49 protein-coding genes and 1 riboswitch (1 of these 50 only partly in view) are annotated in these 57423 nt (G+C 64.4%); of the genes, 24 read left to right on the top strand and 25 right to left on the bottom strand.

Features of this window, described 5'->3' with window-relative positions:
• From gcvP to E8F06_RS05940, 4 genes are all read right to left on the bottom strand, one after another.
• A partial coding sequence (gene gcvP / locus E8F06_RS05925) for an aminomethyl-transferring glycine dehydrogenase (protein ID WP_280365153.1) occupies positions 1 to 2805 on the bottom strand: 2805 nt, incomplete at its 3' end.
• A gap of 14 nt (positions 2806 to 2819) precedes the next feature.
• Positions 2820 to 3197 (bottom strand): glycine cleavage system protein GcvH, encoded by a 378-nt coding sequence (gene gcvH, locus E8F06_RS05930; RefSeq protein ID WP_280365156.1) that lies wholly within the window; start codon positions 3195 to 3197, stop codon positions 2820 to 2822.
• 406 nt (positions 3198 to 3603) lie between these two features.
• Positions 3604 to 5139, bottom strand: coding sequence for a sigma-54-dependent transcriptional regulator (locus E8F06_RS05935; RefSeq protein ID WP_280365158.1), 1536 nt, complete (start codon positions 5137 to 5139; stop codon positions 3604 to 3606).
• Positions 5140 to 5161: 22 nt separating this feature from the next.
• Positions 5162 to 6073, bottom strand: coding sequence for a LysR family transcriptional regulator (locus E8F06_RS05940; RefSeq protein WP_280365160.1), 912 nt, complete (start codon positions 6071 to 6073; stop codon positions 5162 to 5164).
• 156 nt (positions 6074 to 6229) lie between these two features.
• On the opposite strand from E8F06_RS05940, the gene speB reads away from it, so the two are divergent.
• The 5 genes from speB (at position 6230) to E8F06_RS05965 (ending at position 13653) form a co-directional block, all read left to right on the top strand.
• Positions 6230 to 7201, top strand: a complete 972-nt coding sequence (speB, locus tag E8F06_RS05945; RefSeq protein ID WP_280365162.1) for an agmatinase — start codon at positions 6230 to 6232, stop codon at positions 7199 to 7201.
• 20 nt (positions 7202 to 7221) lie between these two features.
• The gene (locus tag E8F06_RS05950) at positions 7222 to 8724 is read left to right on the top strand and encodes an aldehyde dehydrogenase family protein (protein WP_280365165.1); all 1503 of its coding nucleotides are present in this window, start codon (positions 7222 to 7224) and stop codon (positions 8722 to 8724) included.
• Between the two features lie 138 nt (positions 8725 to 8862).
• Positions 8863 to 10368, top strand: a complete 1506-nt coding sequence (locus tag E8F06_RS05955; RefSeq protein WP_280365166.1) for a cytosine permease — start codon at positions 8863 to 8865, stop codon at positions 10366 to 10368.
• A 32-nt stretch (positions 10369 to 10400) separates the two neighbouring features.
• Positions 10401 to 12086 carry a choline dehydrogenase gene (gene betA / locus E8F06_RS05960; RefSeq protein ID WP_280365168.1) on the top strand — a complete coding sequence of 562 codons (1686 nt, stop codon included), beginning with the start codon at positions 10401 to 10403 and terminating at the stop codon, positions 12084 to 12086.
• A 568-nt stretch (positions 12087 to 12654) separates the two neighbouring features.
• Entirely contained in the window at positions 12655 to 13653 is a 999-nt protein-coding gene (locus E8F06_RS05965) for an alpha/beta hydrolase (protein WP_280365170.1), read from the top strand.
• Between the two features lie 138 nt (positions 13654 to 13791).
• Here E8F06_RS05965 and glpD read toward each other — a convergent pair whose 3' ends face one another.
• A complete protein-coding gene (glpD, locus tag E8F06_RS05970; RefSeq protein ID WP_280365172.1) occupies positions 13792 to 15321 on the bottom strand; it encodes a glycerol-3-phosphate dehydrogenase in 1530 nt (509 codons plus the stop codon).
• A gap of 137 nt (positions 15322 to 15458) precedes the next feature.
• A complete protein-coding gene (locus E8F06_RS05975) occupies positions 15459 to 16217 on the bottom strand; it encodes a DeoR family transcriptional regulator (RefSeq protein WP_280365175.1) in 759 nt (252 codons plus the stop codon).
• A 101-nt stretch (positions 16218 to 16318) separates the two neighbouring features.
• Here E8F06_RS05975 and ybaK point away from each other — a divergent pair, with 101 nt between their 5' ends.
• The 4 genes from ybaK (at position 16319) to E8F06_RS05995 (ending at position 20064) form a co-directional block, all read left to right on the top strand.
• Positions 16319 to 16789 carry a Cys-tRNA(Pro) deacylase gene (gene ybaK / locus E8F06_RS05980; RefSeq protein ID WP_280365177.1) on the top strand — a complete coding sequence of 157 codons (471 nt, stop codon included), beginning with the start codon at positions 16319 to 16321 and terminating at the stop codon, positions 16787 to 16789.
• An 89-nt stretch (positions 16790 to 16878) separates the two neighbouring features.
• Complete coding sequence (gene glpK, locus E8F06_RS05985; RefSeq protein WP_280365180.1) at positions 16879 to 18366, top strand: glycerol kinase GlpK; 1488 nt, start codon at positions 16879 to 16881, stop codon at positions 18364 to 18366.
• Positions 18367 to 18388: 22 nt separating this feature from the next.
• Complete coding sequence (locus E8F06_RS05990) at positions 18389 to 19180, top strand: transporter substrate-binding domain-containing protein (RefSeq protein ID WP_280365182.1); 792 nt, start codon at positions 18389 to 18391, stop codon at positions 19178 to 19180.
• Positions 19181 to 19281: 101 nt separating this feature from the next.
• Entirely contained in the window at positions 19282 to 20064 is a 783-nt protein-coding gene (locus tag E8F06_RS05995; RefSeq protein WP_280365185.1) for a PhzF family phenazine biosynthesis protein, read from the top strand.
• A gap of 69 nt (positions 20065 to 20133) precedes the next feature.
• Here E8F06_RS05995 and E8F06_RS06000 read toward each other — a convergent pair whose 3' ends face one another.
• The gene (locus tag E8F06_RS06000) at positions 20134 to 21243 is read right to left on the bottom strand and encodes an ABC transporter ATP-binding protein (protein WP_280365187.1); all 1110 of its coding nucleotides are present in this window, start codon (positions 21241 to 21243) and stop codon (positions 20134 to 20136) included.
• The gene (argF, locus tag E8F06_RS06005) at positions 21240 to 22157 is read right to left on the bottom strand and encodes an ornithine carbamoyltransferase (protein ID WP_280365189.1); all 918 of its coding nucleotides are present in this window, start codon (positions 22155 to 22157) and stop codon (positions 21240 to 21242) included. The genes E8F06_RS06000 and argF overlap by 4 nt, the downstream gene beginning before the upstream one ends.
• Before the next feature lie 371 nt (positions 22158 to 22528).
• Here argF and E8F06_RS06010 point away from each other — a divergent pair, with 371 nt between their 5' ends.
• The 4 genes from E8F06_RS06010 (at position 22529) to grxD (ending at position 27326) form a co-directional block, all read left to right on the top strand.
• Positions 22529 to 24052, top strand: coding sequence for a sensor domain-containing diguanylate cyclase (locus E8F06_RS06010; RefSeq protein WP_280365191.1), 1524 nt, complete (start codon positions 22529 to 22531; stop codon positions 24050 to 24052).
• Positions 24053 to 24235: 183 nt separating this feature from the next.
• Positions 24236 to 24661 (top strand): hypothetical protein, encoded by a 426-nt coding sequence (locus tag E8F06_RS06015; RefSeq protein ID WP_280365192.1) that lies wholly within the window; start codon positions 24236 to 24238, stop codon positions 24659 to 24661.
• 136 nt (positions 24662 to 24797) lie between these two features.
• Positions 24798 to 26906, top strand: coding sequence for a molybdopterin oxidoreductase family protein (locus E8F06_RS06020; protein WP_280365195.1), 2109 nt, complete (start codon positions 24798 to 24800; stop codon positions 26904 to 26906).
• A 93-nt stretch (positions 26907 to 26999) separates the two neighbouring features.
• Positions 27000 to 27326: a Grx4 family monothiol glutaredoxin gene (gene grxD, locus E8F06_RS06025; RefSeq protein ID WP_280365197.1), complete on the top strand. Its 327-nt coding sequence runs from the start codon at positions 27000 to 27002 to the stop codon at positions 27324 to 27326.
• 99 nt (positions 27327 to 27425) lie between these two features.
• On the opposite strand, the gene E8F06_RS06030 is transcribed toward grxD, so the two are convergent.
• The 3 genes from E8F06_RS06030 to E8F06_RS06040 form a co-directional block, all read right to left on the bottom strand.
• The gene (locus E8F06_RS06030; RefSeq protein WP_280365199.1) at positions 27426 to 27578 is read right to left on the bottom strand and encodes a hypothetical protein; all 153 of its coding nucleotides are present in this window, start codon (positions 27576 to 27578) and stop codon (positions 27426 to 27428) included.
• Positions 27579 to 27584: 6 nt separating this feature from the next.
• Positions 27585 to 28055 carry a bacterioferritin gene (gene bfr, locus E8F06_RS06035; RefSeq protein WP_280365201.1) on the bottom strand — a complete coding sequence of 157 codons (471 nt, stop codon included), beginning with the start codon at positions 28053 to 28055 and terminating at the stop codon, positions 27585 to 27587.
• Between the two features lie 199 nt (positions 28056 to 28254).
• Positions 28255 to 28473, bottom strand: coding sequence for a bacterioferritin-associated ferredoxin (locus E8F06_RS06040; protein WP_280365202.1), 219 nt, complete (start codon positions 28471 to 28473; stop codon positions 28255 to 28257).
• Positions 28474 to 28756: 283 nt separating this feature from the next.
• Between E8F06_RS06040 and E8F06_RS06045 the strand changes: the two genes are divergently transcribed.
• Positions 28757 to 29359, top strand: a complete 603-nt coding sequence (locus E8F06_RS06045) for a peroxiredoxin C (protein WP_280365204.1) — start codon at positions 28757 to 28759, stop codon at positions 29357 to 29359.
• 122 nt (positions 29360 to 29481) lie between these two features.
• On the opposite strand, the gene rnt is transcribed toward E8F06_RS06045, so the two are convergent.
• Both rnt and pyrC read right to left on the bottom strand, forming a co-directional pair.
• Positions 29482 to 30156 carry a ribonuclease T gene (rnt, locus tag E8F06_RS06050; protein WP_280348939.1) on the bottom strand — a complete coding sequence of 225 codons (675 nt, stop codon included), beginning with the start codon at positions 30154 to 30156 and terminating at the stop codon, positions 29482 to 29484.
• Positions 30153 to 31199 carry a dihydroorotase gene (pyrC, locus tag E8F06_RS06055; RefSeq protein ID WP_280365206.1) on the bottom strand — a complete coding sequence of 349 codons (1047 nt, stop codon included), beginning with the start codon at positions 31197 to 31199 and terminating at the stop codon, positions 30153 to 30155. The genes rnt and pyrC overlap by 4 nt, the downstream gene beginning before the upstream one ends.
• A gap of 167 nt (positions 31200 to 31366) precedes the next feature.
• On the opposite strand from pyrC, the gene E8F06_RS06060 reads away from it, so the two are divergent.
• From E8F06_RS06060 to modC, 6 genes are all read left to right on the top strand, one after another.
• Complete coding sequence (locus E8F06_RS06060) at positions 31367 to 32383, top strand: OmpA family protein (protein WP_280365209.1); 1017 nt, start codon at positions 31367 to 31369, stop codon at positions 32381 to 32383.
• Between the two features lie 129 nt (positions 32384 to 32512).
• On the top strand, positions 32513 to 33730 hold the full coding sequence (locus E8F06_RS06065; RefSeq protein ID WP_280365211.1) for an argininosuccinate synthase: 1218 nt from the start codon (positions 32513 to 32515) through the stop codon (positions 33728 to 33730).
• 94 nt (positions 33731 to 33824) lie between these two features.
• The gene (gene gloA, locus E8F06_RS06070; protein WP_190834359.1) at positions 33825 to 34217 is read left to right on the top strand and encodes a lactoylglutathione lyase; all 393 of its coding nucleotides are present in this window, start codon (positions 33825 to 33827) and stop codon (positions 34215 to 34217) included.
• Between the two features lie 57 nt (positions 34218 to 34274).
• Positions 34275 to 35321: a sensor domain-containing diguanylate cyclase gene (locus tag E8F06_RS06075; RefSeq protein WP_280365216.1), complete on the top strand. Its 1047-nt coding sequence runs from the start codon at positions 34275 to 34277 to the stop codon at positions 35319 to 35321.
• Positions 35322 to 35389: 68 nt separating this feature from the next.
• Positions 35390 to 36076, top strand: coding sequence for a molybdate ABC transporter permease subunit (gene modB, locus E8F06_RS06080; protein WP_280365219.1), 687 nt, complete (start codon positions 35390 to 35392; stop codon positions 36074 to 36076).
• Between the two features lie 3 nt (positions 36077 to 36079).
• The gene (modC, locus tag E8F06_RS06085) at positions 36080 to 37165 is read left to right on the top strand and encodes a molybdenum ABC transporter ATP-binding protein (RefSeq protein WP_280365222.1); all 1086 of its coding nucleotides are present in this window, start codon (positions 36080 to 36082) and stop codon (positions 37163 to 37165) included.
• A gap of 41 nt (positions 37166 to 37206) precedes the next feature.
• Here the strand turns inward: modC and E8F06_RS06090 are convergent, their stop codons facing one another.
• Positions 37207 to 38721: an amino acid permease gene (locus E8F06_RS06090; RefSeq protein WP_280365225.1), complete on the bottom strand. Its 1515-nt coding sequence runs from the start codon at positions 38719 to 38721 to the stop codon at positions 37207 to 37209.
• Between the two features lie 133 nt (positions 38722 to 38854).
• Positions 38855 to 40348, bottom strand: coding sequence for an aldehyde dehydrogenase (locus tag E8F06_RS06095; protein WP_280365228.1), 1494 nt, complete (start codon positions 40346 to 40348; stop codon positions 38855 to 38857).
• Between the two features lie 356 nt (positions 40349 to 40704).
• Between E8F06_RS06095 and E8F06_RS06100 the strand changes: the two genes are divergently transcribed.
• Both E8F06_RS06100 and E8F06_RS06105 read left to right on the top strand, forming a co-directional pair.
• On the top strand, positions 40705 to 41451 hold the full coding sequence (locus tag E8F06_RS06100; RefSeq protein WP_280365231.1) for an FCD domain-containing protein: 747 nt from the start codon (positions 40705 to 40707) through the stop codon (positions 41449 to 41451).
• Positions 41452 to 41572: 121 nt separating this feature from the next.
• Positions 41573 to 42331: a cache domain-containing protein gene (locus tag E8F06_RS06105; RefSeq protein WP_280365234.1), complete on the top strand. Its 759-nt coding sequence runs from the start codon at positions 41573 to 41575 to the stop codon at positions 42329 to 42331.
• 34 nt (positions 42332 to 42365) lie between these two features.
• Here E8F06_RS06105 and E8F06_RS06110 read toward each other — a convergent pair whose 3' ends face one another.
• The 9 genes from E8F06_RS06110 to E8F06_RS06150 form a co-directional block, all read right to left on the bottom strand.
• Positions 42366 to 43859, bottom strand: a complete 1494-nt coding sequence (locus E8F06_RS06110; protein ID WP_280365236.1) for a sensor domain-containing diguanylate cyclase — start codon at positions 43857 to 43859, stop codon at positions 42366 to 42368.
• 55 nt (positions 43860 to 43914) lie between these two features.
• Positions 43915 to 44769: a DUF4824 family protein gene (locus tag E8F06_RS06115; RefSeq protein WP_280365239.1), complete on the bottom strand. Its 855-nt coding sequence runs from the start codon at positions 44767 to 44769 to the stop codon at positions 43915 to 43917.
• The gene (locus tag E8F06_RS06120) at positions 44766 to 45836 is read right to left on the bottom strand and encodes a DUF2157 domain-containing protein (RefSeq protein ID WP_280365242.1); all 1071 of its coding nucleotides are present in this window, start codon (positions 45834 to 45836) and stop codon (positions 44766 to 44768) included. The genes E8F06_RS06115 and E8F06_RS06120 overlap by 4 nt, the downstream gene beginning before the upstream one ends.
• A 207-nt stretch (positions 45837 to 46043) precedes the next feature.
• Positions 46044 to 49652: an urea carboxylase gene (gene uca, locus E8F06_RS06125; protein WP_280365244.1), complete on the bottom strand. Its 3609-nt coding sequence runs from the start codon at positions 49650 to 49652 to the stop codon at positions 46044 to 46046.
• 230 nt (positions 49653 to 49882) lie between these two features.
• Positions 49883 to 50518 carry an urea amidolyase associated protein UAAP2 gene (locus tag E8F06_RS06130; RefSeq protein ID WP_280365246.1) on the bottom strand — a complete coding sequence of 212 codons (636 nt, stop codon included), beginning with the start codon at positions 50516 to 50518 and terminating at the stop codon, positions 49883 to 49885.
• A gap of 11 nt (positions 50519 to 50529) precedes the next feature.
• A complete protein-coding gene (locus tag E8F06_RS06135) occupies positions 50530 to 51258 on the bottom strand; it encodes an urea amidolyase associated protein UAAP1 (protein WP_280365248.1) in 729 nt (242 codons plus the stop codon).
• Between the two features lie 14 nt (positions 51259 to 51272).
• On the bottom strand, positions 51273 to 52070 hold the full coding sequence (locus E8F06_RS06140) for an ABC transporter ATP-binding protein (RefSeq protein WP_280365251.1): 798 nt from the start codon (positions 52068 to 52070) through the stop codon (positions 51273 to 51275).
• Positions 52067 to 52882 (bottom strand): ABC transporter permease, encoded by an 816-nt coding sequence (locus E8F06_RS06145; RefSeq protein WP_280365254.1) that lies wholly within the window; start codon positions 52880 to 52882, stop codon positions 52067 to 52069. Before E8F06_RS06145 ends, E8F06_RS06140 begins: the two co-directional genes overlap by 4 nt.
• Before the next feature lie 106 nt (positions 52883 to 52988).
• Positions 52989 to 54056, bottom strand: a complete 1068-nt coding sequence (locus tag E8F06_RS06150; RefSeq protein WP_280365256.1) for a putative urea ABC transporter substrate-binding protein — start codon at positions 54054 to 54056, stop codon at positions 52989 to 52991.
• A 64-nt stretch (positions 54057 to 54120) separates the two neighbouring features.
• A riboswitch (guanidine-I (ykkC/yxkD leader) is annotated at positions 54121 to 54220 on the bottom strand.
• A 306-nt stretch (positions 54221 to 54526) separates the two neighbouring features.
• On the opposite strand from E8F06_RS06150, the gene E8F06_RS06155 reads away from it, so the two are divergent.
• Positions 54527 to 55120 carry a hypothetical protein gene (locus E8F06_RS06155; protein WP_280365258.1) on the top strand — a complete coding sequence of 198 codons (594 nt, stop codon included), beginning with the start codon at positions 54527 to 54529 and terminating at the stop codon, positions 55118 to 55120.
• Here the strand turns inward: E8F06_RS06155 and E8F06_RS06160 are convergent.
• Positions 55117 to 56019 (bottom strand): LysR family transcriptional regulator, encoded by a 903-nt coding sequence (locus tag E8F06_RS06160; RefSeq protein ID WP_280365259.1) that lies wholly within the window; start codon positions 56017 to 56019, stop codon positions 55117 to 55119. The two genes, E8F06_RS06155 and E8F06_RS06160, sit on opposite strands and share 4 nt — an antisense overlap.
• 97 nt (positions 56020 to 56116) lie before the next feature.
• Here E8F06_RS06160 and E8F06_RS06165 point away from each other — a divergent pair, with 97 nt between their 5' ends.
• On the top strand, positions 56117 to 57423 hold the 5' portion of the coding sequence (locus E8F06_RS06165) for an alkyl sulfatase dimerization domain-containing protein (RefSeq protein ID WP_280365262.1). 481 nt of this gene lie beyond the right edge of the window; 1307 of the gene's 1788 nt are visible here — the first part of the coding sequence; the start codon lies at positions 56117 to 56119; its stop codon lies beyond the right edge, outside the window.

The raw sequence follows: 57423 nt of genomic DNA on the forward strand, positions 1-57423 counted from the left end.
GACGTTGTCCACGCGGCCCACCGGCGGCCAGTACTTGCCGTCCACCAGGCTGGCGCTGGGGTACACGGCGAGTTCGCGGCTGTAGCAGTGGGTCCACTCGCCGACCAGCTCGTGGGCGGTGTGCGGGGCGTTCTTCAGCGGGTTGTCGTCCTTGTCCAGCTCACCGGCCTCGACCGCGCGGATTTCCTCGCGGATGCGGATCATGGTGTCGCAGAAGCGGTCCAGCTCTTCCTTCGACTCGCTCTCGGTGGGCTCGATCATCAGCGTGCCGGGCACCGGGAAGCTCATGGTCGGGGCGTGGAAGCCGTAGTCGATCAGGCGCTTGGCGACGTCGTCGACGCTGATGCCGCTGGTCTCCTTGAGCGGGCGCAGGTCGAGGATGCACTCGTGGGCCACCAGGCCGTTGCTGCCGGTGTAGAGCACCGGGTAGTGCTCTTCCAGGCGGCGGGCGATGTAGTTGGCGTTGAGGATCGCCAGCTGGGTGGCGCGGCGCAGGCCGTCGCCGCCCATCATGCGGATGTACATCCAGGTGATCGGCAGGATGCTGGCGCTGCCGAAGGGCGCCGCGCTGACCGCGCCGTCCTTGCGGGCCATCTGCGCGTGGCCGGGCAGGAAGGGCGCCAGGTGGGCCTTCACACCGATCGGGCCAACGCCCGGGCCGCCGCCGCCGTGGGGGATGCAGAAGGTCTTGTGCAGGTTCAGGTGGGAGACGTCGCCGCCGAACTGGCCCGGCGCGCAGAGGCCGACCATGGCGTTCATGTTGGCGCCGTCGATGTACACCTGGCCGCCGTTGGCGTGGATGATCTCGCAGATCTCGCGGATGCCTTCCTCGAACACGCCGTGGGTGGACGGGTAGGTGATCATCAGCGCGGCGAGGCGCTCCTTATGCTCCTCGGCCTTGGCCTTGAGGTCGGCGATGTCGACGTTGCCGCGGGCGTCGCAGGCGGTGACCACCACGCGCATGCCGACCATGCTGGCGGTGGCCGGGTTGGTGCCGTGGGCCGATTGCGGGATCAGGCAGATGTCGCGCTGGTCGTCGCCACGGCTGAGGTGATAGGCGCGGATCGCCAGCAGGCCGGCGTATTCGCCCTGGGAGCCGGCGTTCGGCTGCAGGGACACGGCATCATAGCCGGTGGCCTTACACAGCATGGCTTCCAGCTCGGTAGTGAGTGCCTGGTAGCCCTGGGACTGCTCGGCCGGGGCGAAGGGGTGCAGGGCGCCGAACTCGGCCCAGGTCACCGGGATCATCTCGCTGGCGGCGTTCAGCTTCATGGTGCAGGAGCCCAGCGGGATCATGCTGCGGTCCAGCGCCAGGTCCTTGTCGGCGAGCTTGCGCAGGTAGCGCATCAGCTCGGTTTCCGAGTGGTAGCGGTTGAACACCGGGTGGGCGAGGATCGCGCCCTGGCGCAGCAGGGCGGCCGGCAGGCGGCTGGCGACCTTGGCGGCCAGCTCGGCGAAGACCGGCAGCGCCTGGCCGTCGGCGAACAGCGCCCAGAGCTGCTCGACGTCGGCCTGGGTGGTGGTTTCGTCCAGCGACAGGCCGAGGCGCACGGCATCCACTTCACGCAGGTTGAGGCGCTGGGCGCGGGCTGCGGCGTGGCGCTCGGCGGTCTGGGCGCCGGTGGCCAGGGTCAGGGTGTCGAAGAAGTGCGCCTGCTCGACGGTCACGCCCAGCTGGCTCAGGCCCTCGGCGAGGATCGCGGTCAGCTGGTGCACGCGGTTGGCGATGCGGGTCAGGCCCTGCGGGCCGTGGTAGACGGCGTACATGCTGGCGATGTTGGCCAGCAGCACCTGCGCGGTGCAGATGTTGCTGGTGGCCTTCTCGCGGCGGATGTGCTGCTCGCGGGTCTGCATGGCCAGGCGCAGGGCCGGTTGGCCGTGGCGGTCGATGGAGACGCCGACCAGGCGGCCGGGCATGTCGCGCTTGAAGCTGTCGCGGGTGGCGAAGTAGGCCGCGTGCGGGCCGCCGAAGCCCAGCGGCACGCCGAAGCGCTGGGCGCTGCCGAGGGCGACGTCGGCGCCGAACTCGCCGGGCGGGGTCAGCAGGGTCAGGGCCAGCAGGTCGGCGGCGACCGCCACCAGGGCGCCGGCGGCGTGGAAGCGCGCCACCAGTTCGCGGTAGTCGAAGACATCGCCGTTGGCGGCGGGGTACTGCAGCAGGGCGCCGAAGTAGGCGCTGGCGTCGGTGATCTCACGCTCGTCGCCGATCACCACCTCGATGCCCAGCGGCTCGGCGCGGGTGCGCAGCACGTCAAGGGTCTGCGGGTGGCAGTGCTGGGAAGCGAAGAAGGCGTTGCTGGCCTTGTTCTTCGCCAGGCGCTTGCAGAAGGTCATGGCTTCGGCGGCGGCGGTGCCTTCGTCGAGCAGCGAGGCGTTGGCCACCGGCAGGCCGGAGAGGTCGCTGACCAGGGTCTGGAAGTTCAGCAGGGCTTCCAGGCGGCCCTGGGAGATTTCCGGCTGGTAGGGGGTGTAGGCGGTGTACCAGGCCGGGTTTTCCAGCAGGTTGCGCAGGATCGGGCTGGGGGTGTGGCAGGGGTAGTAGCCCTGGCCGATGTAGCTCTTGAACAGCTGGTTCTTCGCGGCGATGGCCTTGATCGCGGCGAGGGCTTCGGCCTCGCCCTGGCCGGCCGGCAGGTCGAGCACGCTGGTGCCCTTGATGCTGTCGGGCACCACGCTGGCGATCATCGCGTCCAGGCTGTCGAAGCCGAGCAACTCCAGCATCGCGTTGGCATCGGCGTCCCGTGGGCCGATGTGGCGCGGGACGAACTCGTTGCGTGTGTCCAGGGGGAATTGGGCGAGGCTCATGGCAGTTCCTCCGGTCAGGCGTGGTCGGCGAGGAACGCGTCATAGCCGGCCTGGTCCATCAGGCTGGCGACGGCTTCGGGGCTGTTCGGACGGATACGGAAGAACCAGCCACCGTCCATGGGCGCTTCGTTGACCAGCTCGGGGTTGTCGGCCAGTTGCTGGTTCACTTCGATCACTTCGCCGTCCAGCGGCATGGTGATGTTGCTGGCGGCTTTCACCGACTCCAGCACGGCCACTTCGGCGCCTTGTTCGTAAACACCGGTGTCGGGCAATTGCACGAACACCACATCGCCCAGCGCTTCCTGGGCGAAGCTGGTAATGCCGACGGTCACTTCGCCGTTAGCTTCGACGCGCAGCCATTCATGCTCGGGAGTAAAACGCAGAGTGGTCATGGAGCTTCCTCTTGTTATCAGGTTGGGTCCCGAGCGTTTGGCTCGGCTGATGGAACAAGAGCAAGCGCGGTGCCAACTCTTTAAAGTCTTTTAATATCAATGACTTGAGCGTTTATATGCGCCTGGCCAGACCTTTCCATGGAGCGATATCGCTCCACGCCGAAAAGAGTCTTTCAGCTGCTCTGAATGAGGAAAGGCCCGGAAGCTGGGGCTTTGAAGGACATTGGAGCGAAATCGCTCCAGTGGAATGGAATCGAACCGGTTGCGAAAAGATGCCGGGTGACTTGTAGGGGCGAATTCATTCGCCAAGGGCAGCGCAGCTGCCCCCAACAACCCGAAGGGCAGGACTGCGTCCTGCTTTGTCGAATGAATTCGACCCTACAGGAGAGGTTGCCCCACGCCCGCCCTAGCGGGAAATGCCGTACTTGCGCAGCCGCTGCCCAATGGCGGTGTGGGAGGTATTCAACCTGGCCGCCAACTGTCGAGTGGACGGGTAGGCGGTGAAGAGTTGCTGCAGCAGGTTTCTCTCGAAGCCCTGTACGGCGTCTTCCAGGCTGGTGACTTCCATGGGGTCGGCCTGGGGAGCGCCGAGCGCCGTGCCGGCAAGCTCCAGGCCGTCGCAGTCGATCAGGTCACCTTCGCTGATGGCGGCGGCGCGGAAGATCACGTTCTGCAACTGGCGGACGTTGCCCGACCAATGGTTGCCCAGCAGCAGCGGGTAGGTGGCCGGGGCCAGGTGACACGGAGCGCGCTGGATCTGCGCGCAGGCCTGGTCGAGGAAGTGCTCGGCGAGCAGGAGGATGTCCTGGCCGCGCTCGCGCAGGGGCGGCACGTCGAGGTTGAGCACGTTGAGGCGATAGAACAGGTCTTCGCGGAAACTGCCTTCGCTGACCATGCGTTCCAGGTGCCTGTGGGTGGCGCCGAGCACGCGGACATTCACGTGGACTTCCTTGTCGCCGCCGACCCGGCGGAAGCAGCCGTCGCTGAGAAAGCGCAGGAGCTTGGCCTGCAGGTAGGGCGACATCTCGCCGACTTCGTCGAGGAATACCGTGCCGCCGTCGGCCAGTTCCAGCAGGCCGGGCTTGCCGCCGCGCTGGGCGCCGGTGAAGGCGCCCGCCGAGTAACCGAAGAGTTCGCTTTCGGCCAGACTCTCCGGCAACGCCGCGCAGTTCAGTGCGAGGAAGGGCGCATCCTTGCGGTCGCTCAAGGCGTGGCAGGCGCGGGCCACCAGTTCCTTGCCGGTGCCGGTTTCGCCGCGGATCAGCAGGTGCGCGTCCAGCCGGGCGACCTTGTGCAGGCGTGCCTTGAGCTGCTTCAGGGGCGCCGACTTGCCCAACAGGGTTTCCAGGCCTTCGCCGCTTTCCGGGCGCAGGGAGGCCAGGCGCGAGCCGATGCGGCTGGGCGGGTAAAGGGTCAGCAGGCTGCCGGCCAGGTCCTGTGCCTCGGCGTCCGCACCGCCCGTGATCGGAGTGGCGTCCAGCAGCAGAGCGAGGCCCTTGAGCGCCACTTCGCACATGGGCAAGCGGAAGCCCCGCTCGATCAGGGTCTGCGCCAGGCCGGGGTCATCGAACAGGTTCGACAGAGGCTCGCCCGTCGGATCGCGACCGTAGAGGCCGACCAGCGAAGGGTTGGCCAGAAGCACGTGGCCGCTGGCGTCCACCGCCAGCACGGGGTCGCTGACGGCGGCGAGGAGGGCGTCGAGCTGCAGGCGGCGGCGCTGGCCGGGGAGGATGTCCACCACCGTTACCGCCTGCACGCCTTGTACGCCATGCAGGGCTTCGCGCAGTTCGTCCAGCACCTCTGGACCGAGGCTGGGGGCGTCGATGTAGACGTTCGGCGGAATCATCTCCACCGCTTCCAGGTTGAGGTTGCGACCACCAAGCAAGGCCAGGACTTCCTGGGTGATGCCGACGCGGTCGATGAAGGTGACGTGTATGCGCATGGGGAACTCGCCTGCTGGCTGGTCAGCCCTTGGTCAAACCGCCGGAGCAGGCGGTCAGGTCTTCGAGGAAGGCACGGAGGATCGGTGGCGCCGCGCCGCGACGGGTGATCACGTCGAAGGGCGATTCCAGCTGGTCCTGGGAGATGGGCAGGTGGCGCATCTCGCGGGTGCTGACCCACTGCTCGGCGACGTGCGCCGGAAGCAGGCCGATATAGGCACCCGAAATGACCAGGATCGCCAGGGCCTCGATGTTGTCCACAGTGGCCGCTGCCTTGCTCACGCCGAGCACGTCGAGGTCGTACTGCTGCATGTAGCCGCGTACCGCGATGCGGTTTACGGCAATGGCCTCGTGCAGTGCCTGCCCGGTCAGGGTGCTGGCGAACAGCGGGTGGTGACGCCCGCAGTACAGGCCCAACGCCTCCTGGTACAGCGGTGAGTAGTCGAGGCCGGGAATTTTCGCGGGAAAGTGACCGATGGCCAGGTGCAGCCGGTTGTCCAGCACCCGCTCTTCCAGCTCCGCCGGGGTACCGACGTAGACACTGAGGTGAACGTCGTGCCCACGGGAAACGAAGCGCTGGGTGGCGCGGGGCAGGGGGGAGGCGCGATCGGTGAGGGTGCTGTCGATGATGCCGAGGTTGAGCTTGCCGCTGATGCGCTGCTTGAGCACGTCGGCGTCCATGCAGAAGGTCTCCACCGCCGAAAGCAGGCGCTGGGTCGCCTCGTGGATGGCCACGCCCTGCTCGGTCAGGCGGAAGCCGCTGCGGCCGCGCTGGCAGAGCTTGACCCCGAGGCGGGTCTCCAGGTGGCTCATCTGTTCGCTGATGGTGGACTGACCGGCATTCAGGGCCGCCTGGGCAGCGGAAAAGCCCCCGCATTTGACGATCGTGGCGAAGACCCGAAGCAGCTTCAGGTCGACATCGTGCAACTGGATCACGTGGGCCTCCCGGTCGGCGATTTACATCGCTACTGGCGATATGAGCATCTGATGTTTTGCATTTTTACAAAATAAATCTGCGCACATATTCGCTGCAACGGCGAATTCGAAGCCGGTTCGCCGACCACTGAAAACAAAAAAGCGAGGCGTGCGACTATGTCGAAGAATGCTTATGAATCCGGACGGTTGAACCTGCCTTTCGTAGGTCACTGTACGTTTGCAAAGTCCCCGATCTGCACCGATTGGGATGCCATCAACGCGGACGTCGCCGTCCTCGGCGCGCCCAATGACATGGGCACCCAGTGGCGCTCCGGTGCACGCTTCGGACCGCGCAGCATTCGCGAAGCCTCCACGCTGTTTTCCTTCGGCCATTCCGGCGCCTACGACCATGAAGACGACGCCCTTTACCTGACCCAGGACCAGGTGACCATGGTGGACGTCGGCGATGCGGACATCGTCCACACCGACATGGCCTCCAGTAACGACAATATCGAATTCGCCGTACGCAAGATCCTCGAATCCGGCGCCATGCCGGTAGTGCTGGGCGGCGACCACTCGATCCATGCCCCGGTGATCAAGGCTTTTGAGGGTCACGCGCCCATCCATATCGTGCATTTCGATGCTCACCTGGACTTCGTCGATGAGCGCCACGGCGTGCGCTACGGCCACGGCAACCCGCTGCGCCGCGCTTCCGAGCTGGACCACATCGTCGGCATGACCCAGATGGGTATCCGCAACGTGTCTTCCTCCAACCGCGATGACTACGACGCGGCCCGCGCCGCCGGTTCGCAAATCCTGTCGGTGCGCGACGTGCGCCGCCTGGGCACCGAAGGTGTCATGGCGATGATCCCGGAAGGCCTGGACTACTACATCACCATCGATATCGACGGTTTCGACCCGTCCATCGCCCCTGGCACCGGCACCCCCAGCCACGGCGGCTTCCTCTACTACGAAGTGCTGGAAATCATCCAGGCGCTGGCCAAGCGCAGCCAGGGCCGGGTCGTCGGCATGGACCTGGTGGAAGTTGCACCGGCCTACGACCCCACTGGCGCCACCTCGATCCTCGCGGCGCAACTGCTGATGAACAGCATCGGCTTCATCTTCCACGAACGCGCCCGTAACCGCTGACAGGTCTGGAGGAAAAGAGAGTGGACATCAAAGTAAAAGAGTATCTGCAGAAATTCGGTGTATCCGAGGCGACCCAGAGTTTCCTCGGCAAGTCCCAGAAAATGTTCGTCAACGGTACCTGGCTGGAATCGGCTGATACCGCCGAGGTGATCGAGCCGTCTACCGGCACCGTGCTCACCCGCATTCCCATGGGCACTGCGCAGGACCTGGACCAGGCGGTGCAAGCTGCCCGCGCGCAGTTCGATGGCGGCGCCTGGAGCCAGCTCAAGCCGCTGGAGCGTGAGCGCCTGCTGCACGGCCTGGCCGACCTGATCGAGGCCAACGCCGATGAACTGGCGGAAATCGAATCCATCGACATGGGCAAATCGGTTGCTCAGGCACGAGCGGTGGATATCCAGGGCACCATCGACACCTTCCGCTACTTCGCCGGCTGGGCCAGCAAGATCCACGGGCGCACCGTGGAGCCGTCGCTGCCCGGCAATTACCTGGCCTATACCCGCAAGGAGCCGGTCGGCGTGGTGGGCGTCATCGTGCCCTGGAATTTCCCGCTGCAGACCATGGCCTGGAAACTCGGCGCCGCCCTGGCGGTGGGCTGCACCGTGGTAGTGAAGCCGGCCGAGCTGACCTCCCTGTCGGCCCTGCGGTTCGGCGAACTGGTACAGGAAGCCGGCATCCCCGATGGCGTGGTGAACATCGTCACCGGGCGCGGCAGCGTGGTCGGTTCGGCCATGTCCAGCCATCCGGGCATCGACAAGCTGAGTTTCACCGGATCGACCCCGGTGGGCTGCTCCGTCGGCAAGGCGGCCATGGACCAGATGAAGCGCCTGACCCTGGAACTGGGCGGCAAGTCGCCGGTGATCGTCTTCGCCGACGCCGATATCAAGGCGGCGGCCCAGGCAGTGGCCAACGGCGTGTTCTTCAACTCCGGCCAGGTCTGCGATGCCGGCACCCGTGCCTACGTCCATCGCAGCGTGTACGCCGAGTTCCTGCGTGAGCTGGCGGACTACACCGCAACACTGAAGATCGCCCCCGGCCTGGACCCGGATTGCTTCATCAGCCCGATGGTGTCGCGCCAGCAACAGCAGCGCGTGCTGGAGTACATCGAGACCGGCAAGGCCGAAGGCGCGGAGCTGTATTACGGCGGCGAGCCGGTCGACGGCCCCGGCTTCTACGTCCAGCCGACCGTCTTCGCCAACTGCCGCAATGACATGCGCGTCGTCCAGGAGGAAATCTTCGGCCCGGTGCTGGTGACCGCGCCCTTCGACGACGAAGAAGAAGCGCTGGCCCTGGCCAACGATTCGCTCTTCGGCCTGGCCGCGGCGCTCTATTCCAACGACCTCGGGCGGGTCCACAGCCTGATCCCGCGACTGCGTGCGGGCACCGTCTACGTCAATGCCCACAGCACTCTCGATCCCTCCATGCCCTTCGGCGGCTACAAGCAGTCGGGCTACGGCAAGGACCTTGGGTCGGAACAGCTGGATTACCTGCTGGAAACCAAGGCGGTGTGGATCACACTTCCTTAAGTGATTTCAGCTGAAGCGTCGGCAGTCCCCGCTGCCGCCGCACGATCGATCCGCACCCGCCTTGCAAGGCAGTTCCTTACGGGCTGCCTGGGTGCGGAGCCTGGTGATACTCCATACGAAAATAAGAGCGGAGATACCATGAAATCAGCATCACAAAGTCTGTCCGCGACCGAGGGACAACGCGGACTGGAAATCGAAGGACACTCCATCGATTTCATCCAGGAGAACGAGAGAACCGACAAGCTGTCCGCCCAGGGCCCCTTCTGGTTCGTAGGCAACTTCACCTTCTTCACCATGACCATCGGTTTCGTGGGCCCGAGCGTCGGCTTGAGCGCGTTCTGGACCATGATCGCCGGCACCCTGGGCATCATGTTCGGCACCCTGTTCATGGCATTCCACGGCTCGCAAGGGCCGCATCTCGGCCTGCCGCAGATGATCCAGTCCCGCGCCCAGTTCGGCTATCGCGGTGTGGTGCTGGTGCTACTGGCGACGCTGTTCGTCTTCGCCGGCTTCAACATCGTCAACCTGGTGTTGATGATGCAAGGGCTGGAGCACCTGTTTCACTGGGACCCCATGACCGTCGCCCTGGTCGTCTCGGTGCCCGCCACCGCCCTGGCCATCCTCGGCCATGACTGGATGCACAAGACCTTCAAGTGGTCGCTGTTCCTCTCGCTGCCCCTGTATGGGCTGGTGACGATGGCGGTACTGTTGGGATGGGTCCCGTCCGCACCGCTGCCGGCTGAGGGGGCTGAAACGGTCAAACTCGGCTTCACCCTGACCGGTTTCGTCGCCCAGTTCGCCGCAGCCGCCAGCTACAACATCGCCTACGCCCCCTACGTCTCGGACTACTCCCGTTACCTGCCGAAGAACACCTCGAGCGGCAAGCTGATCGCGGCGGTATTCATCGGGGCCTCGCTCTCGGGCGCCTGGATGATCTCGGTCGGCGGCTGGTTGGCTGAACACCTGCGTACTGCTGATGTGCTCGTCGCGCTCAACAGCGTCGGCGCCAGCTTCGCTCCGGAGTTGGGGACGGCGGTGGTGGCGGTCACCATCCTGGCCTTCCTGCCGGTGATCGCGATGAATATCTACAGCGCCAAGCTGACCACCATCACCGGCGTGGATTCGTTCAGGAAGATCAAGCCCACGGCCCGCGTACGCATCCTGGCGATCATCTTCGTGGTGCTGCTGCAACTGGGCGTGGCCATCAGCATCAATGCCTCCGGTTCTGGCCTGTCGATGCTCAACATGTACCTGGTGGTGATGCTGTACTTCCTGGTGCCCTGGACCGCCGTCAACCTCACCGACTACTTCTTCGTGCGCAAGGGCCGCTATGCCATCCCGCACTTCTTCCTGCCGCACGACAACATCTACGGCCGCTGGGGCAGCCGCGGGCTCATCGCCTACCTGATCGGCTTCGTGGTGATGATCCCGTTCTTCACCATCTTCAGCGGTCCCGATGAGGTCTACGTCGGCCCGCTGGCCCGGATGATCGGCAGCGTGGACATGGCGTGGCTGGTCGGCCTGATCGTTTCCGGTGTCGCCTACTACCTGCTGTGCCTGTCGCTCGACCTGAAGAAGGAGGAAACCCTCATTCGCCAGATCGAAAAAGAGGCCCCTCAATTCACGACGGGTAAAGCCTGGTAACAGCCCCGTCCCGTTTCATTGCGAGAAAGATCATGGCTAACAGATACGACTACATCATCATTGGTGCGGGTTCGGCTGGCTGCGTCCTGGCCAACCGCCTGACTGAAGACGCCGGCACCTCCGTGCTGGTTCTGGAATTCGGCGGCAGCGACCGCAGTGTGCTGATCCAGATGCCCAGCGCCTTTTCCATCCCGATGAACACCAAGAAGTACAACTGGCGCTACGAGACGGTGGCCGAGCCGCACCTGGATGGCCGCCGCCTGCACTGCCCGCGCGGCAAGGTGCTGGGTGGTTCGTCCTCCATCAACGGCCTGGTCTACATCCGTGGCCACGCCTACGACTTCGACGAGTGGGAAAACCTCGGGGCGAAGAACTGGAGCTACCGGAACTGCCTGCCGTACTTCAAGCGCGCGGAGACCTACAAGTTCGGTGGTGACGACTATCGCGGCGCCAGCGGCCCGCTTTCCACCAACAACGGCAACAGCATGCAGAACCCGCTCTACGGCGCCTGGGTGGAGGCCGGTGCCGAGGCTGGCTACATCAAGACCGACGACTGCAACGGCTACATGCAGGAAGGCTTCGGCGCCATGCACATGACGGTCAAGGATGGCGTGCGCTGGTCCACCGCCAACGCCTACCTGCGTCCGGCGATGGAGCGCCCCAACCTGACCGTGGTCACCCACGCCATGACCCGTCGCATCATCCTCGACGGCAAGCGCGCTGTGGGCGTGGAATACGACCAGGGCGGCCAGACCCATGTCGTGCAATGCAACCGCGAGGTGCTGGTGTCCTCCGGTCCCATCGGCTCGCCGCACCTGCTGCAGCGTTCCGGCATCGGCCCGGCGGCAGTCCTGAAGAAGGCCGGCATCGAGGTCCGTCACGACCTGCCGGGTGTGGGCGAAAACCTCCAGGATCACTCGGAGATCTACATCCAGTACGCCTGCAAGGAGCCCGTCACCCTCAACGGCAAGATGAGCCTGTGGGGCAAGGCGTTGATCGGTTTGCGCTGGCTGCTGTTCAAGGATGGCCTGGGCGCCAGCAACCACTTCGAGGCGGGCGGTTTCATTCGTTCCGAGAAGGGGCTGCGCTGGCCGGACATCCAGTTCCACTTCCTGCCGGCGGCGATGCGCTACGACGGTGACAAGCCGTTCAAGGGCCATGGCTTCATGATCCTCACCGGGCCCAACAAACCGAAGAGCCGTGGCCACGTCCGCGCACTGTCGGCTGATCCGTACCAACACCCGGAGATCCGTTTCAACTACCTGGAGAGCGAAGAGGACCGCGAGGGCTTCCGTCGCTGCGTGCGCCTGACCCGCGAGATCATCGGCCAGCCGGCCATGGACCGTTTCCGTGGCGAGGAACTGGCGCCCGGTCCCCACGTGCAGACCGATGAGGAAATCGACGCCTTCGTGCGCGCCAACATGGAAAGCACCATGCACCCTTGCGGCTCCTGCCGTATGGGCGAGGACGACATGGCTGTGGTGGATTCCGAGCTGCGCGTGCGGGGCATCCAGGGCTTGCGGGTGATCGATTCGTCGGTCTTCCCCACCGAGCCCAATGGCAACCTCAACGCGCCCACCATCATGCTCGCCGAACGCGCCTCGGACCTGGTGCGCGGCCGCAGGACCCTGGCACCCGAGGAGATGCCCGTAGGCTTGGCGGCTAACTGGGAAACCGCGCAGCGCACCCACGCACCTGTGCGCCAGGTAGGTATTTGAGGCGTAGGGCGAAAGCTGCTCTGCTCATCCCAGAACCTCTGTGCCTGTTGATGCAGCCCTCTCCCCCAGCCCCTCTCCCGCAGGCGGGAGAGGGGTGACTCGCGCCGGATGTAACAAAGCAGTCCTGATGCATATTTATCGCCTGAAGGATTGCAGAAGCGGTGGGGCGGGGACTCCGCCCCTTCAGAAGGCCGAGCGGAATCGTTGCAGAGGGGGACGAGCGGCATGGATGCCGCGAGAGGCGTGTGGGGCCATGGATGGCCCCTCTCGCCGGGCCCCTGGAGCGACGATGGAGGGAGGGAATCCGGCGAAGCCGGGCCGGATGCAGGGGCAAGCCCTTTTGGTTTCTTTTGGGGCGACTGCCAAAAGAGACTCGCCGGGAGGCGAAACCAGAAACACCTACAGAACTCGGCAATCACCCTGGCTCAGGACGTTCTAGCCACTCTTTAAACGAACCCAACGACCGTTCGGCGCTGGTCATCAAACTGTCACGGTTCTGTGGCAGAGCGACACACGGAAATTCATCAGAATTGCGTTCGACTGGGGTTTTGCGTTCTGGATTTCCAACATGCGTGTGCTGATCCTGCTCGCCGCGCTCATTTGCGGCCTGCCTTCATTTGCTTTCGCCAACGCTCGCTGCGATGTGACCGTGCCGACGGAAACCGTCGACCTGGGCGAGGTGCGTCTGGCGTACCAGAGCGTGGGGCGCGAGCGCGATCCGGCACTGCTGATGATCATGGGCCTGGGTGGGCAGCTCATCCACTGGCCGGATGAGGTGGTAGAGCGCCTGTGCGAGAGCGGCTTCCGGGTGATTCGCTTCGACAATCGCGATGTCGGGCTGTCCGCCTGGATAGGTACCGCGCCTTCGGCGAACCTTCCCTATGAAGCGGTGCGCTATCGCCTGGGCCTGCCGGTGTCGGCGCCTTACGGCCTGCGCGACATGGCGCGTGATTCGCTGAACCTGCTGGACGCGCTGCATATCCGCCAGGCCCACGTCCTGGGCGCCAGCATGGGCGGGATGATCGCCCAGCACCTGGCGGACCTGGCCCCGGAACGGGTGCTCAGCCTGACCCTGGTGATGACCAGCTCCGGCGCCCAGGGCCTGCCGGCGCCGAGTGCAGCCTTGCTCGACCTGCTGGCGCGGCGCGAGGCGCCGAGCCGCGAGGTGGCCATCCAGCAACAGGCCGACCTGCTGGCCGCCCTCGGTAGCCCGGAGGTCAGTGATGATCGTGAGCAACTGGTCGAACAGGCCGCTCGTGCCTATGACCGTTCCTTCAATCCCGAAGGCGTGCAGCGGCAGATCCTGGCGATTCTCGCCGAGCCCAGCCGCGTCGACATGCTCAACCGCCTGCGGGTGCCGACCCTGGTGGTGCACGGCACCGCCGATCCGCTACTGCCGGTGATGCACGGCGTGCATGTGGCGGCGCATATCAAGGGTTCGGAACTGAAGCTGATTCCCGGCCTGGCCCATCGCTTCCAGGAAGCCTTCAAGGAGCCGCTGCTATCGGCGGTACTGCCGCACCTGATGGCCCATCGTCGTGCTGAGGGGCATGTGGCGCAGCTTTGATCGCTGTCGGCGCCTGATTTCGTCGGGGCTCTTGTGGGGGCGAATTCATTCGCGAAGGGATGCGTAGCGTCCCCCTATGGGACCCACGGCCGAACCTTCGGTCCGGTTAGCGAATGAATTCGCCCCCACATGTACACCTCAGGCCGCATCCGCCCGCGGCCGGCGCGGATGTTCGTGCTTCAGGTACTGAGCCAGGCGCGCCTGCTGGGTCGTACTCATGAACAGGCCGAGCTTGGTACGGCGCCAGAGGATGTCCTCGGCGCTGGCCGCCCATTCTTCCTGGCAGAGATAGTCCACTTCCCGCGTATAGAGGCCGGCGCCCAGGTGTTCGCCGAGGTCTGTCAGTTCGCGGACGTTGCGCAGCAGGTGCCAGCTGCGACTGCCATAGAGGTTGGCCCAGCGCCGGGCGATGTGGGTGGGCAGCCAGCCGAAGCTGGAACAGAGGGCCTCCACCAGGGCGCTGCGGCTTTCCATCTGTTCACCACCGGGCAACGGCGCGCTGGCGGTCCAGGGGCCCTTGGCGAAGGGGAACCAGGGCACGAGCTGCTGCAGGGCGGCTTCGGCGAGTTTGCGGTAGGTGGTGAGCTTGCCGCCGAACACCGAAAGCAGGGGGGCATCGCCGGGATGGGCGGAAAGGGCCAGGGTGTAGTCACGGGTCACCGCTGACGGATCGTCCGATTCGTCATCGCACAGCGGACGCACGCCGGCATAGCTGTGGAGGATGTCCTGCTCGCTCAACTGGCGCTTGAAATGGCAATTGACCACGTCCAGCAGGTAGCGGGTCTCTTCGGCAGTGATCGCCACCTCGGCCGGATCGCCGTGGTATTCGCGGTCGGTGGTGCCGATCAGCGTGAAACGCTCCAGGTAGGGAATCGCGAAGACGATGCGGCGGTCCTCGTTCTGCAGGATGTAGGCCTGCTCGCCGTCATGCAGGCGCGGCACGATGATGTGGCTGCCCTGGATCAGGCGCACGCCGTAGGGCGCCGCCTGCTTGAGGTCCTGCTCGATGAAGCGTGCTACCCAGGGGCCGGCGGCGTTCACCAGGGCGCGGGCGCGGATCGACAACAGGCTGCCATCGGCACGCTCCAGGTGGATATGCCAGAGGCCCTTGCTGCGGCGGGCGCTGACGCAGCGGGTGCGGGTATGCACATGGGCGCCGCGCTCGCGGGCGGCCATGGCGTTGAGCACCACCAGGCGGGCGTCGTCGACCCAGCAATCGGAGTATTCGAAGCCTTGGGTGATCTCCGCCTGCAGCGGGCTGCCGGCGCCGAAACGCAAGCCACGGGAAGCGGGCAGGCGCTTGCGCTTGCCGAGGTGGTCGTAGAGGAACAGGCCGGCGCGGATCATCCATGCCGGGCGCAGGTGTGGCCGGTGGGGCAGGATGAAGCGCAGCGGTTTGACGATGTGCGGCGCCTTGGCGAGCAGCACTTCGCGCTCGGCCAGGGCTTCGCGTACCAGGCGGAATTCGTGGTGCTCCAGGTAGCGCAGGCCGCCATGGATCAGTTTGCTGCTGGCCGATGAGGTGTGCTGGGCGAGGTCGTCCTTCTCGCAGAGGAACACCGATAGGCCCCGGCCAGCCGCGTCGGCGGCAATGCCGACGCCATTGATGCCGCCACCGACGATGGCGAGGTCATAGACCTCGGCGATAGGGGAATGGTTGTGATTCATGGGCAGGCACCAAGGTCGAAACTGAACTTTCAATGTTCATTTCCGAAAATAGCCTAGATGAGAGCGAACAAAATGACCAGCCCGATGCGCGGTTTCGCGCCAGGTGGTCATTGAAAATTCATGCGGGGGAGGGCGGGTCAGACCCGCTCGAGGTGCACCTTGTGCTCGGCCAGCAGGCGGCCCAGCGCGGGGGAGGGCTGGTGGTCGGTGAACAGACGGTCCACCAGTGCGATGGACCCTAGGCGAACCACGGCGTTGCGGCCGAACTTGCTGGAGTCAGCGGCGAGGAACACCTGTCGGGCGTTTTCGATGATGGCCTGGGAAACCCGCACTTCTTGGTAGTCGAAGTCCAGCAGGCTGCCGTCTTCATCGATGCCGCTGATGCCCACCAGGGCGTAATCCACCTTGAACTGCTGGATGAAATCCACCGCCGCCTGGCCGACGATGCCACCGTCGCTGCGTACGGTGCCGCCGGCCACCAGTACTTCGAAATCCGGCTTGTCCGCCAGTTGCGCAGCCACGTGCAGGTTGTTGGTGATCACCTTCAGGCCCTTGTGGCCCATCAGGGCGCGGGCGATGGCTTCGGTGGTGGTGCCGATGTTGATGAACAGCGAGGCGTGGTCGGGGATGTACTCGGCCACCGCATCGGCGATGCGCTGCTTCTCGTCGCGGTTCTGCCCGGCGCGCATGGCGTAGGCGGTGTTCTGGATGCTCGACGCTTCGCTGGCCGCGCCACCGTGGGTACGCCGCAGCAGGCCGTGTTCAGCGAGCTGGTTGATGTCGCGGCGGATGGTCTGCGGGGTGACGCCGAAGGCCTGGGCCAGTTCGTCAATGCTGACGTAGCCACGTTCGCGGGCGAGGTCGAGGATGTCTTGTTGCCGTGGGCCCAGGTTCATGCTGGCTCCTTGTTTTGCGCGGCATTATAGCGGTGGGCTGTCGAATCACCGCTTTTCCGCTAAGGTACGCCGAATCTGTCGCAGGATTTTCACAATCGAACATGACTCCCGCCATCGATCTGCTGAAGAAAGCCAAGGCTGAGCACAAGGTGCACAGCTACCACCACGATCCCAAGGCGCCTTCCTACGGGCTGGAGGCTGCCGAAAAGCTCAACCTGGACCCGGCTCGGGTGTTCAAGACCCTGCTTGCCGCCACCGAAAAGGGCGAATTGCTGGTGGCCGTCGTACCGGTGGCCGGGACCCTCGACCTCAAGGCCCTGGCCCACGCTGCCGGCGCGAAGAAGGCCGAGATGGCCGACCCCAACCAGGCCCAGCGCAGCACCGGCTACCTGGTGGGCGGCATCAGCCCGCTCGGGCAGAAGAAGCGCCTGCGCACCTTCATCGACGGCAGCGCTCGCAACTTCGACACCGTCCACGTCAGCGCCGGCCGGCGCGGGCTGGAGGTCGAACTCTCGGCCGACACCCTGGCGACCCATACCCAGGGAAGTTTCGCCGACATCGGCCGCCCCTGAGGAATCGCCCACGATCCGCCGCGCAGGGTTGGCGGGATCGTGGACAGGCTCGAAACTGACAACAAGAACGCCAACAAGGAAGCATCCCCATGGCCCAATACCTGCTCGCCATCGACCAGGGCACCACCAGCAGCCGTGCCATCGTTTTCAGCGCCCAGGGCCTGCCGGTGGCGCGCGCCCAGCAGGAGTTCAAGCAGTACTTCCCCAAGGACGGCTGGGTGGAGCATGACGGCGAGGAAATCTGGCTGACCACACTCAAGGTCTGTCGTGAGGCCATCGAGCAGAGCGGCCTTAACCCTGCCGATATCGCCGCCATCGGCATTACCAACCAGCGTGAGACGACCCTGGTCTGGGACGCGGTGACTGGCACGCCCATCCACCCAGCCATCGTCTGGCAGGACCGCCGCACCGCGGACTATTGCGCCTCGCTCAAGGCCGCTGGCCACGAGGCAGATGTGGCCAATCGTACCGGCCTGCTGATCGACCCCTATTTCTCCGCCACCAAGCTGCGCTGGGTGCTGGAAAACGTGCCGGGCGCCCGTGAGCGCGCCGAGCGTGGCGAACTGCGTTTCGGCACGGTGGATTGCTTCCTGCTGTGGCGCCTGACCGGCGGCAAGGTGCATCGCACTGACGCCACCAACGCCTCGCGGACTCTGCTGTTCAACATCCACAGCCAGCAGTGGGACGCGGAACTGCTGCGCCTGTTCGACATTCCCGAAAGCCTGCTGCCGGAGGTGCTGGACTGCGCGGCGGAGTTTGGCGATACGGATGCGGCACTGCTCGGCGCCAGCATTCCGGTACGCGGCATGGCCGGCGACCAGCAGGCGGCGCTGATCGGCCAGGCCTGCTTCCAGCCGGGAATGGTGAAGAGCACCTACGGCACCGGCTGCTTCATGATCCAGAACACCGGTGACCAGCCGGTGGTTTCGCGCAACCGTCTGCTGACCACCGTGGGATACCGCCTGAATGGCAAGGTGAGTTATGCGGTGGAAGGCAGCATCTTCGTCGCCGGCGCCGCTGTGCAGTGGCTGCGTGACGGCATCAAGCTGATCAGCCACGCCCGCGATACCGAGGCCCTGGCCGAGCAGACCGGCGACGCCTGTGGCGTGTACCTGGTGCCGGCCTTCACCGGCCTCGGCGCTCCGTACTGGGACCCACGCGCACGCGGCGCCATCTTCGGCCTGACCCGCGATACCGGCATCAAGGAAATCGTCACCGCCGGGCTGCAATCGGTCTGCTACCAGACCCGTGACCTGCTGGAGGCCATGGCCCAGGACGGTGCCGCCGCGCCCAGCGCCCTGCGCGTGGACGGTGGCATGGTGGAGAACAACTGGGTGATGCAGTTCCTCTCCGACATCCTCGGGGTGCCGGTGGAACGCCCGGAGGTGACCGAAACCACGGCCCTGGGCGTGGCCTACCTCGCAGGTTTGCAAGCCGGGCTCTATCGCGATCTGGACGAAGTGGCCAGCCACTGGCATCGTCAACAACGCTTTGCCCCGCGTATGGCCGAAGAGCATCGCAAGAAGCTCTATGACGGCTGGCTGGATGCCGTTCAGAGGGTGCGCAGCGGGGCCTGATGCCGCAGGGACAGGAGGCACAATGGGGAAAGGGCGGGGATGGCTGAAACGCCGCTGGCAGGTACTGGCGCTGCTGATCGTTCCTTTGCTCTTTCCTACGGCTCGCGCTGAAACCCTGGTGATCGCCGGGGATATCTGGTGCCCGATCAATTGCCAGCCCGGCTCGCCACGGCCGGGCATCTTCGTCGAGCTGGCGCGGGAAATCTTCGGCGAGGCCGGCATCAAGGTGGAATACCGCGTGGTGAACTGGGCCCGCGCTGTCCACGACACCCGAAGCGGCCGCCTGGATGCGCTGATTGGCGCCGGTATGCAGGATGCCCCCGACTTCATCTTCACACCCAGCGCGCCGGGTGTGTCACGCATGTGCTTCTACGTCGCCCCCGGCAGCCAGTGGCGCTACCGGGGCCTGGAGTCCCTTGCCGGGGTACGACTGGGCAGCATCAACAGTTACAGCTATGGCCAGGAGCTCGACACCTACATTCGCATCAAGCGGAACGACCCGGCGCAGGTGCAGGTGGTATCCGGCGACCAGGCCCTGGACATGAATGTGGAAAAGGTCTTGCTGGGGCGCATCGACGCCACCATCGAAAACGCCTGGGTGATGGACGCCTTGCTCGCCAGCACTGGGCAGCAAGGCAAGTTGGTGAAGGCGGGTTGCCGTACGCCGGACGTGCCCATTTACCTCGCATTCTCGCCGGCGCTGAAAGCCAGCGCGCGTCATGCTGCGGTGTTCGAGGCAGGGCTCAAGCGCCTGCGAGAGTCCGGGCGGATGAACGCGCTGCTGCAGCGCTATGGCCTGCCTCCACTAGACTGATTTTGCTGTACCCCCGATAAAAGCTGGCCGCTGTACGGCGCGCGGGACGCTGATGGCTGGCAAGCTGGTTTTTCCCACCCCGCTTCAAAAAGGAGCTTGTGATGCAGCTGGAATTCCATCAGGTCGACGCCTTCACCCAACGCCCATTCGGTGGCAACCCGGCGGTGGTCTATCGCCTCGACGCCTGGCTCGATGACCAGCTGATGCAACGCATCGCCGCCGAACACAATCTGTCGGAGACCGCTTTCCTGGTGAAGGAGGGCAGTGCCTGGCACATCCGCTGGTTCACTCCCAAGGCCGAGGTGCCGCTGTGTGGCCATGCCACTTTGGCCAGCGCCCACGTGCTGTTCGAGCTTTATCAGGAACCGGGCGACCGCCTGGAGTTCATGAGCAAGTCCGGCGAGTTGCGGGTGAGCCGTGAGGAGGAGGGGCGTCTGGCCCTGGATTTCCCCGCCCAGGTTCCCCAGGAGGTGGGTGTGACTCTGGAACTGGAGCATGCACTCGGCGTTGCCCCGGTGGATGCCCTGGGGGCCAACTTCTTGCTGGCGGTGCTGGATTCGGAGCAGGCCGTGCGCGAATGCGCGCCGGACTTCAAGGCTCTGGCGAAACTGCCCTGGTCGGGGGTGATCGTCACTGCGCCGGGGATGAAGCATGACTTCGTCTCGCGCTTCTTTGCCCCGGTGATCGGTATTGATGAAGACCCCGTAACCGGCGCAGCCCACTGCGCGCTGATTCCCTACTGGGCGAATCGCCTCGGCAAGCGCGTGCTACGCGCCGAACAGTGCTCCGCGCGCAGTGGCGATCTCTGGTGCCGACTCGACGGTGATCGGGTGAGCATCGCAGGGCATTCGGTGCTGGTGGCCAGCGGCAGGCTTTGGATATAGGGCGCGAAGCGATCGAAAAGCTCTGATTGGCTTTCGGTCAGAGCACCACCTTCTACGAACGTGGATGTTTCAGAGTGCGCCGCTGATGCGGCGTACGCCGGAATCCTGGGGCGTGAAGTGGGCGGCGACGCTGCCCTGGGCCGGAAACACCACCAGGTGATCGGCGGCGATGCGGATGCCGACTTCCTGTCCGGGCTGGTGGTCGGCATGGCTGGGGAAGATCGACTCCAGCTGGCTGCCAGTGGCCAGCTGCAGGCGGTAAAGAGTCGCGGCGCCGAGGAAGGTCTTGCCGATCACCTTGGCGCGCAGGTCACTTTCCGGCGCATGCACGATGTCATCCGGGCGCAGCAGCACGTCCACCGCCGATCCCTGCGGCCAGGTGTAGGCGCGGTTGCCGCGGATGGTGCCCAGTTCGGTGTTCACCGAATCGGCCGAAATCAGCTGGCCACGGATGAAATAGCCCTGGCCGACGAAGCTGGCGACGAAGGGGGTCAGGGGCTCGTGATAGAGGTTGTAGGGCGTATCCCACTGCTCCAGCAGGCCGTCCCTGAACACGCCGACATGGTCGCTGACCGCGAAGGCCTCTTCCTGGTCGTGGGTCACCAGGATGGCGCTGGTGCCGCGAGCCTTTAGGATCTCGCGGACTTCCTGGCTCAGGCGGCGGCGCAGTTCGCCATCGAGGTTGGAGAAGGGTTCGTCGAGCAGTAGCAGGCGCGGCTCGGGCGCCAGTGCACGGGCAAGCGATACGCGTTGCTGCTGGCCGCCGGACAGCTCGTGGGGATAACGCTTGGCCAGGTGGCCCAGCTTCACCAACTCCAGCAGTTCGCCAACCTTGCCTTCGAAGCCGGGTTCCTTGCGGATACCGAAGGCGACGTTCTCGGCCACGGTCAGGTGCGGGAACAGGGCGTAATCCTGGAACACCATGCCGATGTGACGCTTCTCCGGCGCGAGAGTGAATCCGGCGCGGGAGATGATGTCGCCGGCCAGCTCGATCTCGCCCTCCAGCACCGGCTCGAAACCGGCGATGGCGCGCAGCGTGGTGGTCTTGCCGCAGCCCGAGGGGCCGAGCAGGCAGCCGATGTCACCGGCATTCAGATGAAGGTTCAGACCCCGCACAACCTGCTGGTCGTGGTAACCGCAAGTGAGGTTGCGCAGGTTGAGGAGCATTTCGCGATTCATGCGTGATGGGCGTGTTCTACCAGCAGTTCGAGCAGGGCCTTTTGGGCATGGAGACGGTTTTCCGCCTGGTCCCAGGCCACCGAACGGGGGTCGTCGAGCAGGTCGACGCTGATCTCTTCGCCGCGGTGGGCCGGCAGGCAGTGCATGAATATCACGTCCTCCGCGGCCAGGTCGAGGAGCGCCTTGTTCACCTGGTAGGGGGCGAACAGCGCCAGGCGCTTGGCGGTTTCTTCTTCCTGGCCCATGGAGGTCCAGACGTCGGTGCTGACCAGGTGGGCGCCGGCCACGGCTTCGCGCGGGTCACGCACGACCTTGACGCGGTCGCCGGCCTGGGCGAGGAACACAGGATTGGGTTCGTAGCCTTCGGGGCAGGCGACGCGCAGCTGGAAGTCGAACTGCATGGCCGCCTCTATATAGGTGTTGCACATGTTGTTGCCGTCGCCGATCCAGGCCACGGTCTTGCCCTGGATGCTGCCGCGGTGCTCGAGGAAGGTCTGCATGTCGGCCAGCAGCTGGCAGGGGTGCAGGTCATCGGACAGGCCGTTGATCACCGGCACACGGGAGTGGGCGGCGAACTCGGTCAGCGTGCTGTGGGCGAAGGTGCGGATCATCACCGCATCGAGCATGCGCGACATGACGATGGCGCTATCGCTGATGGGCTCTCCACGGCCGAGCTGGGTGTCGCGCGGGGACAGGAAGATAGCCTGGCCGCCGAGCTGGATCATGCCGGCCTCGAAGGAGAGGCGGGTACGGGTGGAGGCCTTCTCGAAGATCATGCCCAGCACGCGACTTTTCAGAGGTTCGTAACGCACGCCTCGGTTGCGCAGATCCTTCAGCTCGGTGCCTCGACGGATCAGGCTGTTCAGCTCCTGGGGAGTGCAGTCCATCAGGGAGAGAAAATGCCTAGCGCTCATGGTTACTACCTTTCTTCTTTTGTCACTGGCCGCATGTCCTGGCCGGGTGTTGCGGGAACAAAGCAGGCGGGACGGGCGGTCAAAGCCGCACGTGGCGACGATTTAGGGGGAAGGCGCGATCTTATAAGGAAATGTCGCGCTTTTCCAATATGCGCTGGAGGCCGCGTCGTTCGTGGCTATGCGCCTGACGGGGCGGCACTGGCCGGGGCACTCCGGTGCTATCGGAAAGGCCGCTCTAGCTCGCCATTCGCGCCGGGGCGGAGGTTGTACAACGACCTCGGGGGTGGCGGCAATCACCCATCGCTCCAGATTGTTTCGACCAGGGCGCTTGTCTAAGGTGTGTCCACACGCAGGCAGCGAGGAGTATGCGGATGGCCGGAACCGGTCCGGAACCCGTTCAGGGCAATCCGGGAACTCGACGTTCCCTGTGGCTGGCCTACGCCTTGCTGCTGGTGGCCGGTTTGGGCGCCATTCTGGTTAACCTGGCGCAGGTCCTGGATTCCAAGCAGCTCTATCTGCGGGAGGCGGACAAGGCCAACGCCAACCTGGCGTACTCCATCGCCCAGCATGCCCAGGAGTCCATAAAGGAAGCCGATATCGTCCTCAGCGCCCTGGTGAACCTGCTGGAGCGGGGCGAGACCAGTGCGGATGCCATCGACCAGTTGCTGCTGACCTTCAAGCAGCGTGCCCCGCAGCTGGCCGGGGTGTTCGTCTACGACGCCGAAGGACGCTGGCTCCACTACACCAACCCGCCGCCCACGGTGGACGCGAACAATGCGGATCGCACCTATTTCCAGCATCACCGCCATTCGGTGAGCCGTGACACGGAGGTGAGCAGTCCGCTCCGCAGTCGTTCTACCGGCGAGTGGATACTGCCGGTTTCACGCCGTTTCAATGACAAGGAAGGTCGATTCGCCGGCGTCGTGCTGGCGAGCATCCGCATCGATCACTTCCGCGAGTTCTACAAGCACTTCGACATCGGAGCGCAAGGCAGCATCCTCATCACCATGAACGACGGCACCATCATCTATAGGCGGCCGGAGGATGTCGGGGGTACTGGAGAGAGCATGGCCGGCAGCTACATGTTCCAGTACGACCTCAAGCGCTCGCCCGTGGGTGTCGGGGGGAGCATTTCAACGCTCGACGGGGTGGACCGGGTCTATGCCTACCGTGCCCTGGACCATTTCCCGCTGGTAACGGCCGTGTCCATGTCCCGCCAGGAAGTGCTGGCCGAATGGGGACGCAAGGCGGCGATGGTCGGCAGCCTGGTCGCGGTTCTGGTACTGGCGTTGATCGTCGTCGGCGGAGGACTGGTGGCGCGGATGCGCAAACGCATGGCTGTCGCCCAGAGCATCGCGCAGGAGAACCGCGAACTGTTCCACCTGGCCAACCGCGACAGCCTGACCGGCATCGCCAATCGCCGGCAGTTCGATCAGGCCCTGCAGGTCGAGTTCCACCGCGCCGCCACAGTAGGTTCACCCCTGGCGCTGGTGATGATCGACGTCGACTACTTCAAGGCCTACAACGACCGCTACGGCCACCAGGCCGGCGATGTCTGCCTGAAGGCAGTGAGCGATGTGCTGCGTCGCTTCAAGGTGCGCGCCGGCGATACGGTGGCGCGTTACGGCGGTGAAGAGTTCGCGGTGCTGTTGCCACACACCGACCTGGCCGGCGCGCGGTTGGTGGCGGAGCGGATTCTCCAGGCGGTCTACGAGCGGGGGCTGGCCCATTCCGACAACCCCACCGGCGTGGTGACGGTGAGCGTGGGCGCACACAGTCTGGTGCCCAGTCCCGACGACCATCCCGAGCAACTTCTGGAATGGGCCGACACCGCCCTCTATCGCGCCAAGAGCGGTGGGCGCAATCGGGTTTGCCTGGTTGAGCCTACGTCCTGAGGTAATTCGGGGCGGAACCGGCGGGAAAGTATCTGAGAGCCCTTTAGGAATGCATGAACTGATGCTCCAAGCCGTCGATTGATAGGTTTGCGCGTCCCCGGAATCGAGTGGTTCCGGGGATGGCTCCCGCATATGGAAAACCTGCGGAGCCGCTCAGACTTTCAACGATCCATGGAGATTCCAATGAAGAAGTTCCTCGTTCCCGCTGCCCTCGCTGCTCTGACGGGTTGCAGCAGCTACAACGTCAGCCAGCCGAGTTCGCCGCTGAATGGCAGCGTGAAAACTGATCTCAAGGCCGACGTCGCCGTGGGTGAGCAGATCAGCGGACAGTCCGAAGTGAACATCCTGTTCAACTTCCTGCAGTTCGGCGGAGACTCCCAGTTCGCGGATGGCGTTGCCTATGGTGGCGACACTGGCGGTGGTCTGCCCTTCGGTCCCGATCCCATCTCCGCAGTGAAGTCCGCTGCTGCTTACAAGGCCGTCAAGGAATCCGGCGCCGACCTGATCGTGGCGCCTCGCTACGAGCTGACCGTGCAGGACTACATGGTGTTCAAGAAGGTGACCGCCAAGGTGACCGGCAACAAGGGCACCATCAAGTCCATCCGCTGACCGCGTTGGCGAATCGGCAGGCCTGATGCCTGCCGATTCATGGCGCTGACGCTGCTGGCCGATCGGCCAATCTGGCTCCATAGTCTTCTCCTTGCGACCCGACCGGTCGTCTCGAACAAGAACATGAGGCCAGGCAATGACCAAGACCCTCCATCACCGTGCGTGCCATCTTTGCGAGGCCATCTGCGGCCTGACCATCGAGACCGAAGACCAGGAAGATGGCAGTCGCCGCATCCTGTCCATCAAGGGCGACGCGCAGGACAGCTTCAGTCGCGGCCATATCTGCCCCAAGGCCGTGGCCCTGCAGGACATCCAGAACGACCCGGACCGCATTCGCCAGCCCATGCGCCGCGCCGGCAACGAATGGCTACCCATTGAATGGGATGAAGCCTTTGCCCTGGTTGCCGAGCGCCTGGCCGATATCCAGGCGCGCCATGGCAATAACGCAGTGGCCGTGTATCAGGGCAACCCGAGCGTGCACAACTATGGGTTGATGACCCACAGCAACTACTTCCTCGGCCTGCTCAAAACCCGCGGGCGCTTCTCCGCCACCTCGGTGGACCAGTTGCCCCATCACCTGATCAGCCAGCAGATGTATGGCCACGGCCTGCTGATCCCGATTCCCGACATCGACCAGACCCGCTTCATGCTGATCCTCGGCGGCAACCCGCTGGCCTCCAACGGCAGCATCATGACCGTGCCGGATGTGGAAAAGCGCCTGAAGGCCCTGCAGGTCCGGGGCGGCAAGCTGGTGGTTGTAGACCCGCGACGCAGCGAAACCGCAGCCATGGCGGACCAGCACCTGTTCGTGCGTCCGGGGCAGGATGCGGCACTGTTGTTCGGCCTGCTCAACACCCTGTTCGAGGAAGGATTGGGGCGCGCGACTCACCTCCAGGTAGAGGGGCTGGAGCAGGTTAGGGCGGCCATCGCCCATTTCACACCCGAAGCCATGAGCCAGCGCTGCGGCATCCCGTCAGAGCAGATTCGCCAGCTGGCGCGGGAATTCGCTGCGACCGAGAGTGCGGTTTGCTATGGCCGCATGGGTGTTTCCACCCAGGCCTTCGGCAGTCTCTGCCAATGGCTGATCCAGCTCATCAACCTGGTCACGGGCAACCTGGACCGGGTCGGTGGTGTGCTCTGCACCGAGCCGGCGGTGGATCTGGTGTCCGCGACCTCTGGCGGGCATTTCAATCGCTGGCAGAGCCGTGTATCCGGCCTCCCCGAGTACGGCGGCGAACTGCCGGTGGCGGCGCTGGCCGAAGAGATGCTCACGCCCGGCGAAGGGCAGGTGAGGGCGCTGGTGACGGTCGCCGGCAACCCGGTGCTGTCCACGCCCAATGGCCGCCAGCTGGAACAAGCACTGGACGGCCTGGAATTCATGCTCAGCATCGACCTCTATATCAACGAGACGACCCGTTACGCTGACCTGATCCTGCCGCCCACCGCGCCGCTGGAGCACGAGCACTACGACACCACCTTCAACCTCTTCGCCGTGCGCAACGTCACCCGCTTCAACGAGGCCGTGCTGGCCCGGCCGGCCGGAGCAAAGCACGACTGGGAAATCTTCGTCGGCCTGGCCAAGGCCTTTGCCGCCCGTACCGGTATCGAGCTCAAACCTACCCTGGCGCCTGAACAGATGATCGACCTTGGACTGCGCGCCGGCCCCTATGGCGACCGTTCCGAACACAAGCTGTCCGTGGCGCGCCTGCGGGAACATCCCCATGGCATCGATCTGGGAGCGCTGAAACCCAATCTGGCCGGACGCCTGAAGACGGCCAGCGGCAAGGTGGAGGCTGCCCCCGCGATCCTGCTGGGCGACCTCGACCGCTTTGCTGCGCAGCCTGTACTCCGGGAGGGACAACTGATGCTGATCGGCCGCCGTCACGTACGCAGCAACAACTCCTGGATGCACAACTACCACCGACTGGTGAAGGGCAAGCCGCGTCATCAGTTGCTGATGCACCCGAACGACCTGGAGGCTCGCGGGCTGGTGGATGGCCAGCGGGTCAAGGTGCGTTCGCGGGTGGGCGTGATCGAGGTGGAGGTCGGCGCCAGCGACGACATGATGCCCGGTGTGGTCAGCCTGCCCCACGGCTGGGGTCACGCACGTCCCGGGGTTCGCATGGGCATCGCCAGCGAGCAGCCCGGCGCCAGCGCCAACGACCTCACTGACGAGCGCCATCTGGACGCGGTTTCCGGCAACGCGGCACTCAATGGCGTTCCCGTGGAAGTGGTGGCCGCCTGAAGGCATGGAGAGTCCGAGCGCACCGCTCGGCTTTCCGTTACAATGCCGCCATCCTGCCGACTCACCAGTCGGAAAGTTCAGCCGAGGTGCCCAATGGATATCATCGAAACCATCAAAGAGCAGATCGCCAACAACACTGTCCTGCTGTACATGAAAGGCTCGCCGAACGCTCCGCAGTGCGGCTTCTCGGCCCGCGCCGCGCAAGTCCTCATGGCTTGCGGCGAAAAGTTCGCCTACGTGGACATCCTGCAGAACCCGGAAATCCGCGCCAACCTGCCGAAATACGCCAACTGGCCGACCTTCCCGCAGCTGTGGGTAGCCGGTGAACTGGTTGGTGGTAGCGACATCATCACCGAGATGTTCGAAAAGGGTGAGCTGCAGACCCTGGTCAAGGATGCCGTGAGCAAGGCCAGCGCCTGATCCGTCATTCAATGAAAAAGCCCCGCCAAGTGCGGGGCTTTTTCATTGCTGCCTGGCAAACAGCATTCCGGAACCTGGGGGAAATGTACGGCGTACCGGTCAAGGAAGTTGGGTCACGGATAGTGGGCGTAAGTTCAGTTCGGGAAGTTCTGTCTTATTTCCCGCTGCCATTTGCCAATTGGAAATATTCCCGTTTTCCATTATTTCAAAGGCAAATAAAAAGCCCCGCAATTGCGGGGCTTTTTTAATCACGCTGGATTACTCGTCCATCTGCGACTGCAGGTAGTTTTCCAGGCCAACCTTATCGATCAGGCCCAGTTGGGTTTCCAGCCAGTCGATGTGCTCTTCCTCGGACTCGAGGATCTCTTCCAGCAGTTCGCGGCTGCCGTAGTCACCCACGCTTTCGCAGTAGGCAATGGCGGTCTTCAGGTCCGGTATAGCCTGCTGCTCCAGCTTCAGGTCGCTGGACAGCATTTCCTTGGTGTTCTCGCCGATCATCAGCTTGCCAAGGTCCTGCAGATTCGGGAGGCCTTCGAGGAAGAGGATGCGCTTGATCAGCTTGTCCGCATGCTTCATCTCGTCGATGGACTCGTGGTATTCGTGTTCGCCCAGTTTCTTCAGGCCCCAATCTTCATACATGCGGGCGTGCAGGAAGTACTGGTTGATCGCAACAAGTTCGTTGCCGAGGATCTTGTTGAGATGCTGAATGACTTTCTTGTCGCCTTTCATGTGGAGTCCTGCCGTAGGTGGGAGATTTATGAATTCTGAGCCTGGCAGCTAAGTGTGTCAAATCTAAGCTATTGAATTTCAAATGAATTTGAATATTAATAAGAATGTTTAACTTCTACATTTGAACTCTAAATAGTTGAAAAACAGGCACAAAAAAACCGGACGCTGAGGTCCGGTTTCCTGTGTTTCCGCCGAATGGTCAGGCGATGGCGTAGGCCGCGGGGTAGGCGAGGGCTGTCTGGCTGCTCTGCACCTCGGCGAGGGTCTCCTTGACCACCTGCTTGGCCAGGCACGCGCACTTGCCGCATTGGGTGCCCACTTCCAGTGTGTTTCGTACTTCGCGATAGCTGCAGCAGCCTTCATAGATGGCTTCGCGAATTTGACCGTCAGTGACACCTAGACAGAGACAGACGTACATAGCACTCAGAACTCAGGGGAGTGGTTGGATGGAGGGGATACTAATAGTAATGAGAATGATTGTCAAAGATATGCTTGAAAGGCCCGGACCAGAGGCCTTCCCGCGTTCCCGGACGGTGTTTCGCCGACATTGACCCGCTAGTCGAAAGCGGTGGGCGGGGCTACCTGCCGAGTGTATTATTGCCCGTCCTTTTGGAAGCGGGTGTCATGGCGCCGCCACATTGGTTGGCCAGGCTGTGACCCCCGGCCCCACTGATTACTCATGACAACTCAGGAGACATTCAATGAGCGTACTCGTAGGCAAGCAGGCTCCGGACTTCACCGTTGCCGCCGTTCTGGGCAATGGCGAAATCGTTGACAGCTTCAACCTGTCCTCGGCCATCAAAGGCAAATACGGTCTGGTGTTCTTCTACCCGCTGGACTTCACCTTCGTGTGCCCGTCCGAGCTGATCGCCCTGGACCACCGCATCCCCGAATTCAAGGCTCGCGGCGTGGAAGTGATCGGCGTATCGATCGACTCCCACTTCACCCACAACGCCTGGCGTAACACCCCGGTGGACAAGGGCGGCATTGGCCCGGTCAAGTACACCCTGGCTGCCGACATGAAGCACGAAATCGCCAAAGCCTACGACGTAGAGTCCGAAGACGGTGTTGCTTACCGTGGCGCTTTCCTGATCGACAAGAACGGCGTTGTGCGTTCCCAGATCGTCAACGACCTGCCGCTGGGCCGTAACATGGACGAGCTGCTGCGTCTGGTCGACGCCCTGCAATTCACCGAAGAGCACGGCGAAGTTTGCCCGGCCAACTGGAAGAAAGGCGACAAGGGCATGACCGCTTCTCCGGAAGGTGTCGCCCAGTATCTGTCCGAAAACGCCTCTTCTCTGTAAGCGTTTCCAGCTAAAGAAAAAGCCCGGCAAATGCCGGGCTTTTTCATGTCTGGGTGTTGGTAGGAGCCAGCTTGCTGGCGAAGCTTCGCGAGCAAGCTCGCTCCTACAACTGGATGCCGAGGTCAGTCCTCGTCGTCGATCCAGCCGCCCATTTCCTTCCAGCGGTTGACGATGCCGCAGAACAGCTCGGCGGTCTTCTCGGTGTCGTAACGCGCCGAGTGCGCCTCGCGGCCGTCGAACTCGATGCCAGCGGCCTGGCAGGCCTTGGCCAGCACGGTCTGCCCGTAGGCGAGGCCAGCCAGGGTCGCGGTGTCGAAGCTGGAGAAGGGGTGGAACGGATTGCGCTTGAGGGCCGTCCGGTTCACCGCCGCATTGAGGAAGCCGAGGTCGAAGCTGGAGTTGTGGCCGACCAGGATGGCGCGCTTGCAGCCGTTGGCTTTGATCGACTTGCGCAGGCCGCGGAAGATTTCCGTCAGCGCGTGCTCCTCGCTCACCGCCATGCGCAGCGGATGGTCCAGCTTGATCCCGGTGAACTCCAGCGCCGCCTGTTCGATGTTGGCACCCTCGAACGGCTCGATGCGGAAGAAGTGGGTGTGGTCCGGATAGAGGAAGCCCTGTTCATCCATGGCGATGGTGGTCGCCGCGATTTCCAGCAGGGCGTCGGTGGCGGCGTTGAAACCGCCAGTCTCCACGTCCACCACAACCGGCAGGTAGCCACGGAAGCGCGCCGCCATGGGGTGGCGCGGGCCGGACGGCAGGCTGCCGTCCAGTTCGTCGTCGTAGAGGTCCTCGCTCACGCTTGCTCCTCCAGCAGACGCCAGCGCAGCTTCTCGCCGGCGCGCAGCGGTACTACCACCTGCTCGCCCAGCGGCAGGGTGGCCGGGGCGGTCCACTCCTCGCGCACCAGGGTGATGCGGTCGGTGTTGCGCGGCAGGCCGTAGAAGTCCGGCCCGTGGAAGCTGGCGAAGGCCTCGAGCTTGTCCAGCGCGTTCCGCTGCTCGAAGGCTTCGGCGTACAGCTCGATGGCCGCGTAGGCGGTGTAGCAGCCGGCGCAGCCGCAGGCGGCTTCCTTGGCGTGCTTGGCATGGGGCGCCGAGTCGGTGCCGAGGAAGAACTTGGCGTTGCCGCTAGTGGCGGCGTCCAGCAGGGCTTCCTGGTGCACGTTGCGCTTGAGGATCGGCAGGCAATAGAAGTGCGGTCGAATGCCGCCAACCAGCATGTGGTTGCGGTTGTACAGCAGGTGATGGGCAGTGATGGTGGCGCCGACGTTGGCCGAGGCCGACTGCACGAACTGCACCGCGTCGCCGGTGGTAATGTGTTCGAACACCACCTTCAGAGTCGGGAAGCGCTCGACCACACGGGTCAGGTGCTCGTCGATGAATACCTTTTCGCGGTCGAACACGTCGATCTCGCCACGGGTCACTTCACCGTGGACCAAGAGCAGCATGCCGACTTCGGCCATGGCTTCCAGGGCCGGGAAGATCTTGTCGACGCTGGTGACGCCGGAATCCGAGTTGGTGGTGGCGCCAGCCGGATAGAGCTTGGCTGCGTGCACGAAACCGGAAGCCTTGGCCGCGCGGATGTCCTCCGGGCTGGTGCGGTCGGTGAGGTAGAGCACCATCAGCGGCTCGAATCGGCTGCCGGCCGGGCGGGCAGAGAGGATGCGCTGGCGATAGGCGTCGGCTTCCTCGGCATTGCGGACCGGGGGCACCAGGTTGGGCATGATGATGGCGCGGCCGAAGGTGCGGGCAGCATCGGCGACGGTATGGGCCAGGACGGCACCATCGCGCAGATGGATGTGCCAGTCGTCGGGACGCAGGAGGGTCAAACGGTCGGACATGAGGGGCTTCCAGGCGGGCAGAACTGGGCGGACATGCTACCGGAAAAGCCCTTCCGGGGCACGCAGGGCAGGAGCTGGCGACAGCCTCACGAGTAAAACCGCGCTCAAGTTTTTCCGCTTGGCACCGATATCCAGCAGGAACGCCGTAATTCCCCGTGGAGCCCGCCGTGCGCCAGCGCTATCTCGTCTTCCTGAGCTTGTTCGCCAGCCTGCCGGCCATGGCCATTACCTTCCAGACGCGTCTGGAGAAAGTGGAATGGAAGGTCGAGGGGGATAAGTTCGAATGCCGGCTATCGCAGCCCATCACCGACTTCGGTTCGGGGGAGTTCGTGCGCCGGGCGGGCGAGCAGGCCACCTTCCGCCTGAAGGCGCGCGAGCGCTGGATGGGCGCCGGCTCGGCGACGCTGCTGGCGGCTGCGGCGCCCTGGCAGCCGGGGAGGGGAGACATCAACCTTGGCGTGGTCAGTGTCGGCGGCGGTGAAGTGCCTTTCAACAGTTCTCAGCAACAGGCCGGTCGTCTGCTTACCGGCTTGCTGGAAGGACGCAGCCCGCTGGTTCGCCACCGTACCCTGCAGGGCGGCGACTCCATGGAAGTCCGCCTGCTGCCGGTGAAGTTCAATCAGGCCTACCAGGATTACCTGGCCTGCACCGCCAAGCTGCTGCCGGTGAACTTCGACCAGGTCAAGCATGTGCAGGTCGGCTTTCCGGGCAGCGGCATGGAGTTGGACGACATGGCGCGGGCGAAGCTGGAAATCATGCTCGACTTCATCAAGGCTGATCCCAGCGTCAATCACATCGAAATCGACGGTCACTCCGACAACAGCGGCAACCGCCTGACCAACCGAGACCTGTCGCGCCGCCGCGCCCTGGCGGTGTACGACTACTTCAAGGCCAACGGCTTCCCCGAAGCGCAGATGGTCATGCGCTTCCATGGCGAGCGTTATCCGCTGGCACCGAACAACAGCTCGGCCAACCGGGCGAAGAACCGTCGCGCCACCGTTCAGTTGTCTCGCGTCGACCTGCCCGTGGAAGCGCCAGCCGCCGCCCCTGCTCCAGCACCTGCACCCGCTGAGTCGCCCGCTCCGGCCAAGCCTGGTGTTCCCGCCGCCGCGCCGGCCGCACCGCCTAGCGCGCCGGGTGTCCAGGGCGCCACTCCCGCTGCCCGGACTCCGACCGGGTCCTGACCCTGCCGCTCGTCGCGCAACTGACAGAATCTGTCGCCTCGTCGTCATAAGCTGTCGCGACACTGTAATTTGGCCGCCAGGGTCAGTAGAATCACGGGTTTTTCGTACAACCCCCGTGGAGTTGATGGCATGGCGGACGTAAAGAAGGTTGTCCTGGCTTATTCCGGTGGCCTGGACACCTCGGTGATCCTCAAGTGGCTGCAAGATACCTATAACTGCGAAGTGGTGACCTTCACCGCTGACCTCGGCCAGGGCGAGGAGGTCGAACCGGCCCGCGCCAAGGCTCAGGCAATGGGCGTCAAGGAAATCTACATTGATGACCTGCGCGAAGAATTCGTTCGCGACTTCGTGTTCCCGATGTTCCGCGCCAACACCATCTATGAAGGCGAGTACCTGTTGGGTACTTCCATCGCCCGTCCGCTGATCGCCAAGCGCCTGATCGAAATCGCCAACGAGACCGGCGCTGACGCCATCTCCCACGGCGCCACCGGCAAGGGCAACGACCAGGTGCGCTTCGAGCTGGGCGCCTACGCCCTGAAACCGGGCGTGAAAGTGATCGCCCCCTGGCGTGAGTGGGACCTGCTGTCCCGCGAAAAGCTGATGGACTACGCCGAGAAGCACAACATCCCAATCGAGCGCCACGGCAAGAAGAAGTCCCCGTACTCCATGGACGCCAACCTGCTGCACATCTCTTATGAGGGCGGCGTGCTGGAAGACACCTGGACCGAGCACGAAGAAGACATGTGGAAGTGGACCACTTCCCCGGAAAAAGCGCCGGATACCCCGACCTACATCGAGCTGACCTACCGCAATGGTGACATCGTCGCCATCGACGGCAAGGACATGACTCCGGCCCAGGTGCTCACCGAACTGAACCGCGTCGGCGGCATCAACGGCATCGGCCGCCTCGACATCGTCGAGAACCGCTACGTCGGCATGAAGTCCCGCGGCTGCTACGAGACCCCCGGCGGCACCATCATGCTCCGTGCTCACCGTGCCATCGAGTCCATCACCCTGGACCGCGAAGTCGCGCACCTGAAAGACGAGCTGATGCCGAAATACGCCAGCCTGATCTACACCGGTTACTGGTGGAGCCCGGAGCGTCTGATGCTGCAGCAGATGATCGACGCCTCGCAGACCAACGTGAACGGCGTAGTTCGCCTGAAGCTGTACAAGGGCAACGTCATCGTGGTTGGCCGCAAGTCCGACGACTCCCTGTTCGACGCCAACATCGCCACCTTCGAGGACGATGCCGGCGCCTACAACCAGGCTGACGCCGCTGGCTTCATCAAGCTCAACGCCCTGCGCATGCGCATCGCCGCAGGCAAGGGCCGCAAGCTGTTCTGATAAGCTTGTAAGCAGAGCCTACGGACCCCGGCCAAAAGCCGGGGTTCGTCATTTCAGAGCCCACGAAATATGGGCAATCGATGAGGAAGTAACGATGAGACTGCTGCATACCATGCTGCGAGTCGGCGACCTGGACAAATCCATCGCCTTCTACACCGAAGTGCTGGGCATGACCCTGCTGCGCCGCAAGGACTACCCGGATGGTCAGTTCACCCTCGCATTCGTCGGTTACGGCGACGAAGCCCACAACAGCGTGATCGAACTCACCTACAACTGGGGTGTGGACAAGTACGAGCTGGGCAACGCCTATGGCCACATCGCGCTGGAAGTCGACGATGTCTACAAGGCCTGCGAAGACATTCGCGCCCGTGGCGGCAAGATCACCCGCGAGCCGGGTCCGATGAAGCACGGCACCAGCATCCTGGCCTTCGTGGAAGATCCCGACGGCTACAAAATCGAATTGCTGTCCCCCTCTCGCAACGACTGACGCTCTATGCTGATATGAATCCGGGGCGCTCTCGCCCCGGTCCGGAGGCGTGGGTCTATGGATGGTTCCGCTGTCAGCTACGAACGCAATCTCGAATGCCTGGTTCGGGCCATCCAGGAGTTGTCCCTGGCCCGTGATCTCGACCGTATCGCCGAGATCGTGCGCAGTGCCGCGCGGGAGTTGGTGGGGGCCGATGGCGCCACCTTCGTCCTGCGCGACGGCGATCGCTGCTTCTACAAGGACGAGGACGCTATCTCGCCGTTGTGGAAGGGCCTGCGCTTCCCCATGGAAACCTGCATCAGCGGCTGGGCCATGCTCAACCGCGAGCCCGCGGTGATCGAAGACATCTACCAGGACCCGCGCATCCCCCACGACGCCTACCGCCCGACCTTCGTCAAAAGCCTGGTCATGGTGCCCATCCGCAGCATGGCCCCGGTGGGGGCGATTGGCACCTACTGGGCCACTCCGCGCCTGGCCAGCGTGCGCGAAGTCGGCTTGCTCCAGGCCCTGGCGGACTCGACCTCGGTGGCCATGGAAAACGTCCAGCTCTACAACGAGCTCGAACAGCGAGTCATCGCCCGCACCCAGGATCTGGTGGCTGCCAACCGCCTGCTCTACGACGAAGCCTGTGAACGCGAGCGCGTCGAGCAGGACATCCAGCGTTTCTCCATGACCGATGAACTCACCGGCCTGCACAACCGCCTCGGCTTCCTGCGTCACGCCGCCGAGACTCTCGATGCGTCACGCCAGCGCGACACACCCTACCTGCTGCTTCACCTGCAAGTGGAAAGCAACGACGGTGGGCCCGCCGAAAACCTGCCGCTGGTAGCCGCGCGCATGTTGCGGGCGCAGTTCCGCCGGGACGACCTGATCGCGCGCCTCGGTGGGGGAGAGTTCCTCGTGCTGACCACCGGCTATGGCGAACCGCACGCCGTTTTGCAGCGCCTGCGCGCCGGCCTGGGGGCCTTCAATCGTGCAGCGGAGCAGAGCCTGACCCTGCGCATCGGCCATGCCGAGTCGAGCCGAGGGCAGGACCTGGAGCAACTGCTGCAGGAAGCCGACAACGCCCTGCATCGCGCCGGGCCTGGTTGGAGCAGCGTCTGATTCTGGCTGGCCGCAAAGCTTCGCTATATAGTTCGCCACACAGCGAAAACTGATCAATCGGCCAACCCATGAGCTTCCCTCTCGACCGCACCGACCTGGCCGCCATCTGGCTGACTCTCGAACTGGCGACCCTGACCACTTTGCTCCTGCTCGTCGTGGGCACGCCCATTGCCTGGTGGCTGGCACGTACCCGTTCGCGCCTGAAAGGGCCAGCGGCCGCGGTGGTTGCCCTGCCGCTGGTTCTCCCCCCCACGGTCATCGGCTTCTACCTGCTGGTGAGCATGGGGCCCCACGGTTTCATCGGCCAGTTCACCCAGAGCCTTGGCCTCGGCACCTTGCCCTTCACCTTTGCCGGCCTCGTGGTGGGCTCGGTGATCTACTCCATGCCCTTCGTGGTGCAGCCCCTGCAGAACGCCTTCACCGCCATCGGCGAGCGTCCGCTGGAAGTGGCCGCGACCTTGCGCGCCAGTCCCTGGGATACCTTCTTCTCGGTGGTGCTGCCTCTGGCCAAGCCGGGCTTCGTCACCGCCTCGATCCTCGGCTTTGCCCACACCGTGGGCGAGTTCGGCGTGGTGCTGATGATCGGCGGCAACATCCCGGAGAAGACCCGCGTGGTCTCGGTGCAGATCTTCGATCACGTCGAAGCCATGGAATACGCCCAGGCCCATTGGCTGGCCGGCGGCATGCTGCTGTTCTCCTTCCTCATCCTGCTGGCACTGAACACCAGCCGACGCCTGAAACCCGGTTGGACCTGAGCCATGCAACAGATTCGCGCACGTTTCAACCTGCGCCACCCGGACTTCGTCCTGGAGGCTGATTTGGCGCTGCCGGGACGCGGCGTCAGTGCCCTGTTCGGCCATTCCGGTTCGGGCAAGACCACCCTGCTGCGCTGCATCGCTGGCCTGGAACGGGCCGCCGAAGGCTTCCTGGAAGTGAATGGCGAAGTCTGGCAGGACAGCGCCCGGGGCCACTTCCTGCCCACCCACAAGCGGCCGCTGGGCTATGTGTTCCAGGAGGCGAGCCTGTTCGAGCACCTCTCGGTGCGACGCAACCTCGAATTCGGCCAGCGGCGCATTCCCGCGCAGGATCGCCGGGTGGAACTGGACCACGCGGTGGAACTGCTCGGCATCGGCCACCTGCTGGAACGTATGCCCGGCCACCTTTCCGGTGGCGAGCGCCAGCGCGTCGGTATCGCCCGCGCCCTGCTCACCAGCCCGCGTCTGCTGCTGATGGATGAGCCCCTGGCGGCACTGGATCTCAAGCGCAAGGGCGAAATTCTTCCCTACCTGGAGCGCCTGCATGACGAACTGGATATTCCGGTGCTCTACGTCAGCCATTCGCCTGATGAAGTGGCGCGCCTGGCCGATCACCTGGTGCTGCTCGACAACGGCCGGGTGCTGGCCAGCGGCCCACTGGACCAGACCCTGTCGCGCCTCGACCTGCCTATCGCCCAGGAAGACGAAGCGGGCGTGGTGATCGAAGGCCGGGTGCAGGGATTCGATGCCCGCTATCAGCTTCTGACTCTGGCGCTGCCTGGCAGCTCGCTGAGCGTGCGGGTCGCTCATTCTCCGGTGACTGAGGGCCGTACGCTGCGCTTCCGGGTGCTGGCGCGGGACGTCAGCCTGAGCCTGGAGAAACAGCGCGACAGTAGCATCCTCAACTTGCTGCCGGCACGGGTGGTGGAAGAGTTTCCAGCCGCCAATCCGGCCCATGTGCTGGTGCGCCTCGATGTGGACGGAGCGCCCATGCTGGCGCGCATCACCCGCTTTTCCCGTGATCAGTTGGGTCTCTATCCGGGGCAGTCGATCTGGGCGCAGATCAAGTCGGTGGCGCTGCTGGCCTGAAGGCGGGGAGGGCGGGGCATGATAGCCCCGCCCTGTTTGACTCAACGTGCCAGCTCGCGATCGCTATCCAGCGTCGGCGTCGACAGTTTCCACGCGTCCCCGGCAGGGGCTTGGCCACGGTCGTAAGGCTTGAGCACGAGCATGTACAGCAGGCCGATTGCAATGATCACCGCCGCCGTGACGACGATTCCGTAGTTGATGTACCACGGCGCATCCGGGGTGCGCGGCCAGGACATGTTGACGATGGCCAGCACGCCATAGATCAAGGCTGCGATGTTGACGATCCAGCCCCAGTTGCCCAGGGTGAATTGCCCGCTCGGCTGCCAGCCGCGGAAGCGGGCGAACAGCGCACCGCCAACGATCATCTGGAAGGACAGATAGATGCCGATCGCAGCGAAGGCAACGACGGCGGCGATGGCATTCTGCAAGAAGAAGCCGGCACAGACGATGGCGGCCGGTAGCAGGCCGCAAACGACCAGGGCAGCGGCTGGGACATGGGTATTCGGCGACAGGCGCTTGAGCAGCGAACTGCCCATGACCATCTCGTCCCGCGCATAGGAGTACAGCAGCCGGCTTGCCGCGGCCTGCAGGCTCAGTACGCAGGAGACGAAGGAAACGATGATCACCGCCATGACCAGTCGCGATCCGAGCGGGCCGAAGGCGTTGTTGAGGATGGTGGACATCGGGTCGCTGTCTTCACCCGAAATCACCTTGGCCATATCCGGCACCGCGAGGATCAGCGCCAGCGCCGCGAACATGGCAGCGCCGCCGCCGATGTAGATGGTCATGCGCATGGCCTTGGGGATGCGCTTGCTCGGGTTCGGCGTTTCCTCGGCTACGTCGCCGCAGGCTTCGAAACCGTAGTACAGGAACATGCCGGCCAGCGACGCGGTGAGGAACGCGGGCCAGTAGCTGCCGTCGATGCTGATATCGAACGTGTTGAACAGCACGCTGATTGGCTGATGGCGCTCGAAGATCAACAGGTAGCCGCCAATCACCAGGGCGCCCAGCAGTTCGCAGATGAATCCGAACATCGCCACGCGTGCCAGCAGCTTCGTGCCGCTCAGGTTCAGCAGGGTAGCGATCAGGGTCAGGCCAAGGGCGATCGCCGTATTGGTGACAGCCGTGGGCTCGAAGCCGAGCAGGGTGGCGATGTAGGGGCCGGCACCCAGGGCGACTGCAGCGATGGTCACGCAGAGCGAGACGGAGTAAATCCAGCCCACCATCCAGGCCCAGCGCTTGCCTACCAGGCGCCGTGCCCAGGGATAGACACCGCCGGAAATGGGGAACTGCGAAACCACTTCACAAAACACCAGGCACACCAGCAGCTGACCGATGCCTACCAGAAGGTAAGACCAGAACATCGGTGGGCCGCCGGCTGCCAGGCACAGGCCGAACAGGGTATAGACCCCCACCACCGGGGACAGGTAGGTGAAGCCCAGGGCGAAGTTCTCCCAAAGGCTCATGCTGCGTTCGAAGTTGGAGGTGTAGCCCAGGGCGCGTAACTGTTCCGCGTCCCGGTCAGCCGCTGCAGCCTTGCTGGTTGCGTTGCTCATCGGTCGGTTCCTTTATTGGTTTTGTATCGGTATCGAACAAGAAGCGGTGGTAGGGCGGCAGCGTGCCGCCGGTGGTCTCTTCGTTGAGGGTGGCAACCGGGCCTCTCCCCGTCCGGTTGCCACCTGCCATAGGTCAGAGCTTGATCCAGGTGGCCTTCAGCTCGGTGTACTTGTCGAACGCATGCAGCGACTTGTCGCGACCGTTGCCGGACTGCTTGAAGCCGCCGAAGGGTGCGGTCATGTCGCCGCCGTCGTACTGGTTGATCCAGACGCTACCAGCGCGCAGGGCCTTGCCGACCAGATGGGCGCGGGACAGGTTGCTGGTCCACACCGCCGCGGCCAGGCCGTAGATGGTGTCGTTGGCGATGGCGACGGCTTCCTCTTCGCTGTCGAAGGCGATGACCGAGAGCACCGGGCCGAAGATCTCTTCCTTGGCGATGCGCATGGCGTTGTCCACGCCATCGAAGATGGTCGGCTCGACGTAGGTGCCGCCGGTTTCTTCCAGAATGCGCTTGCCGCCAGCCACCAGCTTGGCGCCGTCGGTGTGGCCGGATTCGATGTAGCCGAGCACGATGTCCAGATGCTGGCTGTCCACCAGGGCGCCGACGTTGGTCGCCGGGTCCAGCGGATTACCCGGTTTCCAGGCCTTGATCGCCTCGACCACCATGGGCACGAACTTGTCCTTGATCGAGCGTTCCACCAGCAGGCGTGAACCGGCGGTGCAGACTTCGCCCTGGTTGAAGGCGATGGCGGCGGCAGCGGCTTCGGCGGCGGCCTGCAAGTCAGGGGCGTCGGCGAAGACGATATTCGGGCTCTTGCCGCCGGCTTCCAGCCAGACGCGCTTCATGTTGGATTCGCCAGCGTTGATCAGCAGTTGCTTGGCGGTGCGGGTGGAGCCGGTAAAGGCCAGGGTGTCGACGTCCATGTGCAGCGCCAGGGCCTTGCCCACGCTGTGGCCGAAGCCCGGCAGCACGTTCAGCACGCCCGCCGGGATGCCGGCATCGCAAGCCAGTTGGGCCAGGCGAATGGCGGTCAGCGGGGAGCGTTCGGACGGCTTGAGGACCACCGAGTTACCGGTAGCCAGCGCCGGGCCGAGCTTCCAGCAGGTCATCAACAGGGGGAAGTTCCAGGGCACGATGGCCGCGACCACGCCTACCGGCTCACGGGTCACCAGGCCCAACTGGTCATGAGGCGTTGCGGCGACTTCGTCGTAGACCTTGTCGATCGCCTCGGCGCTCCAGCGAATGGCATCCACTGCGCACGGCAGGTCGACGTTCAGCGCGTCGCTGATCGGCTTACCCATGTCGAGGGTTTCCAGCAGGGCCAGTTCCTCGGCGTGGGCGTCGATCAGCTCGGCGAAACGGATCATCGCCTGCTTGCGCTCGGCCGGCGCCAGTCGCGACCAGACGCCGGAGTCGAAGGTTGCACGGGCGGAGGCAACCGCACGCATCGCATCCGCTTCACCGCTGCTGGCGACTTTGCACAGCAAACGTCCATCGACCGGGCTGATGCAGTCGAAGGTATCGCCGCTGGCAGCCTCGACATATTCGCCCTGGATGAAGGCGCGGCCTTCGATTCTGAGCTTGCTGGCGCGTGCTTCCCAATCGGCTCGGGTCAGTTCGGTCATCGCGGATGTGCTCCTCTGGAGAATTCCGGCACGACAAGCGGCAATCAGGGCTGCCAGGGCGTGCGGGAGGCGGTTTTGGCGGGTAGTTTGCTAAAACATTTAAAACCATATCTTATGTTTTGGGTCCTGCCAATACAGCGACGTCATGGCGGGTTTTTCATCGGTAATTTGTCGTTATTCCCCGGCTGATGACTGCTTTGACGTGGCTCTTGCGCCAGGATTTGATTGAAAGATATGAAAATAAATTTTTAATTGCGGCCTGCCCGGCGATGGCCATAATGGCCCGCAGCAGCACCCGCAGCAGGGGTGCCCGGCACACGTGCACCAGGCCAGGGAGGTATCCGGCTTAGCCGCCTATGAACGAGTTGAAGAACGTCCGCCCCGCCAATTTCATGCGCCTTCGCCAGGAAGGGCGTACCGAGGAAGTGGCACGGCGGTTGATCGAACTGGTCGAGCTCGGGTTGTTCAGCGAGGGCGAGCAATTGCCCAGCGAGAGCGACCTGGCGACTCAGTTCGGGGTCGCGACGGTCACGCTGCGCGACGCCTTGGCGAGCTTGCGCGAACGCGGCGTGATCGAGACGCGCCGAGGGCGCAATGGCGGCAGTTTCATCTGCGCACCTCCCGGTACCAATGACGACGCGTTGTTCGCTCAGCTCAAGGCCATGAGCGCCCTGGAGCTGCGCGACCTGTGCGATGAACATGTGGCGATTTCCGGCGCTGCCGCAAGGCTGGCTGCGCAACGCTCGTCGGCGCAGCACCATGCCCGCCTGGACGTCTATATCGACGCACTGCGCCAGGCATCGTCGCGTCAGGAACAACGCCGCGCCGATGCTCGCTTCCACCTTGAAGTAGCCGTTGCCGCGCAATCGGTGCGCCTGACCCATGCAGAAATGAACCTGCAGGCCGAACTGGGTGAGTTGCTGTGGCTATCGCCGGATGGCCCGCTCGCTGCCGATGGCCCTGTGCTGGAACACCGTGCGATCGCCGACGCCATAGTCGCCACTGATGCGAACCTGGCCGGTGCGCTGGCGGAGGCGCATGTGACGCGCGGAATCAAACGCCTGATCAACCTGCGCCTGCAGCTGGTCGGCGCAGAAATCTGAATGGCACAGCACTTGCTGGAGATATGGCCGGCCATGCGTTTGTGGCGTGACCGACGCGGTGGCCAGATCGGCATGAACGCAACCAGAACGTGAATAACAAGAGCCAGACGAGGCCCAGGCTATGTCCCGAGATGTGCAGGTGGATCAACTCAGCGAGTGTGCAATTCACATCAATGCTTCGATTGGTAACCTGTTCGCACAGTTGAATCTGCTGGCCGATGGCGTCGTCGCGATCTGGAAACAGTTGCAGGCCGAGGGTTGCAAACCGACGACCCGGGACCTCTGCTCCTTGCGCCCGGCAATCCAGGCCTGCTTGCAGCAGGAACGCAGCTGCATTCACGGCACCGGCGTGGTGCTGGAGCCGGGCGAGCTGGCAGATCAGGAGATGCACCTGGAGTGGTGGTGCCGGGCCCCGGCGGGCAAGGTCACGCCCATGCTGCTCAACCTCAATCGACGAAGCGAGAGCTTCTACAACTACCAGGGCATGCCCTGGTTCTCCCGGCCTCGGGACACTGGCCAGCCCTGGGTCGAGGGGCCCTTCGTCGATCTCTATGGAGCCGACCAATACATCATGGCGTTCTCCGTGCCTATCCATGTCGACGGTCGATTCGTGGGCGTGGCAGCCGCGGATATTGCGCTGCACGAGTTCGAGCGCGTGCTGCTTGCCGGGCTGATGCGCATGGACAAGGAAGCGCTGATCGTCAATGGAGAAGGCCGGGTGGTGGCCTGCAACACCGCCAACTGGCTGGTGGGCGATATGGCCAGGCAAGTGCTCGCGCGTGATGACACGCGTTCACGGGTGCTGGCGTTGGCGGAATCTTCTGCGCACTGGTCGTTGATCGAGAGGCCGGTCAGCCGCTACATCGAGGGTGCCGCCTGAGGCAGCACCTCTCAGTTCGTTCGGGGCCGCTGATCTAGAGCGCGTCCTGGTTCCCCGAAGGCTCCACGCATACGCAGTTGCGGCCGGATTGCTTGGCCCGGTAGAGGCCGCGGTCGGCGCGGCCGATCAGGCTGTCCAGGGAATCGTCCGGGTGCATCTCGGCCAGGCCGATGCTGGTGGTCACCTGCAGATTCACCCCCCTGAAGGGATAGCGCTGCGCGGCCACCTCGCCACGGACTTTCTCCGCAAGCTGGTGGGCTGTGGCGTTGCCGGTGTCCTTCAGCAGGATGATGAATTCCTCGCCACCCCAGCGGCAGACGATGTCCGACTGGCGCAGGCCGTCGCGCAGGTTCTGGGCGAAGCCCTGCAGCACCTGGTCTCCGGCCTGGTGGCCGTAGGTGTCGTTGAGCAATTTGAAGTGATCCAGGTCCAGCAGCAGCGCCGTCAGCGGCTTGCGGTCGCGGCGGGCTTCCTGCAGCGCCTGGCCGGCGAGCAGTTCGAAGCCGCGTCGGTTGGGCAGGCTGGTCAGGCTGTCGGTGGTGGCCAGGGCGGCGATGCTGTGCTGGTAGCGGCGCATCAGGCGGGTCACCATTACCAGTACGATGGCGGTCACCAGCAGGCAGATCAGCAGGTTGAGGTAGAGCGTGTTGCGCAGGCCGGCGAGCAGGCCACCTTCGTGCTTGTCGACGAATAGGTACCAGTCCAGCTCAGGGATGTAGCGCACGTTCAGGTAGTGGTCGCGACCGCGTTCGTGATACCCGAACTTGCCCGTCTGCGGGCGTCCCAATCTGGCCTGCAAGTCCTCCAGCCCCGGCACGTCGGCCAGCGTCTGGCCGACCCTTGCCCCCAGCGGGCCGCCATCGGCGCCGGTCAGGACGATGCGCCCGGTGGTGTCGACGAAGTACACGCTGCGATCGTAGCGGCGCTGGTATTCGTCGATCAGCTTGATCACCGCGTCTACCGTCAGGCCGACACCGGTGGCTCCGAGAAACTTGCCGTCGTAGTCGAACACCTTGTAGTTGATGAAGATGGTCAGCCGGTCCTGGTTGGCCATGTCCACATCGACATTGATCTCGTACGGCTCCTTCATGTCCCGCACGCGGAAGTACCAGATGTCCCGTGGTTCCTTCGGGCTCACCTGCTTGAGCACGCCCTTGGTCTGGTAGTAGGTGAGGGTACGGTCTGAAATGAAGAAGGAGGTAAAGGCGCCGTAGTGCTCCTGCACTTCGCGCAGGTAGCGGGTCATGGGCTCGGCGTTTTTCTCGCCGTGCATCACCCAGTCACGCACGAAGGTGTCGCGGCTCATCATGGAGGAGATCAGGATGGGCCGGACCAGATCCTTCTGGATTTCCGAGTAGACGTTGTCCGAGGTCAGCGGCAACTCGGTGTTGATGATGGTGTTGCGAATGGACTTGAGCGATGCCTGGTAGCTGACCAGGGAAGTGGCCAGGAAACCGCAGCCAAGCAGCAGTACCAGTGTGATGACCAACAGGCGGTGGCTTTGCTTGGTGTGTTCTTGTAGCGGCATCGGACAACATGGCCTCGGTGTGGTGGCGCAATGCTAGCGTGCAGTAACACAGGCGTCACGGACGGGTACTTGACGCCAGGCTATCGACGTCGTCGGGCGTTCCTTGACGGCCGCGACGCTGAAACTCCGGTGCTGAATCGATCCAGGGTTCCAGGCGTTGGCCGAAGCTCAACCACAGTCGGAAGCGCGGCGGCGATGCGCTGTTGCGGTCGCGCGCCAGCTCTTCACCCAGTGCTTCGCGCCAGGCATGCGGCACGTTGATTTCGCTGATGCGCAGACTGCCGATCTGGCCGGTGAGGTGTCCGTCGCGAACCCAGGCGCTGACGCTGCCGGGCACGATGGCGTAGCGGCTGCGATCGGCGTAACGCTCGCGCAGGGCTTCATGGTCCAGCCCCACGTCCACCGCGAACAGGCGACTCTCGCGTTTTTCCTCCTGCTCAAGATAGTCGCGGGCGGCGCTTTCGGCGTCCTGTCTGCGCTTGTCCGTGGGTCTTGCGCGCAACTCGCCTTCGGCCTCCTTCATGCGCTGGCGGGCGCGCTCCAGTTCGGCCTTGCGCGTGGGGCCGTCCAGTTCGAGCACCACCAGCACCTCGCGGTTGCGGTTGTCGAAGCGCAACCCGTCGCGCTCATCGGCGGTGAAGCCCAGTTGCAGCAGCTTGGCCTCATCGAGCGGCAGGCGCTGGTAGCGGTCGTCACCCTTCGGGTCGCTGGGGAGTCGCCAATCCAGGCGCAGGGCCAGGCCGCTGTTTTCGTGCAGGCTCCAGTCGTGGTCGCGGCGCAGCTCGCGTTCGGAAAGCTGCAGGCGGCTGTCCGGCTTGCCACTGCGGTTGAACCAGACGCCGCCAAGGGCGATGGCGTTGGTCAGGCCGATCAGCGCAAGACCACCGAGCAATGCAGTGCGGGCCTTCATGCGTGTTGCCCGCCCTTGTGGGCCCGGCGCAGGCGGCCGAGTACCAGCAGGATGAGCACGGCAACCAGTCCGAGGACGAGGAAGAACAGGTACTTCGGCATGACCTCCCACCACCAGTCGAACAGCTTGATGAACAGGAAGAGCACGAAGAACAGCAGGCCGGTGTGCATCACTTCAGGCCAGTCGCGGCGATTGCCGAGCCAGATGGCCAGCGCGGCGCCGGTGAATCCCACGATCTGGTAGAAGCCTTCCACCAGGTCCCGTGGCCAGGGCAGGTAGCTGCCTGCCGCCCAATTGGCGAGCACCAGCAGCGGCACGAACAGTCCGAGCAGGCCCAGCACCCGGTAGATCGCGGCGAAACCGCTGTAGCGGACCTGGGAAATGAACTGCGGCACCAGGAAGATCAGCAACCCGGCGGGCAGCAGGTGTTCCGGGCGTTCGGTGCAGTCCAGCCAGTAGAGCCCGCTCCAGCTCGTCAACCGGGTGGCGATGAAGGCCATGATGCAGGCCAGGCCGGCCCCCAGCAGCAGGCGCACTTCGCAGGCATAGGCCAGCAGCAGGGCGTAGGCGGCCCAGGGCAGCAGCGCCTTGTCGCTGGGGGTGATGTTGAAGATCTGCCCGAGCATGACCACGTTGAGCACGAAGCAGGCAAAGGCCAGCACCGCCGCCAGCCTGGCGAAATAGCCGGACGGGTCGCGTCGGCGCAGCAGCAGGGTCAGCAGTAGGCTGCCCACCGAGAAGCCGGCGAGAATGCCCACCTGGGCAGCTTCCGGAAACAGTCCCCAGAACTGATAGAAAAAGAACAGCAGGCTGGCCGCCAGCGCCAGGGCCCCCAGCAGGGAAGCGATGCGCATGCCGAGGGAAAGACGCCGGGCCTGGGCATCCGGGTCGATATCGAAGGTGTTGCGATAGTCCGCCAGCAACTGGCGATGGTGATCGCCCAACTGGTCGATCTGTTCGGGGGAGAGCAGCAGGGTCTGTTCTTTGTGCAGGCGCTCCACCTCCCGGTAGAAGGCCTGGATATCGTCGGCGCGGCGTTGCGCCTGGTCGCGGCTGAGCGGCGGCATTGCGGGTCCTTTTGCGTGCGGTGCCGCTTGAACTGTAGGGCTGGTGGCCGACTTGGGCAATCAGCCGATTCCGGTCATGCAAACCTGTGGGGGCGAATTCATTCGCTAAGGGCGGCGCAGCTGCCCCTGCACGTTTTCAAGGCAGACCTGCGGTCTGCATAGCGATTGAAATCGCCCCCACACCGGACCTGCAATTGCGCAGAACCTTCAAGCCTGCTCCATCACCACCACCCGCTGTCCGGCGCGGACCGGCGAACCGGGCTGCACACGCACTTCCTTCACGACGCCATCGCGAGGTGCGGTGAGGGGGATTTCCATCTTCATGGATTCGAGGATCACCAGGATATCCCCGGCCTTCACGCTGGCGCCTTCCTCCACCTGCACCTGCCAGAGGTTGCCGGCGATATGGCTTTCCACCGCGTGCTGGCCAGCGTCCAGCGGCGCGTCTTCGCCCAGGTCGACGGCAAGGTCGTCGCTCTCGAAGTGCGCCTGTCCGGAGGCGATCCAGCGTTCCCGCTCGGCATTGAAGGCAGCTTGCTGCTGCTGGCGGAAGGCTGCGATGCCATTGGCTTCGCGGGCGAGAAAGGCCTGGTAATCGGCCAGGCACAGCTCGCTCTCTTCAATACGCAGTGGGTAGCGGCCCAGGGGAAAGTCGCGGCGAATCTTCAGCAACTCGTCGGCGGATACCGGGTAGAAGCGAATCTGATCGAAGAAGCGCAGCAACCAGGGCTTTCCACCGAAGGCCTCCACCTCGCGGTAACGGTTCCACATCTGCAGGGTGCGGCCGACGAACTGGTAGCCACCGGGCCCTTCCATGCCATAGACGCACATGTACGCACCGCCGATGCCCACGGAGTTCTCCGCGGTCCAGGTGCGCGCCGGGTTGTACTTGGTGGTCACCAGGCGGTGGCGCGGATCCAGCGGTGTGGCCACCGGGGCGCCGAGGTAGACATCGCCCAGCCCCATCACCAGGTAGCTGGCGTCGAACACCGTGCGCTGCACTTCGTCCAGGTTCGGCAGGTCGTTGATACGGCGGATGAACTCAAGGTTGCTTGGGCACCAGGGCGCGTCCTTGCGCACCGTGGTCATGTACTTCTCGATGGCCAGTTGGCAGGCCGGGTCGTCCCAGGACAGCGGCAGATGCACGATGCGCGACGGCACCTTCAGGTCGCCGGCTGCGCAGACGCCATCCCAGAGTCCGGCGACGGTTTCCAGCAGTGCCTCCAGGGGAAGCGTTTCCGGCTGATAGTGGACCTGCAGGGAGCGGATGCCCGGCGTCAGGTCGATCACGCCATCCAGAGCCTTGGCCTCCAGCGCCTGCATCAGCGCATGGGCGCGGAAGCGCAACACCAGGTCAAGTTCCGGCGCGCCGATTTCCAGCAGCAGGTGAGTGTCGCCGGAAAGACGGGCCACCAGGCGTTTGTCGGCTTCGCCGAGGTCGAGCACCACGGGTGAACCTGTAGGAGCGAGCTTGCTCGCGAATTCGACGCTGGGATTTTCGCGAGCAAGCTCGCTCCTACACAACAGCGTTCTTGCCAGTTCACGCGCCTCGCCAATGCTCACCGCCACGAACCTCACCTTGTCCCCCGCCTTCAACTGCCCCAGTTGCCAGAGGTCCGCTTCGATGATGGTCACCGGGCAGACGAAGCCGCCGAGGCTGGGGCCGTCCGGGCCGAGGATCACCGGCATGTCGCCAGTGAAATCCACGGCGCCAATGGCGTAGGGATTGTCGTGGATGTTCGACGGATGCAGCCCGGCTTCGCCGCCGCTTTCGCGCACCCATTCCGGCTTCGGCCCGATCAGGCGCACGCCGGTACGGCTGGAGTTGAAGTGCACTTCCCAGTCAGTGGCGAAGAAGGTGTCGATGTAGGCCGGGGTGAAGTATTCCGGCGCGCCGTGGGGGCCGTAGATCACCCGCAGGGTGCGCACGGCCGGCAGGTCGGTGCTCAGGGCGGGCTCTAGCACCTGGCCAGCACTGCGCTCAACGAGCGGGGTGAGGTGCAGGACATCGCCAGCACGCAGGGCGCGGCCGCCGTGGCCGCCGAACTGCCCGAGGGTGAAGGTGCTCCTGCTGCCGAGATAATCCGGCACTTGCAGGCCGCCGCGCACGCAGAGGTAACTGCGCGCTCCGGCCCCGGCGATCGTCCCGAGAGCAAGGGTCGCGCCCGCCGGTACGAACAAGGCGGTGTCCATCGGTTGCGGCTGGCCGTCGAGGCTCAGTGGAATCGGTGCGCCGGTGACTGCCACCACAGCGTCAGTGTTGAAGCGCAGCGTCGGGCCGCTCATGGTGATTTCCAGTCCGGCTTCACCTTCGGCATTGCCCAGCAGCCGATTGCCCAGGCGCAGCGCACGGCTGTCCATGGGACCAGAGGGCGGCACGCCCACGGCCCAGTAACCGAGGCGGCCGGGATAGTCCTGCACAGTGGTCTGGGTGCCGGCGCCGAGCACTTCGAAGGTGCTGGCGTGATAACTGAGGCCTTCCAGGCAGCGAGTCCAGGGCGAGCCGCTGGCGAAGGGGGCGTCGACCAGAATCTGCCGCAGGTAGTCGCGGTTGGATTCGACGCCATAGAGCAGGGTGTCGGCCAGGGCCTTGTCCAGCGCCGCGCTGGCTTCGCTGCGGCTCGGCGCCCAGGCGATGAGCTTGGCGATCATCGGGTCGAAGTAGGGCGGAATCTCGCAGCCCGCTTCCACCCAGGTGTCGATGCGCAGGTGTCGACCATCGGCTTCGGGGAAGGCGACCGTCGTGAGCAGGCCGGGGCAGGGCTGGAAGTCGCGGCCCGGGTCTTCCGCATAGAGCCGCGCCTGGATCGCATGGCCACTCGGCGTGAGCGTCGCCGCCAGCTCGGCCAGAGGCGGTAGGGTGCCGGCGGCCAGTTCGATCATCCAGCGCACCAGGTCCACGCCCCAGACCTGTTCGGTGACACCGTGCTCCACCTGCAGGCGGGTGTTCACTTCGAGGAAGTAGAAGCGCTCGGCCTCGCTGTCGTAGACGAACTCCACCGTGCCCGCACTGCGGTAACTGACGGCCTTGGCCAGCTTGATGGCGGCGGCGCAGAGTTCATCGGCCATGCCGGCGGGCAGGTTCGGCGCGGGCGTTTCCTCCAGCACCTTCTGATTGCGTCGTTGCACCGAGCAGTCGCGCACACCGAGGGCGATCACCTCGCCACGGCCATCGCCGAACACCTGCACTTCCAGGTGGCGGGCGCGCTGGATGTACTTTTCGATGAACACGCCGGAGTCGCTGAAGTTGTTCTGCCCGAGGCGCTTCACAGCCTCGAAGGCGTCGCTCAGCTCTGTGGCCGAACGGCATACACGCATGCCGATGCCGCCACCGCCTGCGGTGCTTTTCAGCATCACCGGGTAACCCACCTGTTCGCCAGCAGCCAGGGCGGCGTCCAGGTTTTCCAGCAGTTCGGTGCCTTCCAGCATGGGCACGCCGTTGGCCTTGGCCAGGGCGCGCGCGGTGTGCTTGAGGCCGAATACCCGCAGTTGCTCCGGCGTCGGGCCGACGAAGGCGATGCCGGCAGCCTCGCAGGCTTCGGCGAAGGCGGCGTTCTCGGAGAGGAAGCCGTATCCGGGGTGAATGGCCTGGGCGCCGCTATCGCGAGCGGCTGCGAGAATCTTCTCCACCATCAGGTAGGTGCTGGCAGCTGGGCCGTCGCCCAGGCTGATGGCCTGGTCCGCCTGCTGGATGTGCAGGCTGGCGGCGTCGGCTTCGGAATACACGGCCACACCGCGAACGTCGAGCTGGCGCAGGGTACGCAGGATGCGGCAGGCGATGGCGCCACGGTTGGCGATCAGGAGTTTTTCGAACATGAGGCTTTCCTCATGATTGGCGGGCCGTCCCGCCGCTAAAGGGGCTGCACCACGGTCGTCCGTGGCTGGAATCTCGGTGCGGTGGTAATTCGTAGGATGGGTAGAGCGGAGCGAAACCCATCAGTCCGGAGCGATGGGTTTCGCAGGCTCTACCCATCCTACGGAGTGCTTGTGCAGGCACTGCCCCGACCGGCTCTGGCACAGGAGGAACAGCCAGGCGCGCAGCTGTTTCAGTCCCATACCAGCACCTCGGCGGGCGTGGGGTTGTAGGCGTTGCAGGGGTTGTTCAGCTGCGGGCAGTTGGAGATCAGCACGATGATGTCCATGTGCGCTTTGAGCTCGACGTACTTGCCGGCGGCGGAGATGCCGTCCTCGAAGGTCAGGCCGCCATCCGGGGTGACCGGGACGTTCATGAAGAAGTTGATGTTGGCGCTGATGTCGCGCTTGGTCAGGCGGCCGTCGTGCAGGCTGGCGCGCAGGAAGTTGTCACGGCAGCTGTGCATGTAGCGCTTGTCCAGGGCGTAGCGCACGGTGTTGCTTTCCTGGGCGCAGGCGCCGCCGAGGGTGTCGTGTCGGCCGCAGGTGTCGGCAGTGATGGTCAGCATGGGGTTGCCGAGGTTGGAATAGAGCACGCTGCCGGCGCTGAGGTAGACACGGTTCTGCCGGCGCAGGGTGCGCTGCACGTCATAGCGTTCGCGCGGGTTGTTGGCGCTGTAGAACAGGGTGTCCACCGCCTGGTTGCCTTCCAGGTCCAGCAGGCGCAGGGTCTGGCCGGCCTTCACTTCGGTCATGAAGGGCTCGCCAGCGGCGATCACGGCGCGGTACACGGCGGCTTCGGAATGTTTGTCGCTGTGGGTCAGGTTCATGCGGGCGGCCCTCAGATATACAGGCGTTCGGTGTTGTGGAAGCCGCGGCCGTTCTCCGGGCGCGAGGTGCGGCAGAGCAGGGTGATGCCGTCGCTCTGTACCTGCTGCCAGCTGAGCTGCACCGGCTTGGGGGCGTATTCGGGGGCAGGGTCCATGGGGTGCTGCAGGGCGGTGAGCACCACCAGAGTGTCCATCGGTGCATAGAGCTCGAGGTAGTCGCCGGCCTTGGAGTTGCCAGGCTGGAAGTGGAAGCAGCCGTCGCTGTCCACGGTGACCTTGCTGAACAGGTTCAGGCACATCAGCAGGTCCTGGAGGTTCAGGTCCCACTTGCCCATCTCCACCAGCAGGTTGTCCACGCCGTTGCGGAAGAAGCCGTTGCGCAATTCCTGGTAGCGCCCAGCGCCGTACTTTTCCTTCACCTCATCCGCATTGAGCACGCCGCCGAAGCTGTCGTGCCAGCCGCAGGTGTCGGCGGTGATGGCGGCCAGTACCCTGCCCATGTCGGAGTAGAGGCAGTGGCCGGCGGTGAGCTTGGCGGTGTGCTGGCACTTCAGGCTGTCCGGCAGATTGAGGCGCTCGCTCTTCTCCTGTGCGTTGAGCAGCAGCAGGCTGACGTTGGCGCCGCCTTCGATATCGGTGATGCGCAGCTGTTGGCCGCGTTTCAGCACGAAGGAGGTGTGGCCGCCGCCGGGGACGGTTTCTTCATAGAGGGTTGGGCGCAGGGCCAGGGATGCGGTCATGGGCAGGCTCCTATTCAGTGGGCGATGGCCGGCTGCAGGGCGGAAGTGACTCGCTCCGGCAAGGCCTCGACGGCCGCGCGGGCAGCACGACGGTCGCTGTTCAGGGGGATGTCGTAGGTGACGCGCGCGCCGAAGGCGTTGGGCGCGTGCGGGTCCTGGCGCACCTTGTCGACGACCAGCAGGCGGGTGCCCAGGCTGAAGCCTTCGGAGAGGTCGTGGGTGACCATGAACACGGTCAGTCGGGTTTCGTGCCAGAGGCCAAGCAGCAGCTCGTGCATGTCTTTGCGGATGCCCGGGTCGAGAGCGCCGAAGGGCTCGTCCAGCAGCAACACGCGGGGTTTCATGATCAACGCCTGGGCGATGGCCAGGCGTTGTTGCATGCCGCCGGAAAGCTGGCTGGGGTACTTGTCCAGTGCATGGCCGAGGCCGACCTTGACGAGGATCGCGGCGGCTTCCTCGCGAGCGGCGCGTTTGGCGCCCCCGAACAAGCGGCCGAAGAGGGGCGAGCGGGGCAGTTCCAGGCCGAGGGCGACATTGTCCAGCACGCTCAGGTGCGGGAACACCGAATAGCGCTGGAACACCACGCCACGGCTGGCGTCGGGTTCGGCCGCCAGCGGCTGGCCGTCCAGCAGGATGCTGCCGCGGCTGGGCGATTCCTGGCCCAGCAGCATGCGCAGGAAGGTGGATTTGCCGCAGCCAGAAGCGCCGACCAGGGTGCAGAACTCGCCTTCGTTCACCGACAGGTCGAGGTTCTCCAGCACCACCTGGTCGCCATATTCCTGCCAGACGTTGCGGACGCTGATGAAACTCATGCCTTGGCTCCTTCGTACCAGGGGAAGGCCAGCCGGGTGAGCTGGCGCAGGCCCAGGTCCATCAGCCAGGCGAGCAGGGTGATCCACACCACGTAGGGGAGGATCACGTCCATGGCCAGGTAGCGGCGGACCAGGAAGATGCGGTAGCCCAGGCCATCGGTGGAGGCGATGGCTTCGGCGGCGATCAGGAACAGCCAGGCCGAGCCCAGCACCAAACGCAGGGAGATCAGCAGGCGCGGCATCAGTTGCGGCAGCACCACCCGCAGGATCAGCGTCCAGGTGTTGGCGCCGAGCGTCTGCGCCTTGATCAGCAGTTCACGGGGGATTTCCCGCGCGCGCTGCTCCAGGTCGCGGGCGATGCAGGGGGCGACGCCGATGACGATCAGCATCACCTTGGACAGCTCGCCCAGGCCGAAGACGATGAACAGGATCGGCAGGATCGCCAGCGGCGGGATCATCGACAGCACCGTCAGCAGGGGCGACAAGGGAGCGCCGAACAGCGGCAGGGTGCCGGCGGCGATGCCCAGTGCCAGGCCCAGCAGCGCGGCGATGGACAGGCCCAGTGCCAGGCGTTTCAGGCTGGAGGCGGAGTCCTGCCAGAACAGGTAGTCGCCGCTGCGCTTGTCTTCGGTGAAGGCCAGTCGCTCGACGGCCTCACTCATCTGCGCCGCGCTGGGCAGCAGCTTGTCGTTGGGGTTTTCCGTCAGCCGCGCAGCCGAGCCGGTGAAGTAGGCGAACAGCAGCAGGGCGAAGGGCAGCAGGACCAGGATCAGGCGTCCGGCGCGGTCCGGTTGGCGGTTGATCAGGCGCATGGCAGGTACTCGGTTGCGTGGACGTGCAGGTTGGTCCGAGGTGCGGGGCCCAACATTGTTGTGTTGGGCTTCGCTTCGCTCTGACCAACCTACGGTTCGGAACGGTTCAGAGCTTGCCGTCTGCGGCCATCTGCACGTAGGTGGGGTCGAAGCGCAGTTTCACGTTGCCCTTGTCGCCGGTGACCACGCCCTTGGCGAAGCTCATGCCGACGGCGTTGGCATCCTTGGCACCTTCGCCCAGCAGGCCGTGGTGGAAGCTGAAGCTGGCCACCTTGTCCATGGTGGCCGGCAGCTTCGGGCTGGTGACGAAGGCCAGCGCATCGGCCGGGGTGTGGAACAGGCGGGTGGCGGCCAGCTGCGCCTGATAGCCAGCGAGGTCAGTGCCGGACGCCTTGGCCATGTGTTCCAGGGCGGCGGCGCTGTCGGCGTTGCCGGCCTGCATCAACGCGACGATCTCGAACCAGGCGCCGGTCAGCGCCTTGCCCAGGGCGGGGTTGTCTTTCAGGGTTTCGGTGTTCACCACCATCATGTCCATGATCTCGCCGGGCACCTTGCTGGAGTCGAACACCAGGCTGGTGGCGGGCTTGGCCTTGATGTCGGCCAGCATCGGGTTCCAGGTGGTCACGGCCTGGACTTCGGCGGTATCGAAGGCGGCGGCGATATCGGCGTCGGAGGTGTTCACCACCTGCACGTCTTTCTCGGAGAGGTCGGCGCGCTCCAGGGCGCGGGCCAGCAGGTAATGGGAGACGGACAGCTCCACCAGGTTGATCGGCTTGTCCTTGAGGTCGGCCAGGGTCTTGCCTTCGCCCTTCACCACCACGCCGTCGTTGCCGTTGGAGAAGTCGCCGACGATCAGCGCGGTGCTGTCCACGCCACCGGCGGCGGGGATGGTCAGGGCATCCATGTTGGTCATGGTGCAGCCGTCGAACTGGCCAGCGGTGTACTGGTTGATGGATTCGACGTAGTCGTTGAGCTGGGTGACCTCGATCTCGATGCCGTACTTCTTCGCCCACTTGTCGACGATGCCTTTGGTGGCACCGTACTCCCAGGGCATCCAGCCGGCGTAGATGGTCCAGCAGACGTTGAAGCTGTCTTTCTGTGCGGCGGACGTGTTGAAGCTGAGAGCGGCGGTGAGACCGGCAACGGCGAGGGCGAACAGACGGGACTTGCGCATGGAGGACCTCCAGTTCGGTTTAGGGCGGGCGGAGCTGCGCGGCACTTCCCTATCAAGGGGCGCGTTCTCCCGGGCTTTTGTCCCGCCGTGTAACCTCGCTGGAGGTCGCCAGCTCTCGGACCAGTCATCCGCCTTCGCGGACCGGAACCCTAGCCAGCCATTGCAAATTGTGGTGCCGCGAACCCGGTCACCCGGGTAGCTCCTGCACGTCTTAGCCAAAGCGAAGGGCGTGCCAACCTGGCACAAGGCCTCTGAAATGGGCCTTCTGGCGAGTTTGGCGCGTTGGCTGGAGGGGAGGGATGCCCGCTCATGGGGCGTCTAGCGTCAAGTTGGTGCGCGCAACAATTGGAAACGGACTTTTCCGACAGATGTCGCGCGCTGTTCTGTAGGACGCGTTGTCCAACGCAGTGGGAGAAATCCCAGTCGCCGACATTCGTCTGCGCCGTCCCTAGCGGTCGAAGGAGGCCGCCATGTCCTACCGAGCATTCTTCCTTGCCGTACTGAGCCTGACCCTGGGCGGCTGTGCCGTCTATGACTACGACAACGACTACTACGGTCGCCGCTACTACGACGACGGCGACTATCCCGTGCACCGCAACTACTACGACGTGCCGAGACGGAACTATTACATCGTCGATCACCGTGACGGCGACCGTAATTACGATCGCCGCTATTACGACCGTCGCGACTATGACGGCCGCAAGGACTACTACAAGTCCGACAAACGCTTCCACGACAAGCGCTTCCACGACAACGACCGCAAGTTCCATCACCAGCGGCGCTATTACCAGCAGCCGTACGACAACTTCCAGGAACGCCGCCACGACTACACGCCGCGCCTGCAGACCTGGGGCAAGAACAATCTTCAGCCGGGCTATCGCGAGTCCAACTACCGGCAACAAAACTATCGCCGGCAGAACTATCAGCAGCCCAACTATCAGCAACAGAACCATCAGCAGCACAACGTTCGCCAGCAGTACCGGGTAGAGCCGGGCTACGAGGCACGGCCGCACAATCCGCGCTACAACAACCGCAGTGACTGGTCCATGAAGAACCGCCGCTAGATGGCGGAGAAGTCCCGGTCCTCTTCCAGCAACAGCTCCCTCACCGCCCGCGCAGCCGGAGACAGGCTGCGCGCGGCATGGCTGACGATGCCATAGGCCGAAGACGTTCTTGTGCCCTCCGGGATCTGCAGCAGTGCCAGACGCCCGGCGTGCACATCCTCGGCCACCACATCCCAGGGGGCCATGCTGACCACATCGCTTTCGGCCACCAGCGCCTTCAGCACCATGAAGTTGTCGCATTCGATGCCCAGTGGCTTTTCGCTGCTGCTCAGGGCACCAATGGCCCTTGCCACCTCCACCGGCAACTGGGTGCCTGCCAGGGCGTAGCGGGCCAGGTCGGTCAGTTGCAGTTGGTCCAGTGCCAGCAAGGGGTGACCGGGCCGGCAGAAGAGGGTGCCCGGATGGCGGCGCAGGGGAATGACATCCAGCAGGGGATCTCCTTCGAGTTCACGGATGTCGGCGACGAACAGCTCGATGGCGTCGTCCAGCAGGCGTTGGCGCAGGCTGTGCCAGTTCTCCAGGGTGAGTTGCACGCGAACGCCGGGATGGCGGCTGGCGAAACGTCCAAGGGCTCGGGGGACCAGGCGCGCGGCGGGGTAGGGGCCGGCACCCAGGCGCAGTTCGCCGCTGTCGAGATTGTCCAGCTGGGTCACCGCGCTGTGCAGGGCGCGGCTGCCGTCCAGCAGGCGCCGGGCATGTTCCAGCACCAGCCGGCCGTGGGCCGTCAGGCTGATCTGACGGGGAGTCCGGTCCAGCAGGCTGCAACCCAGGCTGGCCTCCAGGGCCTGGATGCTGCGGCTGAGGGCGGGTTGGCTGAGATTCACCGCTTCCGCCGCGCGGGCGAAGTGACCGTGCTCGGCGAGGGCGACGAAATGGCGGAGTTGGCGAAGATCGTTCATGCGTGCCTTGCATCAAATATGGAAAAAGAATGCATTGGAATTATTAGCAGGCGCCTGCCAGCCTGTCTCGGCCAATAACAACAATCCCGAGCGAACCATGCGCATCACTACCCGTTTCAGCGGCCTGCTCCTGGCCGCCGCGCTGCCCCTGGGCGCCGACGCCGCATTGCCGGAAGAGTCCATCCAGCCCAGCATCAACGCCGAGCTGGCCGAGCACACCAAGCACTTTAACGAGAAGGTCTACAAGATTGCCGACAACGTGTATTCGGCGGTGGGCTGGAACCTCGCCAACAGCGTGATGATAGTGGCGCCGGAAGGGCTGATCATCGTCGACACCGGTGAGTCGGCCGAGCAGTCGCGCAAGGTGCTCGCGGAGTTCCGCAAGATCAGCGACAAGCCGATCAAGGCCATCGTCTACACCCACTTCCACCCGGACCACATCAACGGCGTGAAGGGCTTCGTCAGCGAGGAGCAGGTGAAGTCGGGCGAGGTGCAGATCTACGCCCAGGAAACCCTGTTGGACAACGTGGTGACCCAGGGCGCGCTGGTCGGCCCGATCCTCGGCATGCGCTCGGGCTACAGCTTTGGCGCGGCGCTGCCGGACACCGACAAGAAGGACATGAACGCCGGCCTCGGCCCCCTGGCCCATGAAGGCAAATCCACCTTCATCGCGCCCACCATTACCTTCAAGGACAAGCTGGACACCACCATTGCCGGCCTGCCGGTGCAGTTCCTCCATGTGCCCAGCGAAGCGCCGGACGAGATCGTGTTGTTCCTGCCGCAGAACAAGGTGCTGATCAGCGCCGAGGTCACCCAGGGCCCGACCCTGCCGAACATCCATACCCTGCGCGGCACCAAGTTCCGCGACCCGGTGGTGTGGGTGAACAGCCTCGACAAGCTGCGCGCCTACCAGGCCGACTACATGGTGCCGCTGCACGGTCAGCCGGTGAGCGGCAAGGACAAGGTGGAAGAAGTGCTGCGCATGACCCGCGACGCCATCGCCTACGTCCACGACCAGACCGTGCGCTGGATGAACAAGGGCCTGACGCCCGACGAACTGGTGGAGAAGGTCAAGCTGCCGCCTTACCTGGCCGGCTATACGCCCTACCTGCGCGAGTACTACGGCACCGTGAAGCACAGCGTGCGGCAGATCTACCAGGGCTACCTGGGCTGGTACCAGGGTGATCCGGTGGACCTCGACCCGGTCCCGCCCGTGGAGAAGGCCAAGCGCCTGGTGGAGCTGATGGGCGGACGCGAGAAAGTGTTGCTGGCTGCCGGCGACGCCTATCTCAAGGGTGACTACCAGTGGGCCGCCGAGCTGGCCGGCTACGCCATCCGCATCGACCACGGCGACCAGCTGGCTCGCGAAATCAAGGCGCGCAGCTTCCGTCGTCTGGGCTACGC

It is taken from the genome of Pseudomonas sp. BN411, from assembly GCF_029871235.1.
Taxonomy (GTDB): domain Bacteria; phylum Pseudomonadota; class Gammaproteobacteria; order Pseudomonadales; family Pseudomonadaceae; genus Metapseudomonas.

Bases quoted from the DNA above. Each gene is read 5' to 3' on its own strand.
- E8F06_RS06075 (WP_280365216.1), top strand. From the start codon at position 34,275: ATGGATGGTTCCGCTGTCAGCTACGAACGCAATCTCGAATGCCTGGTT.
- betA (WP_280365168.1), top strand. From the start codon at position 10,401: ATGGCTAACAGATACGACTACATCATCATTGGTGCGGGTTCGGCTGGC.
- argF (WP_280365189.1), bottom strand. From the start codon at position 22,157: ATGAGCGCTAGGCATTTTCTCTCCCTGATGGACTGCACTCCCCAGGAG.
- glpK (WP_280365180.1), top strand. From the start codon at position 16,879: ATGGCCCAATACCTGCTCGCCATCGACCAGGGCACCACCAGCAGCCGT.
- E8F06_RS06015 (WP_280365192.1), top strand. From the start codon at position 24,236: ATGAAGAAGTTCCTCGTTCCCGCTGCCCTCGCTGCTCTGACGGGTTGC.
- E8F06_RS06135 (WP_280365248.1), bottom strand. From the start codon at position 51,258: ATGACCGCATCCCTGGCCCTGCGCCCAACCCTCTATGAAGAAACCGTC.
- E8F06_RS06045 (WP_280365204.1), top strand. From the start codon at position 28,757: ATGAGCGTACTCGTAGGCAAGCAGGCTCCGGACTTCACCGTTGCCGCC.
- E8F06_RS06155 (WP_280365258.1), top strand. From the start codon at position 54,527: ATGTCCTACCGAGCATTCTTCCTTGCCGTACTGAGCCTGACCCTGGGC.
- E8F06_RS06160 (WP_280365259.1), bottom strand. From the start codon at position 56,019: ATGAACGATCTTCGCCAACTCCGCCATTTCGTCGCCCTCGCCGAGCAC.
- glpD (WP_280365172.1), bottom strand. From the start codon at position 15,321: ATGAATCACAACCATTCCCCTATCGCCGAGGTCTATGACCTCGCCATC.
- E8F06_RS05975 (WP_280365175.1), bottom strand. From the start codon at position 16,217: ATGAACCTGGGCCCACGGCAACAAGACATCCTCGACCTCGCCCGCGAA.
- grxD (WP_280365197.1), top strand. From the start codon at position 27,000: ATGGATATCATCGAAACCATCAAAGAGCAGATCGCCAACAACACTGTC.
- E8F06_RS05995 (WP_280365185.1), top strand. From the start codon at position 19,282: ATGCAGCTGGAATTCCATCAGGTCGACGCCTTCACCCAACGCCCATTC.
- E8F06_RS06090 (WP_280365225.1), bottom strand. From the start codon at position 38,721: ATGAGCAACGCAACCAGCAAGGCTGCAGCGGCTGACCGGGACGCGGAA.
- modC (WP_280365222.1), top strand. From the start codon at position 36,080: ATGCAACAGATTCGCGCACGTTTCAACCTGCGCCACCCGGACTTCGTC.
- E8F06_RS05965 (WP_280365170.1), top strand. From the start codon at position 12,655: ATGCGTGTGCTGATCCTGCTCGCCGCGCTCATTTGCGGCCTGCCTTCA.
- gcvH (WP_280365156.1), bottom strand. From the start codon at position 3,197: ATGACCACTCTGCGTTTTACTCCCGAGCATGAATGGCTGCGCGTCGAA.
- E8F06_RS06110 (WP_280365236.1), bottom strand. From the start codon at position 43,859: ATGCCGCTACAAGAACACACCAAGCAAAGCCACCGCCTGTTGGTCATC.
- ybaK (WP_280365177.1), top strand. From the start codon at position 16,319: ATGACTCCCGCCATCGATCTGCTGAAGAAAGCCAAGGCTGAGCACAAG.
- modB (WP_280365219.1), top strand. From the start codon at position 35,390: ATGAGCTTCCCTCTCGACCGCACCGACCTGGCCGCCATCTGGCTGACT.
- E8F06_RS06095 (WP_280365228.1), bottom strand. From the start codon at position 40,348: ATGACCGAACTGACCCGAGCCGATTGGGAAGCACGCGCCAGCAAGCTC.
- E8F06_RS06140 (WP_280365251.1), bottom strand. From the start codon at position 52,070: ATGAGTTTCATCAGCGTCCGCAACGTCTGGCAGGAATATGGCGACCAG.
- E8F06_RS06100 (WP_280365231.1), top strand. From the start codon at position 40,705: ATGAACGAGTTGAAGAACGTCCGCCCCGCCAATTTCATGCGCCTTCGC.
- E8F06_RS06040 (WP_280365202.1), bottom strand. From the start codon at position 28,473: ATGTACGTCTGTCTCTGTCTAGGTGTCACTGACGGTCAAATTCGCGAA.
- gloA (WP_190834359.1), top strand. From the start codon at position 33,825: ATGAGACTGCTGCATACCATGCTGCGAGTCGGCGACCTGGACAAATCC.
- E8F06_RS06000 (WP_280365187.1), bottom strand. From the start codon at position 21,243: ATGAATCGCGAAATGCTCCTCAACCTGCGCAACCTCACTTGCGGTTAC.
- E8F06_RS06115 (WP_280365239.1), bottom strand. From the start codon at position 44,769: ATGAAGGCCCGCACTGCATTGCTCGGTGGTCTTGCGCTGATCGGCCTG.
- speB (WP_280365162.1), top strand. From the start codon at position 6,230: ATGTCGAAGAATGCTTATGAATCCGGACGGTTGAACCTGCCTTTCGTA.
- E8F06_RS06130 (WP_280365246.1), bottom strand. From the start codon at position 50,518: ATGAACCTGACCCACAGCGACAAACATTCCGAAGCCGCCGTGTACCGC.
- E8F06_RS06120 (WP_280365242.1), bottom strand. From the start codon at position 45,836: ATGCCGCCGCTCAGCCGCGACCAGGCGCAACGCCGCGCCGACGATATC.
- E8F06_RS06010 (WP_280365191.1), top strand. From the start codon at position 22,529: ATGGCCGGAACCGGTCCGGAACCCGTTCAGGGCAATCCGGGAACTCGA.
- E8F06_RS06150 (WP_280365256.1), bottom strand. From the start codon at position 54,056: ATGCGCAAGTCCCGTCTGTTCGCCCTCGCCGTTGCCGGTCTCACCGCC.
- E8F06_RS06065 (WP_280365211.1), top strand. From the start codon at position 32,513: ATGGCGGACGTAAAGAAGGTTGTCCTGGCTTATTCCGGTGGCCTGGAC.
- E8F06_RS05935 (WP_280365158.1), bottom strand. From the start codon at position 5,139: ATGCGCATACACGTCACCTTCATCGACCGCGTCGGCATCACCCAGGAA.
- bfr (WP_280365201.1), bottom strand. From the start codon at position 28,055: ATGAAAGGCGACAAGAAAGTCATTCAGCATCTCAACAAGATCCTCGGC.
- E8F06_RS06145 (WP_280365254.1), bottom strand. From the start codon at position 52,882: ATGCGCCTGATCAACCGCCAACCGGACCGCGCCGGACGCCTGATCCTG.
- E8F06_RS05990 (WP_280365182.1), top strand. From the start codon at position 18,389: ATGGGGAAAGGGCGGGGATGGCTGAAACGCCGCTGGCAGGTACTGGCG.
- E8F06_RS06105 (WP_280365234.1), top strand. From the start codon at position 41,573: ATGTCCCGAGATGTGCAGGTGGATCAACTCAGCGAGTGTGCAATTCAC.
- E8F06_RS05955 (WP_280365166.1), top strand. From the start codon at position 8,863: ATGAAATCAGCATCACAAAGTCTGTCCGCGACCGAGGGACAACGCGGA.
- pyrC (WP_280365206.1), bottom strand. From the start codon at position 31,199: ATGTCCGACCGTTTGACCCTCCTGCGTCCCGACGACTGGCACATCCAT.
- E8F06_RS06020 (WP_280365195.1), top strand. From the start codon at position 24,798: ATGACCAAGACCCTCCATCACCGTGCGTGCCATCTTTGCGAGGCCATC.
- uca (WP_280365244.1), bottom strand. From the start codon at position 49,652: ATGTTCGAAAAACTCCTGATCGCCAACCGTGGCGCCATCGCCTGCCGC.